This is a genomic window from Rahnella woolbedingensis (assembly GCF_003602095.1).
Lineage (GTDB): Bacteria > Pseudomonadota > Gammaproteobacteria > Enterobacterales > Enterobacteriaceae > Rahnella > Rahnella woolbedingensis.
Genome location: NZ_RAHH01000019.1, coordinates 1 through 57,671 on the forward strand (window position 1 = coordinate 1; position 57,671 = coordinate 57,671).

The following is a 57,671-nucleotide window of genomic DNA, read 5'->3' on the forward strand; positions in this document are numbered from 1 at the left end:
GGCTGGGGTGGGGTATTAATGGCAACTCCGAATTAGAATAACCCCATCGGTTTACTCGAGTAACTCACCAGCAGGCACTTGGTTTGCTGGTAGTGATCCAGCATCATTTTGTGGGTTTCGCGCCCGATACCGGACTGTTTGTAGCCACCGAACGCCGCGTGCGCCGGATAGGCGTGGTAACAGTTGGTCCAGACACGACCAGCCTGAATGTTGCGCCCCATGTGATAGGCCACGTTACCGTCGCGGCTCCAGACGCCCGCCCCCAGCCCGTATGCCGTATCGTTGGCAATTTGCAGCGCCTCATCCATATCTTTAAACGTCGTCACCGCCAGTACGGGTCCGAAGATTTCTTCCTGGAAAACGCGCATGTTGTTTTTACCCAGCAGAATGGTCGGTTGCAGGTAATAACCTTCGTTCAGCGTGCCCTCCAGTTTTTTCTTCGCGCCGCCGGTCAGCACTTCTGCGCCCTCTTTTTTACCGATTTCGATGTAATCCAGAATGGTTTTCATCTGACCGGCAGAGACCTGCGCGCCCATCTGCGTTTCCATATCCAGCGGATTACCGGTTTTGATCGCTTCGACGCGTTTGATGGCGCGTTCCATAAAGCGTTCATAGATGGATTCCTGTACCAGCGCGCGGCTCGGGCAGGTGCAGACTTCACCCTGATTGAAAGCAAAAAGCGCGAAGCCTTCCAGCGCTTTATCGAAGAATTCGTCTTCTTTGTCCATCACATCGGCAAAGAAAATATTCGGGGATTTACCGCCCAGTTCCAGCGTGGCGGGGATCAGGTTTTGCGCGGCATATCCGGCAATTTGCTGGCCGACTTCGGTCGAACCGGTGAAAGCAACTTTCGCGATGCGTTTGGACGTCGCCAGATATTCGCCAATTTCACCGCCCGCGCCGTTGACCACGTTGATGACGCCCGCAGGCAGAATATCCTGCACCAGTTCCATCAGCAGCAGGACAGAAAGTGGTGTCAGTTTGGCCGGTTTGAGCACAATACAGTTACCTGCCGCCAGCGCCGGTGCCATTTTCCAGCACGCCATCAGCAACGGGAAGTTCCACGGAATGATTTGTGCCACCACGCCGAGCGGTTCGTGGAAGTGATAGGCAACAGTTTCGCTGTCGATTTCGCTGATCCCGCCTTCCTGAGCACGCACGCAGGAGGCAAAATAGCGGAAGTGGTCGATGGCTAACGGCACATCGGCACCACTGGTTTCGCGGATCGGTTTACCGTTATCCCAGGTTTCGGCATTTGCCAGCAGTTCGAGGTTTTGTTCCATGCGATCGGCGACTTTCAGCAGCAAGTTGGCACGCTGCTGAACCGGCATTTTGCCCCAGTCGTCTTTGGCTTTATGGGCGGCGTCCAGCGCCAGCTCAACGTCATCCGTGCTGGAACTGGCAACTTTGCACAGCACTTCACCGGTGACCGGCGTCAGGTTGTCGTAATACTCTTTTTTCACCGGCGCGACCCATTCACCGCCAATGAAGTTGTCGTATTGTTTTTTGAGTTTGAGCGGGAAACCGTATTCTTCCGGTTTGACGGCATGAGGATTTTTATCATAAGCCATGATGGAACTCCTTTATGCAGCAGGTTTTAGCAGAGCGCTGCATAAAGTTTAGGCAGTGAAAATTTAACCGGCGGGATGTAAAGAGAACTCTTCGAGCGGCTTCACACCTTTTTTGCTGCAACGCTGGCGTTACTACTTCCGGGGGGCGTTGTGCGCGCAAAACTCTCACGCTGGAACAGGCGTTCAACCAGTTTTATCAGTTCAGGATGTTCGACACACCACCCCGGCGCGATACGACGAAAGTTGATGTAGCCCAGACAGCAGGCGACGGCGATATCGGCCACATTCAGGCTTTCAGAATTGAGCAGCGTGCGGCTGGCTGCGTGTTTTTCCAGTGCATCCAGCCCGCGCAGCAGCTTTTCCCGCTGACGCAAAATCCAGGCTTCGTTACGCTTATCGGCATCGCGACGGCCTTCGAGCACTAACGCCACGGCGGCATCTGTCACGCCATCGGCCAGCGCTTCGATTTGCTTAACGCGCAAGGCTTCCAGCGGTTGCCACGGCAACAGCGTCGGTGCGACATTCATCAGTTCGATGAACTGCACAATGATCGGAGAATCATAAAAAATTTCGCCATCGTCGGCGACCAGCGCGGGGACTTTACCAAGGGGATTGAACTGCGTGATTTTACAACCTGGTTCGTGGGGCGTGTCGTTAATGAAATCAAACGGGATGCCTTTCTCCAGCAGCATCACCGAAATTTTGCGCACATACGGGCTGGTATAACTGCCGATCAACTTCATCAGACCCTCCTCGTTTTCAGCGGAACCTCTTTTAAAGCTAGCAGCCGTGCCGGGGTTTACCAGTCACGGCCGCCAGATTTACAGGTTATTGCGCGGGAAACAGGAACGGGTTGATACCACTGCCCGAGAAGCCTTTATCTTCCATTCGGTCATCAAGCAGCAGCATCGCGAGATCGTCAGCCACCGCATCAGCCTGCGGGTCTTTGTCCTGATAAATCAGTTTCAGGTATGCCCCGCAGTCATCGCAAGATTCCGCTTTTACCGTCGCCTGCTCATCATCAATCGACCACAGATTGAGATGTTTCATCTCATCACAGTTGCTGCATTTCGCCCGCACCACGTGCCATTCGCTTTCGCAAAGATTGCAGTGCAGATAGCGCAGACCGCTGGCCGCTATCACCGCAGAAACAGGAACACTGCCGCAGACCGGACAGAACTGGCGGTTTTCACCGTAATCCGCACGACCGACGCCACGCAACTGTGCCGCCATCTGCGCCCAGTAAAGAGACAGCGCCGCCCAGATAAACGGCGCTTTGTCGGCGGGAACCTGTTTGAAATCCTGGCATAGCAGCTCTGTCGCCATCATTTCGCGCTGAAGGTTCGGGGACTGTTCAAGGCGTTCCAGCACCACGCGTACCGGCTCCGGTGCACCCGGTTTCAGGACAGCAATCAGCGCATCCAGCAGAGTCAGCCAGTGCGGCGTACGCGGAAACAGACTGCAATCGAGCGGCGGTTTACTGGCGGCTTTTTGCAATTCGTCGCTCAGGTCGATATCAAGCGGGAACGTCTCCAGCACCTGCTGCTGCGCATCGCAAATCGTGGCGGCAAAGTTCAGATACCTGTCGAGCAGGCTGTCTTCTGCCAGTTTTTTCAGACGATCGGCGCGATTCTGGTAGAGCGTTTTCAGGTTAGCGAACAGTACCGGCGGGATGTCCCCCGCCGTTTTTTTACCGTCAGCCAGTAAGTCCTGTGCAACTATCTGGATGCTCATCCGGCTTTCCTCGCGTCTTGCTCTTTTTTCTGCTCTTCATCGCGCACCTGACGATACCAGCGCGGATGGTGATACTTCGCCCATGACACCGGTACTTTGCCGCCGGTCATCGCGTCGATTGAGCCTTTCGCCCAGGTCGCCGCGTAGACGTGCATGATGATCACCAGAATCAGCCCGATACCGGCCAGAGAATGTACCAGCAGTGCCAGACGGATCAGCGGGATGGGGAAGTAATCGGCAAACCACGGACGCCAGATAATGACGCCGCTGGCCATCAGCAATACCAGACAGCTGATCGCCGCCCAGAACACGCATTTTTGGCCAAAGTTATAGCGACCGGTGTCACCGACTTCATGGTTGGTCAGCACTTTGCCGATGTTTTTCGCCCACACGATGTCGTCTTTTTCCGGCAGATTATGCTTCCAGTAACGGAAAAACATGCCGAGGAAAGACACGAACATCACCACGCCGAAGAACGGATGGAGGATGCGCGCCATCTGCGGGGTGCCGAAAATATTCATCAGCCAGTTAAATGACGGGAAGAAAAAGCCCAGGCCACTGAGTGCGAGCGTCACAAAGCAAAACGCCACGGTCCAGTGATTGAGGCGTTCCACCAGACTATAACGCTGGATTAACTTCTCTTTTTTCATGGCCGTTTCTCCTCATCGTCATGTTTATCTTCCCCTTCCTTGTGTTCTTCCTCTTTGACGTAATTCGGCCCCACGCCGAGGAAATGGAAGGCCGCCGCCGCAAAGGTCACCGCGAAGCCCACGGCGGCCAGTGGTTTCCAGACACCTTTCCACAATGTAACCGCCGCGCTGATCGCCGGATCTTTTGGAAGGCCGTGATACAGCTGCGGGTTGTCAGCATGATGCAGTACGTACATCACATGTGTGCCGCCAACGCCCTGCGGATCATACAATCCGGCTTGCTCAAAACCGCGGCCTTTCAGCTCGCTGACGCGCTCTGCGGCTAAATCCTGCATCGCGGTTTTGGTGCCGAAATGAATGGCGCCGGTCGGGCAGGTTTTTACGCATGCGGGTTCCTGGCCGACACTCACGCGGTCAACGCACAGCGTGCATTTGTAGGCACGGTTATCCTGTTTGTTGATACGCGGAATGTTGAACGGACAACCGGCGATGCAGTAACCGCAGCCGATACAGTGTTCAGACTGGAAATCGACGATGCCGTTGGCGTATTGCAAAATCGCGCCTTCCGCCGGACAGGCTTTCAGGCAGCCCGGATCGGCGCAGTGCATGCAGCCGTCTTTACGAATCAGCCATTCCAGCTTGCCGTTTTGTTCCACTTCCGAGAAACGCATTACCGTCCAGGATTTCGCACTGAGATCTATCGGGTTGTCGTAAACACCCGTATTGATACCGACGTCATCGCGCAGATCGTTCCATTCGGAACAGGCGACCTGACAGCCTTTACAGCCGATACAGGTGGTGACATCGATAAGTTTCGCCACTTCCTGCTGATGGTCACGGGCACGCGGCGCTGGCGTGAACCCGTTGGTTGCGGACTTACGAAGTATGTCCTGTGATTGCATTGCCATAATTCGCCTCCGTTAGACCTTTTCCACGTTAACCAGGAACGCCTTGAACTCCGGCGTTTGCGAGTTAGCGTCACCGACTGACGGCGTCAGCGTATTGGCTAAATAGCCCTTACGCGTCGCGCCTTCAAAGCCCCAGTGACACGGAATGCCAATGGTGTCGACAGTTTTGCCGTCGATGGTCAGAGGACGAATACGTTTGGTCACCACGGCTTTCGCCACAATGAATCCGCGCTTCGAGGACACTTTGACTTCATCGCCCTGCGCGATCCCTTTCGAACGGGCCAGCACTTCGCCGATCTCGATAAACTGCTCAGGCTGCGCGATGGCGTTCAGCAGTGCGTGTTTAGTCCAGTGACGGAATAGTTCGGTGATGGAATAGGTGGTCGCCACATACGGGAAATCTTTGGCAGTGCCCATATTCGGCAAATCGCTGGCAAAAATACGCGTGACCGGATTCGAGATAACGCTGGGATGCAGCGGATTGGTGCCAATCGGCGATTCAATCGGTTCGTAATGTTCCGGGAACGGGCCGTCAGCCATTTTATCGGTCGCAAATAAACGCCCGACGCCTTCCTGTTGCATGATGAACGGCCCGACGCCGGAACCCGGCGCAGCGGCGCTGTAATCCGGGACATCAAAGCCGGTCCATTTCGCGCCATCCCAGCGGATGATTTCGCGTTTTGGATCCCACGGCTGACCGTGCGGGTCGACAGAAGCACGGTTGTACAGAATGCGGCGGTTGAGCGGCCAGCACCATGCCCAGCCTGACGTGCAGCCCAGACCGGATGGATCGGCGTTATCGCGGCGCGCCATCTGGTTACCGGCTTCGGTCCAGCTGCCGGCGTAAATCCAGCAGAAACTGGCGGTGCTGCCGTCGTTTTTCAGATGCGCAAAGGTCGAGATTTGCTGACCTTTTTTCGCCAGAAGATTACCCTGATCGTCATGGATATCCGCCAGCGCTTTGCCGTTGGCTTCGCGGGCGATTTCTTCCGGCAGCGGGTCGAGGGGATCCTGATAATCCCACGCCATATTCATCACCGGCAGTGGATTTGCGCCGCCCTCTTTCTGATACAGCTCGCGCAGTTTCATAAACAGGCGCGCGATGATTTTGCCGTCGTGCAGCGCCTCACCCGGTGGCTCAGAGGCCTGAAAATGCCATTGCAGCCAGCGGCCGGAGTTCACAATCGAACCGTTTTCTTCAGCAAAACAGGAAGAAGGCAGGCGGAAAACTTCGGTCTGAATATCGGCAGTCTGCACGTCGTTCATCGCGCCGTGGTTCTGCCAGAAGTTCGAGGACTCGGTCACCAGCGGGTCAATCACCACCATATATTTCAGTTTCGAGAGCGCGCGCGAAGACTTGTTTTTGTCCGGGAACGCCGCCAGCGGGTTGAAGCCCTGCACGATGTAACCGTTCATTTTGCCTTCGGTCATCAGCTCGGCCTGTTGCATGACGTCGTAGCTTTTGTCCCATTTCGGCAACCAGTCAAAGCCCCAGTCGTTCTCTGCCGTGGCATGATCACCCCAGAAACTTTTCATCATACTGACGAAGAAGTTCGGCGTGTTTTTCCAGAAGTTCACCTGCCCGTCCACCAGCGGCGTCGGCGTAATCTGTTGCAGATAATCGGTGAAATTGGTCTGTTTTTCTGAAGGCAAAGGCATATAGCCCGGCAGGTTCAGCGACAGCAAACCCAGGTCGGTATACCCCTGAATATTGGAGTGCCCCCGCAGGGCATTCACGCCGCCGCCCGCCATACCGATGTTGCCGAGCAGCAACTGTATCATCGCCGCACAGCGAATGGTTTGCGCGCCGCCGGTGTGATGCGTCCAGCCCAGTGCGTACAGAATGGTCGAGGTTTTATCGGGCGCGCAGGTTTGCGCCAGAATGGAGCTTATCAGCAGAAAATCTTCTTTCGATGTCCCGCACAGGCGCTCCACCAGTTCCGGCGTGTAGCGGGAAACGTGCTCTTTCAGCAGATTCCAGACACAGCGCGGGTCCTGCAAGGTTTTGTCCTGCTTCGCCAGACCTTTTTCATCCAGCTGATAGTGCCAGCTGTCTTTGTTGTAGGATTTTTTCGTCGCGTCAAAGCCGCTGAACAGGCCATCGTTGAAGGCATAATCTTCCCGCACCAGCAGGCTGGCGTTGGTATATTCCCTGACGTATTCGGTCTGAATTTTATTATTCGTAATCAGATAGTTGATCATACCGAGCAGGAAGGCGGTGTCCGAACCGGCGCGGATTGGCGCGTAGATATCGGCCACGGCGGCGCTGCGGTTGAAACGCGGATCGACGACGATGACTTTGGCGTTATTTTTAGTTTTCGCCTCAATCACCCATTTGAATCCGACCGGATGCGCTTCCGCCGCATTCCCGCCCATAATCAAAACGACGTTGGCGTTTTTGATGTCCACCCAGTTATTGGTCATCGCACCGCGACCAAAGCTTGGCGCTAATGCCGCGACGGTCGGGCCATGACAAAGACGGGCCTGACAGTCGATCGCCACCATGCCCAGCGCGCGGGTGAATTTCTGATCCAGCAGGCCGGTTTCGTTACTGGCCGCAGACGAACAGAGCATCCCGGTGGTCAGCCAGCGGTTAACGGTGACGTTATTTTCATTTTTCTCAACGAAGTTGGCGTCGCGGTCATCTTTCATCAGACGGGCGATACGGGAAATCGCCTCATCCCAGCTGATACGCTGCCATTTATCGGAACCCGGAGCGCGGTACTGCGGATATCTCAGACGCCCTTCGCTGTGAATGTAATCCAGCACGCCTGCGCCTTTCGGGCACAGCGAGCCACGACTGACCGGATGATCGGCGTCACCCTCTACGTGAAAGATATTTTCAGTGACGTTTTTCGCGCCATCGCCCTGACTGTAAATCAACATTCCGCAACCGACTGAGCAGTAAGTGCAATTGTTGCGGGTTTCACGTGAGCGAAGCAGCTTATATTGGCGGGTTTCCGCCAGCGCTATTGCCGGGACAAACCCCAATAATGCTGCTGTAGTGCCGGCCATACCACCCGCACATATTTTGAATAACTGTCTTCTGCTGACTTGCATGAAAGACTCCTTTCCATCATTTGTTAACACATTGCTTTCAAATTGGCGCTTTCCCCGACAGACGCGGAAGCGGTAAAATTAGGGCTTAAAGTCCTGACAGTTTGTGCGGCTTATGTAGCCGGAATGTTTATAAGGTTATTGCCAATGGATGTCCATCAAGTAAAAGAACCGGACGAAAAAGATGATAAAAAAGTGACTCAGATCATCGGAGCCAGCCAAAAACGGGTGATGCAGCGCACACATTCTGGCGAACTGGAAGACGACTGGATTGCAGAAGAAGTCCCCGTCGCGCTGGTCTATAACGGCATCTCGCATGTGGTGATGATGGCGTCACCAAAAGATCTCGAAGCTTTTGCGCTCGGGTTTTCCCTGTCGGAAGGAATTATCAAATCTGCCGCGGATATTTTCGGACTGGATGTGACACCAAACTGTAACGGTATCGAAGTTAACATTGAGTTATCGAGTCGCCGTTTTGCCGGGCTGAAAGAGCGCCGTCGCGCCATGGCGGGCCGTACCGGCTGTGGCGTTTGTGGCATTGAGCAACTGGGCGATTTGTTCCGTCCGCTCGCGCCGCTGCCGTTTACCCAAACGTTTGATCTGGCGAACCTGGACAACGCGCTGAATCAGCTGAAATCCGTACAGGAAATTGGCCAGCTGACCGGCTGTACACACGCCGCAGCGTGGATAACATCGCAGGGTGAATTACTGGGTGGCTGCGAAGACGTGGGACGTCACGTGGCACTCGATAAAATGCTCGGCCTGCGTGAAAAGCAAAATGAATGGAAATCCGGTGCCGCGCTGGTATCAAGCCGCGCCAGCTATGAAATGGTGCAGAAAGCCGCAATGTGCGGCGTCGAGGTTCTGTTTGCCGTCTCCGCAGCCACGAAGCTGGCGGTAGATGTCGCCGAAAAATGTAATCTGACACTGGTCGGTTTCAGCAAACCAGGACGGGCAACGGTGTATACGCATCCGCAAAGACTGCGGTAACGGTTTAAGCATCACGTGCCTTTAGACAATTTAGGATTGTTTGTGGTTATCTGGTTCTAAGCGCTGTTTTACAGGGGCTTACGGACACCCGCACAAAGTGTAGGGCAGAGATAATCATTTTCAATATCATTTAATTAACTATAATGATCCGACTGATTACGCGGTGCTCACAATGACGGTGCCGCCCTACACTATGGAGACGATGAACATGAGTTATTCACTGCCATCACTGCCTTACGCATACGACGCACTCGAACCGCATTTCGACAAAGAAACGATGGAAATCCATCACTCTAAACACCACCAGGCTTACGTGAACAACGCGAACGCTGCACTGGAAAGCCTGCCAGAACTGGCAAAACTTTCTGTTGAAGAGCTGATCGCAAACCTGGATAAAGTGCCTGCGGATAAGAAAGTTGCACTGCGTAACAACGCAGGCGGCCACGCTAACCACAGTCTGTTCTGGAAAGGCCTGAAAACCGGCACCACCCTGCAGGGCGAACTGAAATCTGCGATCGAACGCGATTTCGGCAGCGTTGACGCTTTCAAAGAAACATTTGAGAAAGCAGCAACCACTCGTTTCGGCTCAGGCTGGGCGTGGCTGGTTCTGAAAGACGGCAAACTGGCCGTTGTTTCTACGGCTAACCAGGACAGCCCGCTGATGGGCGAAGCTGTTTCCGGCGCATCCGGTTATCCGCTGCTGGGTCTGGACGTGTGGGAACACGCTTACTACCTGAAATATCAGAACAAACGCCCTGATTACATCAAAGCCTTCTGGGATGTTGTAAACTGGGACGAAGCAGCAAAACGTCTGGCTGAAGCGAAGTAATTTCGCGCAACCCTTAACAGGGTTACAGTAAGCGATTAACGTCAGGGTTTCTCTCTGAGGGAAACCCTGAAAATAAAAGTGCAATAAGTGACTATGCATTTTTTACGTCACTGCAATCCTCTTATTGTGGTTACTTTTCTTTTAAGCATGTTTACCTGCTGAAAGTATTATCACTACCTTTTCTTTTTCATCCACCATAAATGTTGCTCTGTGAGACCCTGACAGTCTAATACTATAAAGAATGTACTTTTCTTTTTGCTTCGTTTTTTTTAAGTCCCACCTACTCTTTTCGAATCTAGGGTCCAGCGGACTGTAATTTCCCTTCACAATAGTACTTATGAACTCTTGGTACTTTGCTTTTGTTGCTCCCTCCTCTTCAATTGTTGCCAGTTTTTTCTGATCGACCTTCCATTTCTTTTCTTCTATAGCAGGAGGCGGGGCTTGTATAACGGTTTTAGATTTGCCACTGGCACCTTTTTTTGACTTTGATTGCTCAATATTGCCCGTTGAACCGCGCCACCTTTTTTCTGCTTTCGATGTGGCCCCTTCAAATACTGTCTCAGCTGATACTGTGCGATCATTAAAAGGAGGGATATAACTAGGGAGTCTTGCCAACATATCAAATGGATGGAAGTCTTGAGCTTCAGCGCCCCCACAAGCCCCACCTTCAGGCTCAACCCAAGACCAGGCTCCAGGCTCAACCGCAGTCCCGCCCCAAGGCTCAACCCAATCCCAAGCGTCCGCTTGAGCTTGAGCTTGAATTCGAGCTAATTTAATTTGAGCTTCTCTTTGTGATCTTTCTCTTCTCACTCTTATATCAACTTTTTTTAAATATTGATTTCTTGGACTGTCGTGCTCGGATTCCAGCGTTCTAAAATATTCATTTTCAGAATCAGACTCACTCTCGTAAAAATAATCGAGCGCATCTTGATATTTACTGTCATTTATAGGCATATAAATAAAAATCCATTTCTAAACTGTATATGTTGTGAGTGAACAGCATTTTGGTGAATATAAAATCAATCAAACTAAATTGACTATACTCGAACAGGAACAGGAGTAAAATAATAATCCAGAGGTTTTTATTGAATGCTGCTATATCAATAATTTTTTAACTAAATCCTTTTGACAGTCACTTATACAAAATTAGACCCCACTCACATTTTTCAAATAAACCTGCTTTCAACCCTAAGGTTTGTCTTAGGTCCTTCCGATGTTTAATTAATAAATTACTTACAAAAAACACATCATCGGCAAGCACGTCGGCGGAGAACAGTAATGGGAAAGGGTACAGGTCTGTCACAACGCATTGAAAATCTCAAAGTCGGCACCAAACTGGGCCTGGGCTTCGGGCTGGTCCTGCTGATCGCAGTCACCATCACCGCAGCGGGGATGATCAAATTTAATGACATCAGCCAGCGTGCCGAAAAAGTCGATTTCAGCAACCAGATGAATGCGTTGCTTAACGACGCCCGGCTCAGCCGCACATTGTATCAGCTCAATTACGATCCCGCCTATCTCAGGCAGAATCAGGACAAAATCAATGCGCTTTCGCAGCTCATTGCTCAGTCGAAAGGCAAGCTGGAGTGGGATGCCACCAGCCTGGCGAATCTGAATCAGGTGCCGGTCAAAATCCACGAATATCAGCAGGCTCAGAACGCCTTCAAACTGGCTGTCGATAAGAAAGATGCCGTCCGCGCGAGCTGGAACCTTTCCGAAACCGAAGCCGTGGTGAAGCGTTTGCAGGATCAGTTGCGCGTAGAAGATGCCGATCCGTCCATTCGTCTTTCTCTCGCCGAAGTGATTCAGAAACTGATTAGCGTGCGCTATGACGTGCGCGGCCTGTTGCTGAGCATTAACAAAGAATCCGAAGCCAAGCTGTTGCAGTCCATTGATGACACGCAAACGAACGCCAAAAAGCTGAATGCACTGCTGCTGCCAAATCAGCAGGCGACTCTCGCGCCGCTGATGAGCGCGCTGGCGAACTATAAAAGCCATGTTGTGGCGTATATGCCCGCCTATGAAGAAGAGCAGAAAAATTCCCAGCTGTTGTCGGTAAAAGCAGCAGAAATGAATGCTCTGGTGGCGAAAATCTTCAAAAACGAGCTGGACAATACGCATCAGGATATCAGCCATGCGCAGACGATCATGCTGGTGATTACGCTGGCCGTCATGCTGGCCGGCATCATCATTGCCTGGCGCATTACCCGCCAGATTGCCCAGCCACTGCGCAATACACTGAAAACCGCCGAAGCCATTGCTCAGGGTGACCTGAGCGCCGCGCATCCGACAACAAGACGCGACGAACTGGGTATGCTGATGAACGCGGTCTCAGCGATGAGCCAAAATCTCAGTACCATGATTTATGAAATCCGCTCAGGCGTTTCTCAGGTATCGCACGCCGCGGCTGAAATCGCTGCCGGGAATACCGATCTCTCCTCACGCACCGAACAGCAGGCCGCGGCAGTAGAAGAAACCGCCGCCAGCATGGAAGAACTGAGCGCGACGGTGAAACAGAACGCTGATAACGCCCATCACGCCAGCAAACTGGCCAGCGAAGCCTCGGGCACGGCGACGCTCGGCGGCAAACAGGTCGGCGAAGTGGTCGACACCATGCAGCAGATTTCCGGCAGCTCAAAACGCATTGCCGAAATCACGTCGGTCATTAACGGCATCGCTTTCCAGACCAACATTCTGGCACTCAATGCTGCCGTTGAAGCCGCACGTGCCGGTGAACAGGGTCGCGGATTCTCCGTGGTGGCCTCAGAAGTCCGCACACTGGCACAGCGCAGTGCGCAGGCGGCCAAAGAGATTGAAGGGCTGATTGCTGAGTCGGTGGAACGCGTCAGTACCGGCGCGAAACTGGTGGAAAATACCGGTCGCACCATGCAGGACATCGTGAAATCCGTCTCACACGTGCGCGATATCATGGGTGAAATCGCCTCGGCATCTGACGAGCAAAGCCGGGGTATCGCGCAGATTTCACAGGCGATTGTCGAGATGGACAGCACCACACAGCAGAACGCCGCGCTGGTTGAGCAGTCTTCTGCCGCCGCAGATTCCCTTGAAGATCAGGCGGCAACGCTGACGCAGGCGGTCTCAGTATTCCGTCTGGCTGAAAACGGCAATAGGATGAATGCACCGGCGTCCGCACAGCTGCGCCGCCCAATGCTGGCACCGGCACAGAACAAAACCAGCCAGGAAAACTGGGAAACGTTCTGATCAATCTTTACTGCGCGCAGTCGCCTGATTGCGCGCAGGTATTCCTTCTATTCCCTCTGCACTCAAAAATCGTCATGACGTGGTATCTTGGCTTCTGTACAAACATGATGATTTATGTCCTGAGTTCTCTGAGGATTTGACAGAACTGCGGGAGAAGGACGGAGAAGATGAATAAAGATTTAACCACCTCACAGGTTGCCCGCAAAAATATTCTCAACAATCCTTATGCTTTAAGTGAGCTGGAGACCAATCTTGCTGTCGGGGGCAAGAATTTTGCCGGTGAAACAGTATTTACCAAGATGCAAGTTGCTGAAATCTTGGCAGTCGATGAACGAACCATTGATCGATATCTAAGCGGCCATAATGATGAATTAGAAAATAGCGGCTACCGTATCCTCAAAGGAAAAGCGTTACGGAAGTTACGGTTAGCCTATGTCGACGACATGAATGTCGTCGACATCAGCCCTAAAACACCGTCCTTGGGGATCTTTAGCTTCAGAGCCCTGCTAAACCTTGCAATGTTAATAACAGAAAGCGATCGTGCTAAAGCTATCCGCAGCCGGATGCTAGATATCGTTATTGATGTCATTGCTGAAAAATCAGGCGGTCACACAAAATACGTCAATCAGCGAGATCCGGACTATTTGCCTGCTGCATTTTTAGAAGAGAGTTACCGCAAACAATTCACTGACGCTCTCCGTGACCATTTACAAATGGGTAACCACAAGTACGCCGTTTATACCGACAGGGTCTATCAGGCCGTATTTTGTGAGAATGCCATGGAGTATAAACAAATTCTCAGGCTTGCGGATAAAGACAAAACTCGCGAGACGATGTACACAGAAGTGTTGAAGGCCATTGCCAGTTTTGAACATGGCTTAGCCGTGCAGCTTAAAACCAAAGCGGAAGCGCTTGGAAGAAAATTAGCACCTGCCGAGCTTGATACGTTAATTAACGAGGCTGAGAAAAATCCATTTCTACAACCCTCAATAGAAGATGCGCGTGTGCGCATGGCGAGCAGGGATTTAGGGTTTCGTGATGCTTTGCATGAAAAACTAGAGCATTACCTTCAGTCAGTCCCTGCTGGAGATTATGAGCGCTTTTTAGGTGAACGCAGCCGTTCACTTGAAGAACAATTGTCAGATATTCAGGTGCTAAATGTTCTTAAACGTCTGAAGGATCGCTGAGATGGCATTCACTTTGCTCTACTTTGACGAACCTCATGCCATTCAGGTTCATGACTGGATTATCGAGCAATCAGGGGGGGATGCCAGGCACTAAAGATGTGGGGTGTTTATCAAGTGTTCTTGAACATATTCAAAACGACGATTATTACTCTTGTTTTGGAGAAAAACTCACACATCTGGTATTTGCAATCAATAAATTTCACGCATTCAATGATGGTAATAAACGATCAAGTCTTGTTCTCGGGGCCTATTTCCTGGAACTCAATGGCTATGATTATTGCGTCAAAAAATTCGTTAAAGAGATGGAAAATATTGTGGTTTGGCTTGCGGAAAATAAAATATCAAAAGAGCTTTTACAACGGCTCATCATCTCGATTGTGATGGAAGATGATTATCCCGAGTCGCTTAAGCTTGAGCTAATAAACGTCATCACCCAGTAATTTCAGATCCTCACGCTGCCCAATGCAGGTTATGCTTGAGCGAGTGATATTACAGCAGCGGAGAGCTTATGCATTATCCCGACGTGTACATCGGTGCTATCGAGCAATTCCCCGATTTTTCACCCAGCGCGATTGCTAAACGCCAGGTGGATGGCGGCGTGTTGCTCACCCCTTCAGGGCTGGAAGGCGATCAGCAGGCCGAAAAGTCATATCACGGTGGTGCTGACCGCGCCCTGTGTCATTTCCCGCGCGAGCATTACGCCTGGCTGCGTCAGCAGTTTCCTGAAGAAGAAGAACGCTTCCATCCGCCCGCTTTTGGCGAAAACCTTTCAACGCTCGGCATGACCGAAGATAACGTGTTTATCGGCGATATTTTCCGCTGGGGTGAAACACTGATTCAGGTCACGCAACCGCGTGCGCCCTGCTACAAGCTAAACCATTTTCTCGACTGCCAGAATTTATCGCCGCTGTTACAGCAAAGCGGCCGTTGCGGCTGGTTATATCGCGTAGTTGGCACCGGTAAAACCAGTGGCGATCGTCCGCTGGAATTACTGACCCGCAACAGCGATGTCTCCGTTGCCGAAGCGATTTCAATCGCATTTCATATGCCGTTTGATGAAGAACAGTACCGGCGTCTGATGTCTGCGGCGGGGATTTCGGCGAGCTGGAGCAAAACCATGCAGATGCGGCTGGTTAACAGGAAGATTGAGGATTTTGGACGGAGATTATTTGGGAAGTGAGTTTTACTCACGGGCAGAGCCTACTGGTCTGCCCGTGAGTCACATCAGAATTCTTTTTTCGCGAAGCCAGTCACGACTTTCAGGCCCATTTCGCGGCCCAGTGCAGTCATCGGGTGAACCACCACGATGCCGCGCACGGTTTTCTTCAGCGTGCCCATATCAGCCTGTTCTTTCTTGGTGATTTCACGGCTGAACAGCTTTTCCAGCTTCTGCGCTTCGGTGCTGAGTTTTTTCACACGTACATCTTTCAGACGCGCAATTTCAGCAGCCAGTTTCTCTTTTTCTTCTTCATGCTTGGCAATCAGCTCAGAATTACCTGCCTGAATAACAGTGGCGTCTTTGTGATTCAGTGCATCAAGCATATCGCTGAGGCGTTTAATCTCGACTTTTTCGACTTCTTTCATGATTTCAGATCCGTTCATGCCAAAACCGGCACGACTGTAAATTGGGAATAATAAACCTCAGTGTATCAGGAAGTGCGCGATTCTTCAGCTTGCTCCTGCGTTTCTGCCAACCCCGGCGGCAATCCGCACATCTCACAGGCTCGCTGACCGATGCGGATCATTGCTGAAATATAGCGGGTATCAAAAACATAACAACAAGACAACCGCAGACCGTTGCTGTAGCGCCCGCTCGGTGAATATAACTGCCCCGGCGTCATACAAATTTTATCTTTCAGCAACTGATGAAACAGCGTGACGCAATCCACGCCCGGCGGGAAATCGACCCAAATCACAAAGCCACCGGCCGGTTGTGTGGCACGCGTTCCCTGCGGAAAATGGCGGGCGATCAGCGCACGTGCCTGCTCAACCTGCGACGCGTAGCGCTTACGCAAAGCCCGCAGATGATGGTCATAACCGCCCGATTCCAGAAACACCGCCAGCGTTTGCGAAAGTAACGCGGATTCCGCCATCGACGACACGGCTTTCAGTTTATGCAGCTTATCGGCAAAGCGCCCGCCTTCCACCCAGCCGATACGAAAATCAGGCGCCAGCGTTTTGGTAAAGCTGGTGCAAAACAGGATCCAGCCGTAACGGTCGAAAGATTTCACGGCCGGAGACAGCGTGGCGCCAAACTGAATTTCCGCGTACAGACCGTCTTCAATTAACGGCACCTGGTGATCGTTCATCAGGCGCGCCAGACGTTTTTTTGCGGCCAGAGGCATGGTAAAGCCCAGCGGATTTTGCGCCGTCGGCATGGCGATTACTGCATTCAGGCGCTTTTCGGCGAGCAGCATTTCCAGCACATCCAGCGATAAACCGGTTTGCGGATCGGTCGGAATTTCTACCGCTTTCAGCCCGAGGCTCGCCAGCATTGGCAGCAGATAAAAATAGGTCGGCGTTTCCAGCCCGACGCTGTCACCCGGTTTGGTGGTGACACGCAACGCCAGCTGCAATGCCTCCATACAACCGTGAGTAATGGTGATGTCGGCGGGTTCTAAAATCATGCCGAGCGTCAGCGCGCGGCGGGCGATTTGCTGACGTAACACCGGACTGCCCGGTGGCAGCGCATATTGTCCGATGAGGTTCGGCTGGCGTCGTAACAGAGACGACATGATCCGCCCGAGCTTACCGGTCGGATAAAAATCGTTCGACTGCGGACAGGCCAGCGAGAGATTGGTGTAAGTCGGATCAATCTGCGAGGCGAATACTTTATCGATCAAGTCCAGCACTTCATCTGCCGGTTCTGCGGCGGGTGTCTGCGGCTGTTCATGGGGCTGATGGTTCAGCGCTGGCAACGCGGCACGGACGTAAAATCCGGACTGCGGACGCGCCTCGATAAAACCGCGATCTTCCAGCCGCCGGTAAGCCGCCACTACGGTATTAATACTGACTGACCAGGTTTGTGCGCTGCGCCGCACCGATGGCAAACGGCTACCCGGCGCGAGTGTGCCGCGACGGATGGCGTCCGCCAGTTGTTCCGCCAGCTGGTTATACCGGGTGTCGCTGAGATCCGCCGTGTCAGTCATGGTGTCAGTTCCGTGAAAATTGATGGGTACAGTTTTTCGTAATGCAATCTGTAACCATGACAATAGCGTATTTTTGGTTCTGTTACCTTTCCCGGTCTCTGATTATTCTGGTTCTCTGGAAAACAGGGGATGCAGGAAAACAAAAATGATAGATACCGCTTTCGTCAGTTACGTCACTGTGATGTCAATTACACCCGGCCCGAACAATCTTTTGCTGGCGGCTTCCGGCGTTAATTTCGGGCTGCGCCGCAGCGTGCCGATGATGCTGGGGATAACCCTCGGCTGCGTGGTGCAATGCGCCCTGATGACCTCCATGCTGGCGATTTTACTCAGCTGGATGACGGTCGTGCGGCTGCCGATGGCCGCCGTGGGTTGCGCCTATCTGTTCTGGCTGTCATGGAAAATTTACCGTTCCGGCTCGCCAAAAGAAGGCGAGAAGCAGCAGCCGATGAATCTGATTAACGGCGCGTTATTTCAGGCGGTGAACCCGAAAGCCTGGCTGATGGCGACCAACGTGGCAATCCTGTTCACGCCGCCGGATGGCAATATGCTGCATCACACGCTGCTGATTTGCATCGGTTTCGCGCTGATCAATCTGCCGTGCATTTTAGTCTGGGTGGTGATGGGTGACAGGTTACGTCAGGCATTACGTGTGGAATGGAAGCTGAAAATGTTCAATACAATCATGGGCGGCATGATGGCATTAACCGCGCTGTGGTTGCTGATCGGCGAAGTGCGCCATGCGCTGGCGTAGTGTTATTTTTGTACGGGGGATAAACGGGAAGGCTGCTGATTACTGATATGGGCAATCAGCCCGGTCACGGAAAGGACCATAGTGGAGCGGACGATTTGCTGGTAACGCTGGCGTTGCATGGCGATCAGTGATTCGTCAGCTTCACCCGGTTTAAGGAAAGTAGGCGCAGGAGGTAACTCCGTCACGCAATGCAGTTCTCCGAAGGGACCGAGAATTTCATCATCAGTAAACCGGTACTCTTCGCCGTCGTAATTGAGCTCTTCACGCAACGCCATCAGTAATTCGGCATCTTCATATTCATGACGGCTGATCACGCCCAGTGCATAAATCAGTTTGAGACGCACCGAGAGATCACCCAGCGGACCGGTACCGGTCAGTAACGGTTCGACTGCATATTTCACCGCGTAATCGTCTTTGCGAAAAACCTGCACCACCAGAATATCCAGCGCTTCGGCCAGTAATTCCACGGCAGTCATCAAAAAGCTACGCACGGTTTTACCCGCATTCAGCTTTTCAAGTACACGGTTTTCAAACGCCTGAGCTTTTTCCATAGGGTTTATTTGCAGTAAAGTGCCGATGCTGACAGCGCCCCTGGCGTCATCCATGATGCGCGCATGTCGGGCAGAAACATCCTGCCCGACAGGGCTTTCTTTGCCTGGTGTTGGCGAAATCAAAATAAACGCAGTATTAGTGCATCGATTCGTAGAGAGCGACGGCTTTCGCCACAACTTCGCCATCTTCTGGCAGACCTGAAATCTGGGCGAGGGCAGCTTTTGGCCCTACTTTCTCCAGCAATTCTACCAGTTCTTTAGCTTGCGGGTCTTGCTCGCTGCGATAATGCATCGCGGCAGCAATCCCTCTGACCAGATTATCGTTCGGCAGACGGTATTCCTGCGTACCCAGTAACGGTTTAATCAGTCGATCGCCTGCGCTCAGTTTACGCAGTGGCTGACGGCCAACGCGCTCAACGTCGTCATGCAGGTACGGGTTTTCGAAACGGGTCAGAATCTTTTCGATGTAGGCGAAATGTTTTTCCGGGTCAAAACCGTAACGACGGATCAGCACTTCACCACTTTCTTCCATCGCACCGCGAACCACCAGACGCACTTTCTCATCGAGGATCGCATCACGGATTGTCGCGTGGCCTGCCTGCTGACCAAGATACGCGGTGATCGCATGACCGGTGTTCAGGGTGAACAGTTTACGCTCAACGAACGCCATCAGATTGTCGGTCAGTTCCATACCGGCGATGTGCGGCAATTCACCTTTGAACTGAGTTTTATCCACAATCCATTCGCTGAACGTTTCAACGGTCACTTCCAGCGGATCGGTAGTGCCTGCTGCCGCTGGTGGAACGATACGGTCCACGGCGGAATCGACAAAGCCGATATGCGCTTCAACCCAGGCTTTTTCATCTTCCGGCAGCGCGTTGAATACGTGCTGTTTGAACTGGCTGGTACCGCGCACCATGTTTTCGCAGGCGATGATATTGAGCGGCTTTTCGTTGCCTTGCTGGTGACGCAGCACCAGACCTTTGGCGACGTTTGGCGCGATTTTTTCCAGCACGGTCGGACCGACGGCGGTGGTGACTAAATCAACTTCAGCGATCAGGTTAATGGCATCCTGACCGGCGCTGTTTACGGCATTCACATTACTGACAGGCTCAACGGTGGCCTGTTCACCGACAACGTGCACGTCGTAACCTTTACGGCTGTTCAGCGCATCCAGTAAAGCAGGGCTGACATCGGCAAACGTCAGTTCAATCCCGGCATCAGCAAGTAATTTACCGATAAAACCGCGACCAATGTTACCTGCACCAAAATGTAATGCTTTCATATTTATTCCTTCAAATCGTGAGGAGCAACGGGCTCCGAATCAACAAGCGGGTCTCGCAAGACCCGCTTAGTAATTACTTTTCGATTAACTGCTCAATCAGCCGCGAAGAATGGACAGAACTTCTTCAACGCTGGTGGTATTCGCCAGACGCTCGATAACACCGTCTTCATCCAGCGCTGTGGTCAGCTTGGTGATGACATTGATGTGCTCGTTATTGCGTGCTGCGATACCCACGACCAGACGTGCGCGGTCATCTTCGTCATCGCCCCAGCGGATGCCCGCCGGATACTGGCAGAACACGATACCGGTTTTCAGTACGCGGTCTTTCGCTTCGATGGTGCCGTGTGGCACAGCGATAGATTCACCCAGATACGTCGAGGTCAGTTGCTCACGTGCCAGCATCGCTTCAACATATTCTGCCTGAACATACCCGCCTTTCACCAGTTGCTCACCCGCAAAACGAATCGCTTCTTCTTTCGTGCCCGCGCTCAGGCCGAGGAAGATGTTGCTTTCGCTGAGACGGAACAGGTTTTCGTTTTCATTGTCAGCCACGATGCTGTCGCCCAGCGTCGTCGTCACTTTCTCTTTGTACTGACTGGCTTTGTTCACTTCAACCAGACGGGAGGTCAGGTCAGTGTACAGGCCGCTGTCGAGGAAGTTGGTCAGCGAAATGTGCTGCGCATGCGGTACCTGACGCATGGCGCGTTCAGTCAGGTCACGGTGCGTAATCACCAGATCCACATCATCAGGCAGATTATTGATGGCGCTGTTAGTCACGCTGATATTGGTCAGCCCTGCATCTTGCACTTTTTTGCGCAGAACACCGGCACCCATTGCGCTGGAACCCATACCGGCGTCACAGGCTACGATGATTTTACGAACGGTAGACAGGTCGCCTGCTACGCCAGTCGCTGAAGGACGGCCACCTTTGGATTCAGCTTTCATATCCTGCATACGGCGGGTTGCTTCGTCCAGGTCGTCGCCATCTTTCGCTTTGGTGGTTTTCAGCAGGAAAGCAGAGATAACGAAGGACACTGCAAATGCTGCCACGATAGCCGCGATATTAGCGAAGTACGCGCCTTTTGGCGTCATCGCCAGTACTGCCAGGATAGAACCCGGAGATGCCGGAGAAACCAGACCGCCGTTCAGCATAGTCAGGGTGAACACGCCAGTCATACCGCCCAGAATTACCGCCAGTAACAGACGCGGATTCATCAGAACGTATGGGAAATAAATTTCGTGGATACCACCCAGGAAGTGGATGATTGCCGCGCCACCAGCAGATTGCTTAGCGCTGCCACGACCGAAGAACATGTACGCCATCAGGACGCCCATACCCGGACCCGGGTTCGCTTCGATCAGGAAGAAGATAGATTTACCGGTTTCAGTCGCCTGCTGGATACCCAGCGGAGAGAAGATACCGTGGTTGATGGCGTTGTTGAGGAACAGGATTTTCGCCGGTTCAACAAAGATAGAGGCCAGCGGCAACAGGTTATGAATAACCATGATGTGCACGCCTGCAGCCAGCAATTTAGACAGCGCTTCTACCAGCGGACCAATCGCCAGGAAGGCCAGGATTGCCAGCAGCATACCGATAATACCGGCCGAGAAGTTGTTAACCAGCATCTCGAAGCCGCTTTTGATTTTACCGTCAACCCAGCGGTCGAAACGCTTGATGCACCAGCCGCCCAGCGGACCTGCAATCATTGCGCCGAGGAACATTGGCATATCCGCACCAACGATAACACCCATGACGGTGATTGCGCCGACCACACCACCGCGGTCACCACCGACCAGACGACCACCGGTATAACCGATGAGCAATGGCAGAAGGTAGGTGATCATCGGGCCAACCAGCTTCGCTAATGTTTCATTAGGGATCCAGCCGGTAGGAATGAACAGAGCGGTAATGATACCCCAGGCGATAAACGCGCCGATGTTGGGCATTACCATGTTACTCAGGAAGCGACCAAAGTTTTGAACTTTGATCTTAACGTCTGGTGAAAACATAAAACGCACCCCTATTGATACGCGCTGACAATAGAGCGCGTGATATCAGTTAATTATCGGTGACGGTTATTTCGGTTTTTTGCCACTGCTTTAAAAATCCGTCCGTCGAATTGCTGTCTGCGAGGCGGACTCTACCACGTGATTATAGGCCCCGCGTAGCCACCCGACAGCCCGTGACGCAGATCACACGTATACGACCATTACCCCCTCACTTTTGGTGATCACCGTCACAAAAAGACGCTGTAACCCGGCTACACAGGCGAATATTTAAGCACGACGCCGACAAAAATGTGACTTAAGTCACTTTTTGTTAACGAGTCTTTATCATTAAAACGTGATATTCATCACAAAGTATTTTTAGACGAACTTGTGTATTTCGCTTAAAAAGCATTCAGACGTGTCTCATGAATGGAAAACTGAGTTTACGGGGGAGATGTTGAAATTAAATTACAAAGGGAAAAGCAGGCTACAAAAAACTGTAGCCCAAAAAGCAGCGTAAAAATCAGGCTGGAGGTAATGTGATCTCTTTACCAATTTTAGTAGTGACATCTTTAACTATTTTCAGTTCAAAATCGGTATAGCTGTAAAGCTGCTGAGAATCGACATGAGATGTCGCTGAGGTTTTTTATAAAATAATCCGAGCACTGCAATGTTTCTTCTACCTTGCTTTCTCATACGCAGCAAACTCTTGCCAGGCTGAAACATCAATCACTTTATGGAAACCCGTCGCTTCTTTTACGTCTTGGTTTTCACGACGCTCGTTTTTTTTCAACGCAGCATAATCAGCGAAATGAACAATCATAACTATCCATGTAATAAGTAAGAATTTGAGGGGCTCTGATGCCAGACCCAAAGAATCAGAGGTTGCTTCACAGGGATGAATATCCATGAAGAAAAGAAGGTTACAACGGCAAAAAGCATGACGTGAGTAAAAATTTATTCACTTTCAGCCATTACATTCATTACTGAGAACTGCTTTCCAAATTATTGCACTGAAGAAATCTCTGAAGAAAATCCGGCAGCGATTTGCCACCGGATTAAAGAGGGAATTACTTCCCGCTCTGCGCTTTCACGATCGCGGCCTGCAATTCTTCGGCAGATACAGCCCCAGGCAGCACGGAGGTGTTTTCAGCGGTTGCGCCGCTGGTTGGCATCACCACGAAACCTGGCGTGCCGCTGAAGCCCAGCGTACGGGCCAGCTCATCGTTAGCAGCGATAGCTTCATGCGTCGCTTTACGCTGCGCGTCAGTTGGCGCGGTGGCTTTGGCGGCTTTCACTGCGCCAGCGATATCGGCATCCGTCAGTTTCCCTTCGTCATGGCCGGTGCGGTAAATGCTGTTGTGGTAATCGAAATAGGCCTGAGCACCTTTTTCTTTCCAGATAGCCATACCGGTTTCAGCCGCAGTGATGGACGCTTTCCAGCGGTCACCGAAGATTGGCCATTCTTTGAATACAAAACGTACGTTCGGATTGGCTTTCACGGTCTGCTCGACCACAGGAGCCATGTGGCTGCAATACAGGCACTGGTAATCGAAGAATTCCACGAATGCCACTTTGGCATCTTTCGGCCCGTAGCTTGGGGTCGCAGGATCATTCACCAGCGCTTTGGAATTGGCCAGCACTGCGCTCAGGGTTTGCTGTTGTTGCTGATCCGCCTGCTGCGCCTGTAATTTCTGGCTGACCTGCACCAGAATTTCCGGATGCTGCAACATGTAATCCGCCGCAATTTTACCAATGGCTTCCTGCTGCGCCGGGGTGAAATCTGCGGTTGCGCCGTCAGCAGCAAAAGCCAGCGTCGGAGCCAGCACCAGAGAAGCCAACAGAGTCATCGTCTGACGTTTCATCAAAAATCCTTAAAGTGAAATACGGAGAAAAACGGACAGTTGCCTTCAAAAGTAGAGGAATTCAGCCAGATTTGCAGGCAGAAAATTGTCATTTTTTATAAATCCCGCCGTAACCATTACTCAAAATGATAGGCGCCATCGCCCGACATACGCAGGGTGATATCGGCCTGGCGACTCCCGGCCAGAACCCGCGTCACGTTGGGTCCGTCCGTGGCAGCGTAAAAATCACTGGCCTGTGCAGGCGTCAGGCCGCCGCGAATTTTACGGTCTATTAACCGGCCGCGCAGAACATCCTGGCTGGCACGAATAAAGATGCTCAGGTCGCAATATTCTGCCAGTTGCCTCCAGCCCTCATCCCCCAGCAGCAGCCAGTTCCCCTCGACGATCAGAATTGGCGCGGTAACGTGGATTGCTCCTTCGACCGGTTCATGTAGTGTGCGGCTGTACTCCGGCCAGCGACTGCCCGGTTCGCGTAAAGCCATCAGGGCGTCGCGCAGTTTCGTAACGTCAAACGTTTCCGGTGCGCCCTTTTTCTGACGTAAGTTATGCGTCTTTAGCCAGTCATTGCGTTGATGAAAACCGTCCATCGGCAAGGTCTGCAGAGGAACTAAATCCGGCGATTCAGTGGAAAGCTTTTGCCAGAATGCGGAAAGCGTCGATTTGCCGGTGCCGGGAGGTGCAACCAGAAACACCACCAAAGGCCGGTTAAGCTGGCGTTGATGTGAGGAAAAACGTTGCAGAAGGGGAAGGTGTAACTGTTCGATGTCTTCGTCGGGAAAAAAAGCCTGCGTGGTCAGTCCGTTAATGGTCAGCGTCACGTTCATAAGTCAGTTCCTTGAGTAAATCCGTCACTGCCAGCGACAGCGCCGTCCTCACCAGATTGCCGTAACGCGCCTTACTGAAGGTCTCAAAACCGGCAAACTTCATTTTCTCGACAGACTGGAACATCAGCGTGTTATCCGTCACACAGCTCAAATTCTGGATAAATTCATAAGCGGTTTCCTCATGAAATTCCACAATTTCTGCCCCTGCTTTCAGGTGTTCGTCCAGCTGAGAAAACAGCAAAATATCTGCATAGACCGGCTTTTTGATTTTTCCCAGCGCATAAATCAGTCTCAGGGACACATCTATACTGTCCAGCGGGCCTGATTTAGCGAGTAAAGGCTTGACGGCAAATTCACGGATATCCTCGTCATTATTGATAAACAGGTGGGGAAGGAACTGTTTTATACCGCTGAGCAAAATGACATTAGCGGCATGCAGAAAATCATTGAGATTCGTCTGGCCGGATAACGTCTCCAGCACCTGATCTTCAGTGAATACAGTCATCCTTCCCTTAAACGCCGTCAGTAATGAGGAGAACCGATGATATTACAGCCCGGTAGAAACACCAAAGTGGTTCAGCAGCGCCTGTTCGGCCTGCTCATTCCACACGCCGTACGTCGGTGCCACCCGCTCAGCCAGCAGGGCAAACAGCGGATCGGTTTTGCCTAATTCTGCAAAATCCTCAATGGCAGTCAGCGGCAGAGAAATTCCGTTATAGATTAGCTTCTTACCACCGGGAATATGCGGCAGATTCAGCACGGTATCCGGTACGGCGTCCAGGCCGCCGATGTGTGTGATCATATAAGAAGGCTGAATTCGCCCAGCCGCCGTTAATGCCAGCGCCTCTTCCATATCGCCGGTCGAACCGCCGGATGTGCCGACAATATGCGTCGAACCGTAGTGAACGTTATAGAAATTGAAAGGAACGCTGAATTTTTTGTCGGTCGGCCCGGCAAAGAAATTCAGGCAACCGTCTTCACCCAGCAGCGCATCGCCAAGTTCGATAACCTCTGCCACAGCCGCGAAAACAAAGACATCATCAAAGCCTGCGCCGCCGGTCATTTCGCGCAAATCCGCCGCCGGATCGGACAATGTTTTACTGTTGATATACACCAGCTCGATGCCCTTTTCTGCCGCCATCGCCACCGGCAGAAGCTGTTCTGCGCGCGCCAGCCGCTGTTCATCAATATCCACCACCACCACCCGCGCCGGACGCACATCACCGTTAATCGCATAATCAATCGCACCAATGCCCATCGGCCCTGCACAGGCCAGCAGCGCCAGATTTCCACCCGCTCTGATGCCCATCTGATGCTCATACACATATTGCGTGGTGTGATAACTGGCGTGATACGCGCCGATAATGCAGCACATCGGCTCCGCCAGCGAGGCCGCAGCGAAATAGCGGCCTTCGTACGGCAGAACACAGCCCAGATCGATAGCCAGTTTCGGAATGATCATGTACGTTGCATTGCCGCCAAAGGTTTCGTAGCTGTATCCGGCGGAATAGCCGCTCGGCAGCCCCATCGCCGGTTGCAGTACGAAACGTTTCCCCGCTTCAAAACGGTCTCTGAGATTTTTGCCCACCTGCACAATCACACCCGCGCATTCGTGCCCCGTCACCGCCGGATGCCCGGCGATATCTTCCGGCACGCGTTTATGTTCCCCGCCCAGCAACGCCGCTTTGTAGGTCGACAGGCAAACACTGTCTGACACCACGCTCACCAGCAGTTCGTCATCGGTGATTTCGGGCAGCTCAAACTCACGGATCCTCACATCTTTTTTACCGTAGATGGCGGCGACTTTAGTTTTCATGCTGTTGCTCCTTGCGGTGCCTGAGAGGTGATGTCGGCAAACAGCACATCAAGTGCCGGATCACCGAGGTAATTTTTAATCAGAATCAGCGGCTGGTCAGTCACGCGCTGAGCGCGGCCTTCAAGGCTGGCGTGGGTCACAATGATGTCGGCATCAGCCGGAATGTTTTCGATGGAGTAGTGCTTCACTTCGATTTCATAACCGGCTTTTTGCAGCTTCTTGCGAAACGTTGTCGCACCCATCGCGCTCGAGCCCATTCCCGCATCGCACACAAAGGCGATTAACCGGATGCTGGCGGCAACGGGATGCATCCCGTTTTTGCCTTCGGCTTTGCGTTTTTTGCTGGCGGCCTGAGAATCCGCAAAACTGTCTTCCACAGGGGATTTATCGAATTTCAGAATGGCAGAGGCAACGACGAAAGAAACCACGGTTCCGGCCAGAACGCCCGCACAGGTTCCCATAAAGCCCCCGCGCGGCGTCAGCGCCAGATAAGCAAAGATAGAACCCGGACTTGGCCCGGCTACCAGCCCTGCGCCAAACAGCTCGAAGACATAAATGCCGGTCATTCCGCCCGCAATCATGGCAATAATCATCAGCGGTTTCATCAGCACATAAGGAAAATACAGTTCGTGGATGCCGCCGAGAAAATGGATGATCATCGCGCCGGGCGCGGACTTTTTGCTCAGCCCTTTGCCGAACAGCGAAAACGCCAGCAGGATGCCCAGACCGGGGCCGGGATTGGAGGCCACCATGAAATAAATCGATTTTCCGGCAACGGCAGTGTCCTGCATCCCCAGCGGATAATAAACGCCCTGGTCGATCGCGTTATTGAGGAACAGCACTTTGGCCGGTTCATTAATCACTGACAGCAGCGGCAGATAACCGGTCGCCACCAGCGCTTCAATCCCCTCTTTCACCATGTTATTCGCTGCCATCACTGCCGGGCCGATCACTTCATACGCCAGCAGACAAAGCAGCATGCCGAGGATGCCGAGGGAGAAATTATTGATGACCATCTCAAAGCCCGCCGGAATGCGCTTCTCCAGCAATTTGTCGACCTTTTTGATGACATATCCGCCCAGCGGCCCCATCACCATCGCGCCGATAAACATCGGAATATCGGCTCCGACAATCACGCCCATCGTACCGATACCGCCCATCACGGCACCGCGTTTTCCGCCAATTAAATGTCCGCCGGTAGAACCTATCATCAGTGGCAATAAGTAGGTGATCATCGGCCCGACAAGCTGGCCGAAGTGCGGATTAGGTGTCCATCCGGTCGGAATAAATAATGCCGTAATAAAACCCCAGGCGATAAACGCACCTATATTGGGAATGACCATAGCAGTGAGAAAGCCGCCAAAAGCCTGCACTCTGGCGCGCATAGATTTATTAGCCATATTTAAATCCTGTGTGATGTTAGGATAAAACTAATAACGCTGAATGATATTAATTAATTCCTCAGTATTTTTTGCATTGAGTAATTCATCAATAACTTCATCTTCGCAAAGCATTTCACTTAACGCCTGAATCGCCTCTATATGTGAATCAGAATCTTTCGCGGCTAATCCGATAAGCAAACGAACCGGCGGGCTTTCAGCCTCAAAGCTGACACCTTGGCGCAGTTGCGTAAAGCTCAGCGCCGTACCTAACGCACCGCACTCCGGCCTTGCATGGGGCATAGCAATACCGGGAGCGAGTAAATAATAAGGCCCGATTTCAAGGGTGGTGTCTTTAATCGCCTGAATGTAATCTGGTGTAATATATTTTCTTTCCAGCAGATTTCTCATTGATAAGTCTATCGCCTGAGACCAGTTTTCAGCGGATGAATATATCGCAATACTTTCATTTTCGAAAAAATCCATTAATGACGACATTATTTATCCTTATTTTTATCGATGAGAATTTATATTCAGGAGCATATTCTTTGAAATGGATTTAATCAAACCGACAGGGATTTGTGATCTGCATTATAAAAAGCGTAACAGCAAGAATAAAATCCGACAGAGATCACAAGAATGACGTGATTTTCATGAATTGCAATATAACGCAACAGCCTGTTTGTGAATTACACCACAAAATATGATTTTTTATTATTATCATATTTTGTGATCTGCATCTGATTTGACTTATTGCGTTTGGTTTTCAGCAATAAAAAACCACGCATTTGAGCGTGGCTTCTGTTTATTACATCTTTAACAGGCTTAGTTGCTGAAATCGCCCTGGGCGACTTTCTGCGCCTGAAGCAATGTCTGCTGTTTACCCACCAGACTGGACATCATGGTGTTGTACTGTGTTGCCTGTTGCTGCGTCGGGAACTGTACGCCGCCATTGGCAAAGGCGACCTGAGTACCCTGCTGTTGCAGGTAATCACCGACAGAGACGATATCCTGCGTGAAGCTTTGCAGCGCGGGCACCAGCGGAGTCAGCACGTTCGCCGGCTGAGTTACCACGGTGTTGTACACCTGACCATAAACCGCTTTCAGGTCGTCCGGTTGTTTCAGTGCCGCCATCCCCGTATCAGCTTTCACTTTTGAGTCACGCAACTGTGCATTCAGCATGCTCAGCGTGCTGGCTGCCTGCTGCAACGCGCTGCGCTGGGTCATGTAATCTTGCGGAGTACGCACCTGACCAATCGCGCTGACCACCGGGACAAGGCTGCCTTCAACGGCTCCTTTCATCTGGCGGGAGAACGACAGGATGATGCCGTAGTCATTCGCGTAATTACCAAAACGTTGCTTCTGATCTTCACTCAGCGAAGGCAGGTTTTGCCCGCTGCGCATGACGGTATTTTGCAAATAATCGATAAAGGCTTTGCGTTGTTCCGGTTCTTTATCGCCACATGCAGTGAGTTGGAAAACAACCAGCAATGCGATAAACGGCGCCAGCCAGCGAGAAAATACACCGCTTCTGATCCCTACAGCCATGAGTCCTGACTCCTGATTTCAATGTTCTTCTACCGGCCAGTTCCCTGCCGATGCAGTGCATTCCATGCGGGTTATAGGATAGAACAATTGGGGGGAGAACGCTTTTTAAAAAAGCGTAGAAAAGTTTTAAATTCAAGTTCAGGACCTTGGGTTGCCACCCAAACTGGCCTCAGGGGTGGCTTATCGCCGCCACCCCTAAGAACCCCCGGCTCTTTTACTGTGTACTATCGCTCGCTGGCTATGTTTCAGGTATCACTGTGACAGGCTGAAAATCTTGCCGCTGCGCGGTATCTTCTCTCGGTCTTCGAGCCACAGGTCTCGAAGCCTGAAATGAGGAGTTCGCGGAGCGATGACATTTTGCGCCACCCACTAATGTACCGAAACATGTCCGTCGTAATTGCGATAGCGCGCAGTGAAAAAACACGGGAGTCCAGAGGGAGAAGGTTTATTCTCCCTCTGGTCGGTGTGGGCCGACGCCCACGACCTTGATTTTGATTTTGACTTTAAAAAGTCAACTGCTTACTGAAGCAGCGAAATATCCGCGACCTGCAGGAACAGCTCACGCAGCTTGGAAAGCAGTGTCAGACGGTTAATGCGGATCGCTTCGTTCTCATCCATTACCATGACGGTATCGAAGAACGTATCGACGGTTTCGCGCAGCGCAGCCAGCTCAACCAGCGCTTCTTTGTACTCACCGGCCGCAAACAGAGGCTCCAGTTTGTCGCGCAGAACCACCAGATGCGTTGCCAGTTTCAGCTCAGCAGGTTCTTTCAGCACGGAAGCGTGCACGTGATCGAGCAGAACGTCTGTCGATTTCGCCAGAATGTTGGATACGCGTTTGTTAGCCGCAGCCAGCGTTGCCGCTTCGTCGAGAGTACGGAAGTAACTCACCGCTTTCACACGCGCATCAAAATCTGCCGGTTTGGTCGGACGACGTGCCAGCACGGCCTGAATGGTATCGACCGCGTGACCTTCTTCCTGATACCACGCGCGGAAACGACCGAGCATGAAATCAACCACTTCATCGACAACCTTGGTGTTAGTCAGCTTGTCGCCATACAGGCGCACCGCTTCTTCGGTCAGGGTTTGCAGGTCGAGTGACAGGTTTTTCTCAACGATGATACGCAGAACACCCAGCGCTGCACGGCGCAGTGCGAACGGGTCTTTATCGCCTTTCGGATGTTGACCGATGCCGAAAATACCGGCCAGGGTATCCATCTTGTCAGCGATTGCCAGCGCACATGCTACCAGCGAAGCCGGTAATTCGTCGCCCGCGAAACGTGGCTGATACTGCTCGTTCAGTGCAACCGCGACTTCTTCCTGCTCACCGTCATGACGCGCATAGTGCATGCCCATCACGCCCTGCGTGTCGGTAAACTCGAAGACCATGTTGGTCATCAGGTCGCATTTTGACAGCAAACCGGCACGTTTTGCGTTTTCAACGTTGGCACCGATTTTCTCAGCGATCCAGCCAGACAGCGCCTGAATACGGTCAGTTTTGTCGCGCAGCGTACCCAGCTGTTTCTGGAACAACACGGTTTCCAGACGCGGCAGGTTGTCTTCGAGACGTTTCTTGCGGTCGGTATTGAAGAAGAATTCGGCATCGGCCAGACGCGGACGCACCACTTTCTCGTTACCGGAAATGATTTGCTGCGGATCTTTCGATTCGATGTTGGCCACAAAGATGAAGTTCGGCAAAAGTTTGCCCGCGGCGTCGTACACCGGGAAATACTTCTGGTCGCCTTTCATGGTGTAAACCAACGCTTCAGCCGGAACCGCCAGGAATTTCTCTTCGAATTTCGCGGTCAGAACCACCGGCCATTCAACCAGAGACGCGACTTCTTCGAGCAGGCTTTCGCTCAGATCCGCGATACCGCCAATCTCTTTCGCTGCTTTCTCTGCATCCTGTTTGATCAGCGCCTTACGCTGTTCGTAATCAGCAATGACTTTGCCGCGTTCCAGCAAAATTTGCGGATACTGATCGGCATTATCAATCGTGAATTCCGGCTCGCCCATGAAGCGGTGACCGCGAATGGTACGGGCAGAATCGATACCGAGGATTTTCGCCGGGATTAGCTCTTCGCCTAACAGCAGAGTGACTGTGTGAACCGGACGTACAAACTGCACGTCGGAATCGCCCCAGCGCATCAGTTTAGGGATAGGCAGTTTGGACAGTGACGTCGCGATCATCGCAGGCAGCAGCTGTTGCGCGCTTTCGCCTTTGACGTGCGCACGGTAAACCAGCCATTCGCCTTTGTCGGTGACCAGACGATCGGCCTGTTCCACCGTGATACCGCAACCGCGAGCCCAGCCTTCAGCGGCTTTGCTTGGTTTGCCTTCAGCATCGAAAGCTTGTGCCACAGCCGGGCCGCGTTTTTCAACTTCGCGGTCAGCCTGAGATTCATGCAGACCGGAGACTTTCAGCGCCAGACGGCGCGGTGCTGCAAACCATTTTACGCCGCCGTGTGGCAGATTCGCCGCATCCAGCTCCGCAGTCAGGTTAGCTGCAAAAGATTCAGCAAGGCTGCGCAGAGCCTTCGGTGGCAGTTCTTCCGTGCCGATTTCCACCAGAAATGTTTTTTCAGTCATTGACTTATCTCACTTCTCGTTCTTTTTGCACATCGGGAAGCCCAGCACTTCGCGGGAAGCGTAATACGCCTCAGCTACCGCTTTAGTCAGGGTACGGATGCGCAGAATGTAGCGCTGGCGTTCAGTCACAGAAATCGCTTTACGCGCGTCGAGCAGGTTGAAGCAGTGGGCCGCTTTCAGGATGCGCTCGTACGCCGGCAGTGCCAGTGGCTTTTCGAGAGCCAGCAGGGTCTGCGCTTCTTTCTCGTGCTGTTCAAAACAGCTGAACAGGAAATCGACATCGGCGTATTCAAAGTTATACGTCGATTGCTCAACTTCGTTCTGATGGAATACGTCGCCGTACGTCGTTTTACCCAGCGGACCGTCGCTCCAGACCAGATCATAAACGCTGTCCACGCCCTGGATGTACATCGCCAGACGTTCCAGACCGTAAGTGATTTCACCGGTCACAGGTTTACATTCCAGGCCGCCGACCTGCTGGAAGTAAGTGAACTGTGTCACTTCCATGCCGTTCAGCCACACTTCCCAGCCGAGACCCCAGGCGCCGAGCGTCGGGTTTTCCCAGTTATCTTCAACGAAGCGGATATCGTGGATCAGCGGGTCGAGGCCCAGCTCTCTCAGCGAGCCGAGGTACAGCTCCTGAATGTTTTCCGGTGAAGGTTTGATCATCACCTGGAACTGATAATAGTGCTGCAGGCGGTTCGGGTTTTCGCCGTAACGGCCGTCAGTCGGACGGCGTGATGGCTGAACATAGGCTGCCGCGAAAGGCTCAGGGCCGAGTGCGCGCAGACTGGTCATCGGGTGCGAGGTGCCCGCGCCGACTTCCATATCCAGCGGTTGAACAATGGTGCAGCCCTGCTGCGCCCAATAATCTTGCAGTGTCAGGATCAGGCCCTGAAATGTCTTGGTATCAAACTTTTGCATGTTGGATTCGCACGCGAGAAAGTGGGTTTAAAGAGAGTCCGACAGTATACCCGCTGAACGGAAGATAATCAGCCAGTATCAAGCAACTAAGGCATACGGAGAGGCAGTGTTTAAGTTTCGGCGCAAATTTTCGGAAAGTTAAAGGGGCAGATAACCCCTTTTGCCGTCAGAACCGGGCACTGATCCCGGCGTTATAAGAAGTTTGTTCGCCGGAATCCAGACCGGTGGTTTGCGAAACGGCAGCAAAGGCCGAGACGCTGTGGGTAATCTGCACGTTGAGGCCTGCGGTCATATCTACCCAGTCGTTGTCCTGCTCGCCGGTGGTGCGGCTGAACTGCGTGCGGGTAGATTTGATTGCGCCGGTGGCGGTGTAAGTATCGTCACCGAACTGGCGGTCGTAGGTGACCTGCGCATAGGGATTGACGATGCCGAGCTGCGAGTCCAGACGCCAGCCCAGTGCACCTATTTGCGAATGGGAACTCTGGTCGCCAAAACGCATCGAGGTACTGGCGTCGCCGTCTTCGCGATAACCATTTACGGTGCTGTAATCCCAGCTGTATTGCACCACTGGCCCGGTTTTAAGTACCGGCAGGATTGGAAAATCCCAGCCCGCCGTGACCCGCCAGCCCATCTGTTTACCGTCAGTTTCACCACGCTCGGTGCGGGTCGTCGGGCCGAGGGTGATGCGGCGTTTGATGTCGTCATAGTTAAGCGATCCATAGTGCATATCGCCGTTAATCCAGCCGTTTTCGGCGATTTTGATGTCGGTAAAGAACGTCGCCATTTTGCCACGGGTGCGGTAACTGTAGTTATCGGTTGGATCTTGCTTATCGTCCGAACCGGAAACCATCAACCCCATCAGCCAGCGCTCAGTCAACTGATAATCCATGCCGATATTCAGTGAGTTAGACGTCAGTTCCCCATCGCCTAATCCAAGTGATGGACTGAATTTACTGTCGGCGCTTTGCCCGGCGTAACCGCCAAACATGCCGAAGGTTCCGGCGTCGTTATCCTGCGTGCGCAGTTGCTGATAATGACTGTCGAGCAAACCCTGCGTATTACGCGCCAGCGCCAGCGAGCCCTGATTCAGCGCGGTGACTTCCAGCGGACCATTGAGTACTGACTGCATATATTGCGCAATCAGTGCATGTGCCTGCGGCGTCGGGTGGAAATGGTCGGCAAACAGGAAGGATTTACTGGCGTCAAAACCCGGCAGGTTTGATGTGCATTCCGAAGCCGATGTGCCGACCGGACAGGCAGTGCCCGCCGTATTGGCAAATCCGTACATCATCGGATCCGCCACCACTTCATTGAACAGCCCGTTGATATCCACGCGCGCAATATTACCGCCGGTTTTCGCCAGCGCGATATCCTCGGTGGTGTTGTACGTATCGGTCAGGCCGCCCGCCGCCACTTTCAGCACGTCATAGGCCGCAATAAGACCTTTGGCGATGGTGTCCTGCACCAGCGGAATTCGTGAACCTTCCACCGCAGCAGCGGCCAGTGCGTTATGAATCGCTACAGTGCGCGCATCGGTATTGGGCGTATTTTGTGCGTTCAGATAGGTATACGCCGCTTCCAGAGCCTGTTGTTGCGCCGACTGCATCCCAATTTGAATCACACTTTCCATCAGCACCGGCGTCAGTCCGATATTGGGCACCGTCGGCACGACAACCGTTCCCGCTCCGGCTTTGAGTAAATCATTCACCTGTGACGCGGCTTGCGCGGCGCTGGTCGTCGTAATCTGCAACGCAGTGACCGGGTTCAGGCTTAGCGCTGCCGCCGCTAAATCATTGCCGCCAATCCAGTGAATATACAGCCCGTTCGGATCGGCTTTTCCGCCTGTAGATGCCAGATAATTTTTGACCTGATCCTGCGTGGTATAGTCAGAATCCAGACCCGGCACCGCAACGCCGCCGCCTTCGGCATAGTTCAGCCCGCCTTGTGAAGAAGGCGTTAATGTCGTACCGATGTTTTTCGCCAGAATTTCGTCATACAGCGGATGGATATTGCTGTCATAAGTCCAGCGGCCAATATTGCCGGTATCACTGAGACTGTCGCCGAAAACATAAAGCTGATCGTAAGCCTGTGCCGTTGTCTGTATGCCAAGACACAGCACCACCGCGAAAGCCCCTCTGGTCAGCCGCAGGACAGAAATTTTTTTGCCGGTCATAAGTGTGATTTCCCTAAAAAATCGGCGTGGTCACGCTAGGATTTAACGTAAGGATTACGTAATGAGTGGCTTTAAATATTGTTCAGATCCGACCAGCGTCAAGGCAGAGGTTGAGAAATTGCGACGTTGCAGAGTTATCCGAGAAGCCACACACTGACGCCACGCATTTAAGCCTCTTATAAGGACAACATAATGGCGACTACCCGATGCAGCTGGGTTTCGAAAGAGCCGGTTTACCTCGAATACCACGATAAAGAATGGGGCGTCCCGGTTCAGAATGGCCGCGAACTGTTTGAAATGCTGTGCCTCGAAGGCCAGCAGGCCGGCCTGTCATGGATAACCGTGCTGAGAAAGCGTGAGAATTATCGTCAGAACTTCCACAATTTTGACCCCAAACGTATCGCGAAAATGACCGATGACGATGTGGAACGTCTGGTGCTCGACGCCGGTATCATTCGCCATCGCGGTAAAATCAAAGCCATTATCGGCAATGCACAGGCGTATCTGGCCATGGAAGCCAGCGGTGAAAGCTTCTCTGAATTCATCTGGAGTTTTGTTGACGGCCAGCCGGTCATCAATAATCCCCTCGGCCCGGAAGGCGTACCGGCAAAAACAGTGGTGTCTGATGCGATGTCCAAAGCGCTGAAAAAGAAAGGCTTTAAATTCATCGGCTCCACGATTTGTTATGCTTTCATGCAGGCCGCCGGACTGGTGAACGATCATCAGTCATATTGCTTCTGCCATCCTGCGAATCAGCCGTCATGATCCGCGCTGCGCAACCGGGCGATACCGAAGCCATTTTGATGCTCTGGCTGCGCAGCTCATTACTTTCCCATCCTTTTATTGCCGATTCTTACTGGATTGAAAGCCTGCAAATGGTCAGAGAAGATTTTCTGCCCAAAGCCCGCGTCTGGGTGGATTGCGATGCAAATGATGAAATTTGTGGATTTATCGGCGTGCTGAATCAGCAGTTTATCGGTGCGCTGTTTGTCGAAGAATCTCACTACGGCGACGGTACCGCGCAGCGTCTGATGGCGGCGGCTAAAGACGAATATCCGGTGCTGCTGCTTGAGGTCTATCAGCAAAACCATCGCGCTGTTGCGTTCTATCATAAAGAAAAGTTTGTATTCTCCGCCCGCACCCGCCATCCCGGCACTGACTTACCGACCTATATCCTGCGCTGGTTCCAGCCACTTTCTGAATAAGTTCCTGAAATGCGTAAAAATACAAAAAGGGATATCCGGAATTCTCCTACTGCTTAACACCGCAAAATTGCGCATAAAGAGCGCCAGAACGCCACAGGACTGATGTCCTCCCGTTGCATTTGTTTATGTTTTGACACCTTTTTCTGTGCAACTTGTTGGAAAGCAGGCAGTCATAATGCAGCGGTAAAGTTCTTAATAAAAACATCCTGAAGGAAATAAGATGAGCAAAAGATTACTTGTGGTTGCGGGCGCGCTTTGCGTCACCATGGGCCTGTCAGCCTGTACCACTAACCCTTACACCGGCGAATCAGAAGCAGGGAAATCCGGCATTGGCGCAGGTATTGGGGCCGCGCTCGGCGCAGGCGTCGGGATGCTGTCTTCCTCCAAACACGATCGCGGCAAAGGCGCGCTGATCGGCGCTGCAGCCGGTGCCGCACTGGGTGGCGGTGCAGGTTATTACATGGATGTGCAGGAATCTAAACTACGCGACAAAATGAAAGGCACCGGCGTCAGCGTTACCCGTCAGGGCGATAACATCGTGCTGAACATGCCGAACAACGTGACGTTTGACACCAACAGCAGCACGCTGAAACCGGCGGGCGCTAACACGCTGACCGGCGTGGCGATGGTACTGAAAGAGTATCCGAAAACTGCCGTGAACGTTGTCGGTTACACTGACAGCACCGGTACCCGCGCGCTCAACATGAAGCTGTCGCAGCAACGTGCTGACGGCGTGGGCAGCGCACTGATCACTCAGGGCGTTGAAGGCAGCCGCGTACACACCACCGGCGCAGGCCCCGACAATCCGATTGCCACCAACAGCACCGAAGCAGGCAAAGCGCAGAACCGTCGCGTCGAGATCACTCTCAGCCCGTTGCAATAAATTTCGTCCTGCCCCTGATAAAAGCGGAGCCATTCGGCTCCGTTTTCGCGTTTGTGATATTCTGCCGCCACGTGCCTTCTCCCCTGTGTAACGGATGCCAGTATGTCTCTGAAAGCCATTGCGAAAGATCTCGGTCTCTCTGTCACCACCGTCAGCCGTGCGCTGAACGGGTACGATGACGTTTCAGCGGACACCAAAGCCCGGGTTCAGGCGGCGGCAGATTTGCGCGGCTACCGGCCTAATACTCTCGCCCGCCGGTTAAAGATGGGTAAGATCGACGCCGTTGGCCTCATTTTCCCCTTCACTTCTCATCCGTTAAGCAATTCCGCATTTATCGAAATGGTCGGCTGTATCACCCGCGAACTGGCAAAATATGAAATCGATTTACTGCTGGTGCCGGATGAACTGGGCACGTTTTCGTGGCGCAGACTCATCGAAAGCAAACGCGTCGATGCCATGCTGGTGGCGCATACGCTGGATAACGATCCGCGGCTGCTGGATTTACAGCAGCGTAATTTTCCGTTTCTGGCGCTCGGGCGCAGCGGCTGTCTGACGCAGGATTACGCCTGGTTTGATTTCGATAACCGCGCCGGTATGCAAATGGCGGTCGATCACCTCGCGGCTCTCGGGCATCAGCGCATCGCGTTTCTGGGTGAAAACAATCAGCAATCGTTTATCGGTCAGCGCTTTCAGGGGTATCTCGACGGATTACGTGAAAATGCGCTGCCACATCATCCTGAATACGTGCATAAAATCAGCCCGAGTCGTCGCGCCGGTTATCAGACCACGCAGGCGCTGCTGGCTTTGCCGGTGCCCCCGACGGCGATTGTCTGCGACTGTAATATGCATGGCGAAGGCGCGGCGCTGGCGTTGCATGAAGCCGGACTGCTGCTCAACGGCGGCGTTTCCCTGATTATCTTTGACGGTTTGCCGTGTGACAGCGTGCCCGATGTGGCCGTCACCGCCGTCCGACAGGGCACGCGTGAAGCGGTCGGACTGCAAATCGCCACGATGACGATGGCACTGATCCGCAACGAACCGCTGAAAAATTTGCAGGTTCTCTGGCAACCCGAATTGCAGGCGGGCGTTACCGCACATCCACCGAAGTTATAAATTCCCCTCAGACTATTTTTTCACCCTATATCACAAATTTGCATCTTCGCATTTCCAATCCGAAACGTTTCGGATCAATAGTTACTCCACCTGATCGCGTGTTATCAGCGCAAATATTTGTCTGGAGCAGTGACTATATGGAAAACAAGATTGTTCATTTAACCGGCGGGCAGACCAGCCTGATCGTCCGTTGTACGCCTTACGCCGAAATTCTTTACTGGGGAAACCGCCTCAGTCAGTTTTCAGAGGATGACGTCATTTCGCTGAACCGCGCCGTGCCCAATGGCCGGATTGATGTGGAGGCACCGGTGAATTTCAGCGTCGATTCCGGGCGTGGTTCTTTCGGCACGCCGGGCATGGAAGGCCATCGTAACGGGCAGGACTGGTCGCCGGTATTCAATACCACGCAGGTCAGGCACGACGAAAATCAGCTCCTCATCACAACCGAAGACGCGATTGCGGGTCTGCAATTTCGCAGCGAATTGCGCCTGGATGATAACGGGGTTTTGCAGGCACGAAATGCGCTGACCAATCTTAAACCCGGCACCTATCAGGTGACACGACTGGCCGTGACGCTGCCGCTGCCGGAGCGCGCCGCCGAAGTGATGGCGTTTCATGGCCGCTGGATCAAAGAGTTTCAGCCACACCGCAGGCTGCTGGATCACGGCGGCATCATTCAGGAAAACCGCCGCGGCAAAACGTCTTCCGAATATTTCCCGGCAATGATGATCGGTCATCCCGGTTTCAGCGAAGAACAGGGCGAAGTCTGGGGCATGCATCTGGGCTGGAGCGGCAACCACCGCCTGCGCGCTGACATCAAAACCGACGGCCGCCGTCTGATACAGGCCGAAGCACTGTATTTTCCGGGCGAACAGCGCCTCGAACAGGGCGAAACCCTGGAAACCCCGTGGTTGTACGCCAGCTATTCCGCGCAAGGGCTGAACCGCATGAGCCAGCAATTCCACCGCTTTGTCCGTGAGCAGATTTTACGGTTCCCGGCTGAAAAACCGCGTCCGGTACATCTCAATACCTGGGAAGGCATCTATTTCAATCACGATCCTGACTACATCATGCAGATGGCGACAGAATCTGCCGCGTTAGGCGTTGAACGCTTCATTATCGACGACGGCTGGTTCCGCGGACGCTGTCATGACCGCGCCGCGCTGGGCGACTGGTATCTCGATGAGAAAAAGTATCCCAACGGCCTCACTCCGGTCATCAGCCACGTCAAAAAACTGGGTATGGAATTTGGTATCTGGGTCGAACCGGAAATGATTAACCCGCATTCGGATTTGTATCGTGCTCACCCGGACTGGCTGCTGGCGCTGCCCGGTTATCAGCAACCGAGCGGGCGTCATCAGTTCGTGCTCGATCTGAGCAATCCGCAGGTCTTTGATTATCTGGCAGAACGCATGAGCTGGCTGCTGGGCGAACACGATGTGGATTACGTGAAATGGGACATGAACCGTGAAATCGTCCAGCCGGGGCACGATGGCCGCGCAGCACCGACGGCACAAACGCAGCAGTTCTACCGTCTGCTGGATGTGCTGGGCGAACGCTTCCCGCAGATTGAGTTTGAATCCTGCGCGTCCGGCGGTGGCCGCATCGATTATGAAGTACTGAAACGCAGCCACCGCTTCTGGACGTCGGACAACAATGACGCGCTGGAGCGACAGAAAATTCAGCGCGGTATGAGCTACTTCTTCCCGCCGGAAGTGATGGGTTCGCACATCGGCAATAAGCTGTGCCACGCCACCTCACGCCAGCACAGTATTGAATTTCGCGGCCTCACGGCGCTTTTCGGACATATGGGCATTGAGCTCGATCCGGTGAAAGAGGGCGAAGCCGAGCGTGCCGGTTTTGCGAAATATACCCGTCTTCATCAGCAGCTGCGCCCGTTACTGCACAGCGGCGACGTATACCGCGTGGATACGCATGACGAGACGGTGCTGATTAACGGCGTGGTCAGTGAAAACGGGGATCAGGCTGTATTTCTGGTCAGTCAACTGGCGATGCCCACCTGGTCATTGCCTGGGGCGCTACGCGTGCCGGGGCTGAAAGCGGATGCACGTTATCGTGTGACGGTGCTCGACGAACCGGTATTACTCAAAGGTGGTGGCAGCGGTCACACCATGCGCGTGCAACCGGCGTGGTTGCATGAATCGCCGGTGCTGAGCGGTGAATGGCTGGCGAATGCCGGGCTGGCGTTGCCGGTGCTGGATCCGGAAAGTGCCCTGCTTCTGGGCTTCGAAGAAATCAGATAACACCAAAAAACGCCGGTACGACAGTGCCGGTTTTCATGGTTTCGGCAAGGAAATCACTATGAATCCTACACAAACTTCCGATCGTTGCTTCTATAAAAAAAATACTAACTTCTGGATATTTGGCAGCTATTTCTTCCTCTATTTCTTCATTATGGCCACCTGTTATCCGTTTTTACCGATCTGGCTTTCTGATGTGATCGGCCTGAGCAAAACGGAAACCGGCATCGTGTTTTCCAGCATGTCGCTGTTTGCCATTCTGTTTCAGCCGATTTTCGGCATCATTTCTGACAAGCTTGGCCTGAAGAAACACCTGTTGTGGATCATCGCCGTGCTGCTGTTTCTGTTCGCCCCCTTCTTCATCTACGTTTTCGCGCCATTGTTAAAACTCAATATCGTGCTCGGCGCCATTCTCGGTGGCGCGTATATCGGCTTCGTGTTTGCGGGCGGTTCAGGCGCGACTGAGGCTTACATTGAAAGGGTCAGCCGCAACAGTTCATTTGAGTACGGCAAAGCGCGGATGTTCGGTTGTTTCGGCTGGGGGATATGCGCCTCAACGGCAGGCGTGCTGTTTAACATCAATCCGGACATCGTGTTCTGGATGGGCTCCGGCGCGGCGATCATTTTGATGATTTTGCTGCTGTTTTCTCGTCCGCAGGAAAACAAAAATGCGCAGGTGCTGGATAAACTCGGTGCCAATCAGCCGCAATTTTCGCTGAAAACGGCGGCTTTATTGCTGAAAGAACGCAAACTGTGGATGCTGATTTTGTATGTCATCGGCGTGGCCTGTGTGTATGACGTATTCGATCAGCAGTTCGCGACGTTCTTCAAAACCTTCTTTGCTTCCCCGCAGCAGGGCACGGAAATGTTTGGCTACGTCACGACTGCCGGTGAACTGTGTAACGCACTGATTATGTTCTGTTCGCCGTGGATTATTAACCGCATCGGCGCGAAAAATACGCTGCTGCTGGCGGGCACGATTATGTCGATCCGTATTGTCGGTTCGTCCTTCGCGACTACGGCCATTGAAGTGATTTTGTTGAAAATGCTGCACGCGCTGGAAGTCCCGTTCCTGCTGGTGGGCGTGTTCAAATACATCACGCAGATTTTTGATGTCCGGTTCTCCGCGACCATTTATCTGATCGGGTTTAACTTCGCCAAACAACTGGCGGCGATTTTCCTTTCGGCTTTCGCCGGTAATTTGTATGACCGCATCGGTTTCAGCGATACCTATCTGATCCTCGGCGGTATTGCCTTTAGCGTGACGGTCATTTCGGCCTTTACCCTGAGCAGCCGACCGAAGACCGAAGCAGTTTCTGGCGTACAAACGGCAGAAGGTTTGCGCTGACTTACGGGATGCAGCCTTTCGGCACTCTGTGCTAGTCTGCGTGGGACAAGCATGAGGAGAGAAAGGCTGTGAGTAAAAAACAGGAACCGGGCGTGACGGTTCGCGCCACGATACGTGACGTCGCCAGCGCCGCCAAAACGGGTAAGACCAGCGTTTCACGTTATCTCAACGGTGAACAACACCTGCTGTCCGATGCGCTGAAAGAGCGCATCGGACGGGCGATCTCCCTGCTCGATTATCAGCCAAGCCAGATGGCGCGCAGTCTGAAGAGCGGTCAGACACGTCTTATCGGGCTGATCCTCGCCGATATCACCAATCCCTATTCTGTCGATGTGATGCGTGGCGTTGAAGCCGCCTGCCGTCAGGAAGGGCTGACGCTGCTGGTGTGTAACACCAACAACGAACTGGATCAGGAAAAGCATTACCTGCAATTGCTCAGCAGTTACCGCGTTGACGGCATTGTGGTGAACGCCGTGGGCATGCGCGAAGCGGCGATTTCCACGCTGCAACAGGCCAATTTACCGATGGTGCTGATCGACCGTAAAGTCGCAAACTTCGCCTGTGACGTCATCGGCCTGAAAAACGTTGAAGCCACGCAGATGATGACCGATCACCTCGTGCAGCAGGGTTTCGAGGCACTGCTTTTCGTCAGCGAACCCGCCACCGTCAATACCCGTTTCGACCGCCTGCGCACGTTCCTGCAACGTATGCAGCAATCCCCGCAACTGACCGGCGAACAGGGGGAAATTGAGCTGTATGACACCGAAGGGCTGGATAATCTGCTGCGTGATTTTGTGGCGCGGCATGCGGATAAACCCCAAGCCGTGATGTGCGTGAACGGCGCACTGACGTTACAGGTGGCGCGCGCCATGCAGCGGCTGAATCTGCGCTGGGGGCCGGACATCGGTTTATCCGGTTTCGATGAACTGGTGTGGGCCGATCTGGCGGGTGTAGGTATTACGACGCTCAAACAACCGACTTACGACATGGGCGTGGCGGCACTCCGCCAACTGGTGACTCGCATTCAGGGCAATACTGAGCCGGTCAAAGACCTGGAGTTTTCCGGCGAACTCGTTGCGCGCGGTTCCACCGCAGCACGCTGATCCCTTTTACTTCTCCGATTTCCTGCCCGTTCTTCGTGAGCGGGATCATATTTTCGGGCTTTTGTTCTGTCGTCTGGAACCGGTTCCAACTAGGTTGTATAAAACGAAACAAAACGTTAACAACAGCACGATATCTCATTTGCTTGACTAAAATGAGGTGGCGAAAAGATTGCCTCACCTTCCTGGCAACCCGCCCTCACAGGAAAAACGTTCATGAAAAAAGAAATCGTCATTGTCACCGCCGCCTACGGCAACAGCGTGGTGAAAGACCTCGGTGGTCAGGCAGAACTGCTCCCCGTCATTGCCGCTGCACAGGCCGATGGCGTGGAAATCCGGCGTGAATTGTTCTCCCCGCAGGAGCTGGATTCGTTACCGGCGCTGGCGGAGAAAATTCAGCATCACGGCTTGTTTGCGGTGTACTCGGTGCCCTTCCCGCTGTTTGTGGCAGGTGGCGAGCTTAATCCTGATGCACCACAATATTTTGAAGAGGCGCGCATTCTGAATGCCCGCACGATTAAGTTTTCTCTCGGTGAATTTGAGCCGGGCCAGGATCTGACACCGCTGAAGGTGGTGCTGGCATCAAGCCCGGTGAAACTGGTAGTGGAGAACGATCAGACCCCGGAATGTGGAATTCTGTCGCGCATTAATGCCTTCATGTTTGCCGCAGAATCCCTGCATTTGCCATTGAGTATGACTTTCGACATGGCCAACTGGCTGTGGGTCGGACAGGATCCGGCGATTGCCGCTGAACGTCTGGCCCGTCATGTCGGTTATGTGCATGTGAAAGCAGCGGAAAAACGTGCCGGGAAATGGCACGCCGTGGCGCTCGATAACAGCGATGGCAGCTGGGAACCTTTATTGAAAATGTTGCCTCAGGATGTCCCGCGCGGCATTGAATTCCCGCTTGAAGGGGATGATTTGACCGCCGTGACGCGCCATTACGTTGACGTTTTACGCGGCTGATCCGCACCAATGCGGGGAAAGCTGAGGCATTATCAGGAGATACCGTTATGAACAAGTCCAGACTGGCCTCGCGCCGCTGGTGGTACATCATGCCAATCGTGTTCATCACTTACAGTCTGGCCTATGTCGACCGCTCAAACTTCAGTTTCGCGTCGGCGGCCGGTATCAATGATGATCTTCACATTACCAAAGGCATGTCATCCCTGCTGGGTGCCCTGTTTTTCCTCGGCTACTTTTTCTTCCAGATCCCCGGCACGATTTATGCCGAGCGACGCAGCGTTAAGAAGCTGATTTTCTGGTGCTTATTGCTGTGGGGAGGCTTTGCTTCACTGACCGGCGTGGTGACGAATATCCCGATGCTGGCGGTGATCCGCTTTGCGCTGGGTGTGGTGGAAGCCGCGGTGATGCCCGCCATGCTGGTTTACATCAGCAACTGGTTTACGAAATCCGAACGCTCGCGCGCCAATACGTTTTTGATTTTGGGTAATCCGGTGACGGTGCTCTGGATGTCGGTGCTTTCCGGCTATCTGATCAAATCGTTTGGCTGGCGTGAGATGTTTATCTTTGAAGGTATTCCGGCGGTGATCTGGGCGATTATCTGGTGGTTCAGCGTCAAAGATAAACCCGAAGAAGTCAGCTGGCTGAGTGAGCAGGAGAAAAAAGACCTGGCCGCGCAGTTGGAAAAAGAACAGAAAGATATTCAGGCCGTGGGCGGTTACCGCGAAGCCTTCCGCTCGAGAAATGTGATCCTCCTCTGTCTGCAATATTTCTTCTGGAGCATCGGCGTGTATGGCTTTGTGCTCTGGCTGCCGTCGATTTTGCGTGATGGTAAATCCATGGGCATGGTCGAAGCGGGCTGGTTGTCCTCAGGGCCTTATCTGGCGGCCACCATTGCGATGATTCTGGTCTCATGGGCATCGGACAAAATGCAAAACCGTAAACTGTTTGTCTGGCCACTGTTGCTGGTCGGCGCCCTGGCGTTCTTTGGCTCCTGGGCAGCTGGCACAAACAATTTCTGGCTTTCGTACAGTTTACTGGTGGTCGCAGCTGCGGCAATGTATGCCCCGTATGGTCCGTTCTTTGCCATCATTCCTGAAATGCTGCCGAAGAATGTTTCCGGCGGAGCCATGGCGTTAATCAACAGCCTCGGCGCACTCGGTTCGTTCTTTGGTTCGTGGTTTGTCGGTTACCTCAATGGCAACACCGGCAGTCCTGCTGCCTCGTTTATTTTTATGGCCGTCTCGCTGCTGCTGTCTGCCGGATTAACGCTGTTAGTCCGACCGCGCAAAGCTGAAATTAAACCGAAAGGAAATGTTTCCTTAACCTGAAATCTGAAAATACTCATTTGAAGAGTTGGAGTTTGTAATGAATAAGCCGTCAATTGTTCTGTACAAAAAACTGCCTGCCGATTTGCATCAACGTCTTGAAGAGCATTTTGCTATTACCGAATTCGATGGCATCACCGACAAAAACCGTGCTGAGGTTTTTGATGCTTTGCAAAACGCAGAAGGCCTGCTGGGTTCTGGCGGAAAAATCGATAAAGAGCTGTTTGACCATGCGCCGCGCCTGCGTGCGGTTTCTACCATTTCCGTCGGCTACGATAATTTTGATGTGGCTGAACTGACCCGCCGCGAAATCCCGATGATGCATACGCCGACGGCGCTGACTGATACGGTAGCGGATACCGTGATGGCGCTGGTGCTTTCTACCGCACGCCGCGTGGTGAATGTCGCCGAGCGTGTGAAAGCCGGTGAGTGGAACGATAACATTGGCGCTGACTGGTTCGGCATTGATGTACACCATAAAACCATGGGCATCGTCGGCATGGGACGTATCGGTCTGGCGCTGGCACAACGCGCGCATTTCGGTTTCGACATGCCGATTCTGTATAACGCACGCAGCCAGCACAAAGAAGCAGAAGAGAAGTTTGGTGCCCGTAAATGCGAGCTGAACGAGCTACTGAAGGAGTCTGATTTCGTCTGTATTTTGCTGCCAATGACCGAACAAACGTTCCATCTGATTGGCAAAGAACAGCTGGCAAAAATGAAATCCAGTGCCATTCTGATCAGCGCAGGCCGTGGTCCGGTTATTGATGAACCGGCGCTGATTGAAGCGCTGAAAGCCGGTACGATTTATGGCGCAGGGATGGACGTGTTCGAGACTGAGCCGCTGCCAAAAGATTCTGCTCTGCTGACACTGCCGAACGTGGTAGCGCTTCCGCATATCGGTTCTGCCACGCACGAAACCCGCTACGACATGGCGGCCTGCGCGGTGGATAACCTGATCGCCGCCCTGAAAGGCGACGTGAAAGAATTCTGCGTGAACCCTGAAGTTCTGAAGAAATAATCCTCCCTTCTCGTTCCCTTTCATCGTCAACAGAAAGGGAATGAGAAATTCAAATCCAGGTGGTCCGATTGCACTGTTTTCCCGCAGGCGTTATGGTGGACGACACATTTCGATAACATACAAAGCTTTCTATGACGTTTTCTGCTTTCGGTGACAAATTTACCCGTTTTTCAGGCATCACACGCCTGATGGGCGATATGAATGACGGTTTACGCACACCTGGCGCTGTCATGCTGGGCGGGGGCAATCCGGCTCAAATTCCTGAGATGCAGGATTATTTCCAGACCCTGCTGTCGGAAATGCTGGCCGCCGGCAAGCTGACCGAAGCGCTGTGCAATTATGACGGCCCGCAGGGCAAAGACGTTCTGCGTCATGCGCTGGCAGAGATGTTACAGAAAGAGCTCGGCTGGCAGCTGGATGCGCAAAATATCGCGCTGACCAACGGCAGCCAGAGTGCCTTCTTTTATTTATTCAATCTGTTCGCCGGGCGTCGCGCCGACGGCAGTATGTCCAAAGTTTTGTTCCCGCTGGCACCGGAGTATCTCGGTTATGCCGACGCCGGGCTGGACGAAAATCTGTTTGTTTCGGCCAAGCCGAACATCGAATTACTGCCGGAAGGCCAGTTCAAATATCACGTCGATTTCGATCATCTGAACATTACCGATGATATCGGCCTGATCTGCGTTTCCCGTCCGACCAACCCGACGGGTAACGTGATTACCGACGAAGAGCTGATCCGCCTCGATGTACTGGCACAGCAGAAAGATATTCCGTTACTCATCGACAATGCCTATGGCGTGCCGTTCCCCGGCATCGTGTTCACTGACGCAACGCCGCTGTGGAACCCGAATATCATCCTGTGTATGAGCCTGTCGAAACTCGGCCTGCCAGGCTCACGCTGCGGTATCGTGATTGCCGATGAGAAAATCATCAAGGCGATCAGTAATATGAATGGCATCATCAGTCTGTCTCCGGGCAGCGTCGGGCCGGCGATTGCCCATGAGATGATTGCGCGCGGCGATTTACTGCGCCTTTCCGCAGAAGTAATCAAACCGTTCTATTTCCAGCGCGTACAGGAAACCATCGCCACACTGCGTCGTTATCTGCCGGAAGAACGTTGTCTTATCCACAAACCGGAAGGCGCGATTTTCCTGTGGCTGTGGTTTAAAGATTTGCCGATCACCACCGAAGTGCTGTATCAGCGCCTTAAGCAGCGCGGTGTTCTGATGGTGCCGGGCGATTATTTCTTCCCGGGGCTGGAACATCCGTGGCCGCACACGCATCAGTGTATGCGCATGAACTACGTGCCTGATGCTGAACAGATCGAGCGCGGTGTGAAAATTCTGGCGGAAGAAGTGGAAAAAGCACACGCGGAAAATCAGTAATACCGCTACGTTCAAAAGATAAAAAAAGGGGAGGACATCTGTCCTCCCCTTCTTATTTACACTGACTGTTTTATGCGGACTGGTTTTCCAGCGCCGGTTTTTCAGTACCAATCGCAATTTTCTGCGGTTGCAACGCTTCCGGCACATCGCGCACCAGACTGATGTGCAGCAATCCGTTGACGAACTCTGCCGCAGAAACATGCATATGTTCCGCCAGTGTGAAGCTCAGGGTGAAAGGCTTGATCACTAACCCCTGATGCAGATATTCCACTTTAGCTTCCGGCTGAGCAGGCGTACCGCTGACAGTTAAGCGCGGCCCTTCAACTTCAATATTCAGCTCGCTCTGCTGGAAACCGGCCAGCGCCAGTGAAATGCGATAATGATTGTCATCAGACTTTTCAATATTGTAGGGAGGAAAAGCCTGATCGGCGCCCTGCATTGAACTGGCTAATTTATCGAAACCAATCCACTGACGCAGTAATGGGGAAATATCGTAATTACGCATGGTATAACTCCTTCTTTGAAGCGAGATTTATGATTCCGTCATCCGTTTTCGGCGTGACGGCGCAGCTCCCTGACGGCGAGCCTAAACTTTTTCATTTTCTGGCGGTCAATACCCTGGGTTAAGGGAAAAGCATCCGCTGGATTAACGAATTTCGATACGACGCGGTTTGGATGTTTCAGGAACAATGCGTTCCAGATCGATATACAACAAACCGTTCGACAGATTGGCGGCTTTTATTTGGATATGTTCCGCCAGCTGGAATTTACGTTCGAAATTACGCTCAGCGATGCCCTGATATAAATACGTGCGGTCGGTTTCAGTCGGTGCATGCGCGCCTTTGACCACCAGCATGTTGTCATGGGCCGTGATGTCCAGCTCCGACTCGGCAAAACCGGCTACCGCGATAGCAATCCGGTAATGGTTTTCGTCAACCAGCTCGACATTATATGGGGGATAGCCGCCGCCCTGATTCTGACCCGATTCGATAAGATTAAATAAACGGTCGAAACCAATGGCAGAACGGTATAACGGGGATAAATCAAAATTGCGCATTACTGCTTCTCCTGATATTCAGCGAGTGCTTTTTTAATAGTCATAGCCTTCCATTTGGACAGGCCAGCGACGGATCCAGCGGTTTGTCATAAATCGCGGATCGAGATCCCTTCCGGCGTATCTCTTCCTGCGTCGTACAGTAAAAATGGAGACGAAAGGAATTTTTTCAAGCCAGTAAAAACAAAAAAATCAGGAAATTTTTGACAGCCTGATGGCAAAAACACACGACAGGCAGAAGTGAAATAACAGGGAATGCAGGCGGTTTTCTGCAAGATTTCAAATAGTAATTACACTTAATGGGATCGCAGCCACAGAGCTACAGCTTGCTTTGTTAATTTTTTTTGCTGAGTGGTATAAGTCATTTTTGACTTAAAAACTCAGACTGACAGCATAAGATGAGTTCTAACATGATGAAATTTGCACTGACGCCGCTGATGACAGGATGTGTTTTTTTAGCGACGAGCGGTTGTTCCAGCGTGATGAGCCACACCGGCGGAGACACCGGATATTATTCAGGCGCACGTGCTGATGTGAATATGATGAAAAGCGATGATACCAGCTGGGCGATGACGCCTCTGCTGCTCATCGATTTACCGTTCAGCGCCCTGCTGGATACGGTATTGCTGCCGTACGATTATTTCCGCAGCGGAAAAGTGACGACGCGCGATCGCGTCAAAGCCAGTGAAGAACACAACATTGCGCTGAGCAATGGCGTGGACATCGACCACGTGCCGCCAATGACCACCTCCGATCGCGGCCACAAATCGTCGACGCATAAAAAATAAGCGTAAAAAACCGGCCGCAACAGGCCGGTTTGATAATACCGTTACAGAACCCCGGTAACGAAAATCTGAGCGACCCCCCCGCACTGACGCATAAACGCCACTTTGCTGCCATCCGGTGAATACACCACAGCATCTGCGCAAGGTGCAATCTCCGTTCGCTGCGTTAACCGCTGCATTTCTCCGCTTTCAACGTCAAGACGCATTACGCTGTGATCGCAGACCAGTGCCAGCGATTTTCCGTCAGGACTCCAGCTGAATGCCGACTGAATTCCGCTTTCAGAATGGCTGATTTGCACCGGTTTGCCGCCGTTGGGTGAGACCGTCCAGACCTGAACCACATCGTTTTTATCTTTCATCAGAAACGCAATCTGTGCGCCATCCGGTGACGCCCGCAGCCAGTGACGCGGTTGCAGGGCTATGCCCTTTTCGGTGAAGGTAATACGGCGCTGTTTTACACCTGCCGGTGGCGCAGGCAACGTATCAGGCGTGCCCTGCAAGGGTTTATCACCGGCACGCTGATAATCCGCATCGTTGTGTGGCAAATCCACCACAAAGATTTCGGGATGCTTTTCGCCGCCCCCTGAAAGTGTGTCGCCAATAAAGGCCAGCGCTCGGTGCTGACGTGTGCCGTCGGATTTTGCGTAACCTTCCTGCCCGATCCAGCCTTCCTCGTAAGCCCGGTTAATGTCATCGCTGCCGGGCTGAGGATTTGGCGTTGTTTCGCTGACCAGTACGCTGAAATGGCTGCCATCATATTCGCGCGGATGCTGCTTCGGTGGTATCACGGGATGGCCGGAAAGGGCGACACCCACATTGCGCAGGTCAAGCACCGGGTCACGCTCATGCAAAACATGGTCGTTATAGGTAAAGCTCAGACGCGAACCGTCCGGACTGAAAACGTGAACGTGCGTGCCGCCGCGTAAAGCACCGGCGGTAAAAGGCGCGGTGATATCCATCGCATCCAGCGTCACCGCCTTTTCACACGCGGGCTCTGACACGATAACGCCGCGACGATGGTGGAAATCATACTGCCAGCTGACATCCGGATTTTCCGGTCCATGAATAAACGCATAACGGGCGGGCTCATCCGGGCTGACAGTCACCACACCCACGTGTGCGCCGTCTTTTGCCTGATAAATCACTTGTGTCTCACCGGTCACCGCATTGACTCGCTCAATGGTTGAGCCGGTAAAAGAGCCGCCATGCGGACGCACGTCATACACCAGCCACTGGCTGTCCGGCGTCCAGACGTTGATGTTGGTAAGCTGATGCCCGCGGGCATCAGAGGTTAATTGTTTTTCCATGGCGGTGAGGTTCCTTTTCTGCCAACTCAGACGTTCAGAACAAACTTCTCAACCGCAAACGCCACACCGTCTTCGGTGTTAGTTTTCGTCACGAACTGGCTGACGGCTTTGACGCTGTCCAGCGCGTTACCCATTGCAACGCCAATTCCGGCGTATTCCAGCATAGCAATGTCGTTTTCCTGGTCGCCCAGTGTCATTACGCTTTCGCGTGCGATGCCCAGTTTTTCTGCCAGCACTTTTACGCCTTCGCCTTTATTAACGCGTTTATCGAGGATTTCCAGGAAATACGGCGAGCTTTTCATAATGGTATAACGTTCTCTGGCTTCATCCGGAAGCTTGCTGATGGCCCGCTCGAGCAGTTCGGGATCATCAATCATCATGACTTTCGGGAAGGTCAGCGCCGGATCCATTTCTTCTGCCGGACAGAATTGCAATGGAATGCCGGTGGTGAAGGATTCATGGACGCTGTATTTGCTGATAAAGCGGTTGGCAGTAAACAGGTCAGTTTTGGTCAGTGCATGGAAATGCACACCAAGGTCACGCGCCAGTTTCTCAAAGTAGTGATAATCTTCAATTCTGAGGGATACTTCGGCAATCACGCTGCCATCTTTCGCGTTATGCACCAGCGCACCATTGTTGGTGATGCAGTAACATCCGTCCTGCTGTAAATCCAGTTCCATCAGATAACGCTGCACACCGACGAACGGACGCCCGGTCGCCAGAACGATTTGCACACCTTTCGCCCGTGCTTCTGACAGCGCTTTTTTAACGGCAGGTGTCACTTCATGCTGCGGATTGAGCAACGTCCCGTCCATATCAATTGCAATTAATTCAATAGCCATAGCATCCTCAGAGTTTAAGAAATCTTCCTCAATGCTATCGCGATTACCTGCTTTAAAGCCAGTCAGAATGCGGGTTCGTACAGACGAAAAAAAAGTCCGAAGCGGTTTCCCGTTTCGGACTCTTTATCAGCCTATGCCGTTATCAGATATCGATATTGGCGGCTTTCAGGGCGTTCTCTTCGATGAAGGCGCGGCGCGGTTCAACCGCATCGCCCATCAGCGTTGTGAACAACTGGTCAGCGGCAATGGCGTCTTTCACGGTCACACGTAACATGCGACGTTGCTCAGGATCCATCGTGGTTTCCCACAGCTGATCAGGGTTCATTTCGCCCAGACCTTTGTATCGCTGAATCGACAGACCACGACGGGACTCTTTCACCAGCCATTCCAGCGCCTGCTCGAAGCTGGTCACTGGCTGACGGCGCTCGCCACGTTCGATGAAGGCATCTTCTTCGATCAGGCCGCGCAGCTGTTCACCCAGCGCACAGATTTTGCGGTATTCGCCGCCCTGAATGAAGTCTGCATCCAGATCGTAATCAGTATCGACGCCGTGCGTACGGATACGCAGAACCGGTTCGAACAGCTGATGCTCGCGGTTTTCACGCACGATCGCGCTGTAAGAACTGCCGTGCTGCTCTTTCTCATTGAGGCGAGCCACCAGCGATTCGATCCAGGCCTGAACTTTTGTCTGATCAGTCAGGTCAGCACCCGGCAGGGTCGGCTGATAGATCAGGTTATTGAGCAGCGCACGCGGATAACGACGTTCCATACGGCCAATCATTTTCTGCACGCTGTGATGTTCAGCCACCAGTTTTTCCAGAGGTGCACCCGCCAGGGCTGGCGCATGGGCGTTGGCGTGTAACGTTGCCCCGTCCATCGCAATGGAAATCTGGTACTGATCCATCGCTTCGTCGTCTTTAATGTACTGTTCCTGCTTGCCTTTTTTGACTTTGTACAACGGTGGCTGTGCGATAAACACGTGGCCACGCTCAACAATTTCAGGCATCTGACGGTAGAAGAAGGTCAGCAGCAGAGTACGGATGTGTGAACCATCGACGTCGGCATCGGTCATGATGATGATGCTGTGATAGCGCAGTTTGTCCGGGTTGTATTCGTCACGGCCAATGCCGCAACCGAGTGCAGTAATCAGCGTTGCCACTTCCTGAGAAGAGAGCATTTTGTCGAAGCGCGCTTTCTCAACGTTGAGGATTTTACCTTTCAACGGCAGAATCGCCTGGTTCTTACGGTTACGGCCTTGTTTTGCAGAGCCGCCCGCTGAGTCCCCTTCCACTAAATACAGTTCAGAACGTGCCGGGTCGCGTTCCTGACAGTCCGCCAGTTTGCCTGGCAAGCCAGCCAGATCCAGCGCGCCTTTACGACGGGTCATTTCACGGGCTTTACGCGCCGCTTCACGGGCACGCGCCGCGTCGATGATTTTACCGACAACGATTTTGGCGTCTGACGGGTTTTCCATCAGGTAATCCACCAGTTTTTCGTTCATCAGCGTTTCAACGGCCGTTTTCACTTCCGAAGAAACCAGTTTGTCTTTGGTCTGGGAAGAGAACTTAGGATCCGGAACCTTCACAGACACCACAGCAATCAGGCCTTCACGGGCATCGTCACCGGTGGCGCTGATTTTAGATTTTTTGCTGTAGCCTTCTTTATCCATGTACGCATTCAGGGTACGGGTCATCGCCGAACGGAAACCGGCTAAGTGAGTCCCCCCATCGCGCTGAGGAATGTTGTTGGTGAAACAGTAGATGTTTTCCTGGAAACCATCGTTCCACTGCAACGCCACTTCAACGCCAATGTCATCTTTTACCGTGGAGAAATAGAACACGGTCGGATGGATTGGGGTCTTGTTTTTGTTCAGATATTCCACGAAAGCTTTGATACCGCCTTCATAATGGAAGTGATCGTTTTTACCATCACGCTTGTCCAGCAGGCGGATAGCCACGCCGGAGTTCAGGAATGACAGTTCACGCAGGCGTTTCGCCAGAATGTCATACTCGAATTCAGTGTGATTGGTGAAGGTATTGAAGCTCGGCCAGAAACGAACCGTGGTACCGGTCACGTCAGTATCGCCAATCACTTTCAACGGATCCTGAGGCTCGCCGTGCACGTAAGTCTGGCTATGCACTTTGCCTTCGCGGCGGATAACCAGTTCCAGTTTTTCCGACAAGGCGTTAACGACGGAAACACCCACGCCATGCAGACCGCCGGAGACTTTATACGAGTTATCGTCAAATTTACCGCCGGCATGAAGAACGGTCATGATGACCTGGGCAGCAGAAACGCCCTCTTCTTCGTGAATACCGGTCGGAATGCCACGACCATCATCCTGTACGGAAACAGAGTTATCCGCATGGATCGTGACCTGAATCTCTTTACAGTGGCCCGCGAGGGCTTCGTCGATAGCGTTGTCCACAACCTCGAATACCATGTGGTGCAGACCAGTGCCGTCATCGGTATCGCCGATATACATGCCGGGGCGCTTACGCACCGCGTCCAGCCCTTTTAATACCTTGATACTTGAGGAGTCATAAGAATTCGACATCAACGTTTCTCGCTCATTTTTAGTCCTGTGATAGAACGGCTATTTTACCTTGTTCCACGCGGAACATCTTGCCCTTTTCACCCATCATATCGGTCACTTGCTCAGCGCTTATCGCACTAACAAAAACCTGTGCCTGGGTGGCTTTCAGGCGATCGGCCAGCAACCGACGTCGGTCGGCGTCCAGCTCAGAGGCAAAATCGTCAAGAAGATACAGGCAACGCCGCCCGCTCTGTCGGGTGAGGAACTCACCCTGCGCCAGTCTCAGCGCGCACATCAGTAACTTCAGCTGTCCACGGGACAGTAAATCTTCCACCGGCGTGCCGTCGGCACGAATGCGGAAATCCGCTTTATGCGGGCCTGATGCGGTATAAGTTAAGGCTCTGTCGCGTTCAAAATTACGCTCCAGCAACTCGCCGTACTCCGTTTCCTTGTCCCATCCACGCTGGAAAGAAAAACTGAGGGCGAATTCAGGCAGGAATTGCGCACAGGTCGCGCTGATATCAGCCGCGATCGCGTCGCTGTATGCTGCCCGCCATTCGCTAATGCGCTCGGCTAACGGGATCAATTCCTGATCCCAGGCACGAATTTGCGCATAACGACTCACCTGTCGCAGCGCGGCGTTGCGCTGCTTGAGTAACCGTCGCAGGTTGCTCCAGGCGATAAAAAAACCGGGGTCGTGATGAAAACAACCCCAGTCAATAAACGCCCGACGGTACTTCGGCCCGCCATTGAGCAGAGTGAAACCTTCGGGTGTGATAAGTTGCATCGGCAGCATCTGCGCCAGTTCAGACACTTTGTGGCCGTCACTGCCATCAATGCGCACTTTACTGTCGCCCTGACGGCTTTTGCTCAGGCCAATCGACAATTCGCGATCGCCGCCATCATCCACACGGGCATGAAGAACAAACTCCGGCTGATCGTGACGGATAACGCGGCCCGCCTGCAAACTGCGAAAAGCGCGGCCATGCCCGAGCGTATAAACCGCCTCGAGCACGCTGGTTTTACCGCTGCCGTTGGGTCCGACCAGAAAGTTAAAACCGGACGACGGATCTAAATCCGCCGCCTCGATGTTGCGGAAATCTTTTATCAGTAAGCGCGTTAAGGCCATTAATTCAGATCAAAGCCTCATCGGCATGACAACGTACGCCGCCGACTGGCTGGCTGCGTCTTCGATCTGCACGCTGGAGACCGAGTCCGTCAGCAGCAGATTAACGTCTTCACACTTGAGCGCATTAAGCACATCGAGCACGTAACTGACGTTAAAGCCGATTTCCATTTCGGTGCCTTCGTAGCCGACATCCAGAATTTCTTCTGCTTCTTCCTGTTCCGGGTTGTTCGCGGTAATTTTCAGCTGGTTATGGCTGACATACAACCGCACGCCGCGGAATTTTTCATTGGACAGGATCGCTGCACGGGCAAACGCCTGTTTGAGCAAATCGCACCCAGCCTGCAGCGTTTTGTCCGGATTTTTCGGCAATACGCGGCGATAGTCAGGGAAACGACCGTCAACCAGTTTGGAGGTAAAGATAAAGTCGCCGACGTGAGCACGGATATTGTTGCTGCCGATTTGCAGCTGCAATGTGGTGTCACCGCCGTCAAGCAGACGCACCAGTTCCATCACGCCTTTACGCGGTACGATCACCGAATGTGAAGGCAGGGACTGGCCGATTGGCATAGAGCACACGGCCAGACGGTGACCGTCGGTCGCAACAGTACGCAGTTCTTCACCTTCGGTTTCGAACAGCATGCCGTTTAAATAGTAACGAACGTCCTGATGCGCCATGGAAAACTGCGTGGCTTCAATCAGACGTTTCAACGTGGCCTGCGCCAAGGTGAATTCCACCTCGCTTTGCCAGTCGTCGAGATTAGGGAAATCTGTTGCCGGCAGGGTCGACAGCGAGAAACGGCTGCGGCCTGATTTTACCAGCATGCGGTCGCCATCAAGAGCGACGGAAATTTCCGCGCCTTCCGGCAGTCCACGGCAGATATCAAAGAATTTACGCGCCGGTACCGTAGTAGCACCCGCTTCATGTGGCTGAGACAGCGCGACTTTCGCCACCATCTCCATTTCCAAATCCGTCCCGGTCAGCGACAACGCGCCATCCGTCACCTGTAATAACAGGTTACCCAGAATAGGCAACGTCGGTCGTCCACCCAGCGGGCTACTGACCTGTTGCAGTGGTTTCAGTAAATGCTCACGTTCAACAATAAATTTCATAGCGCTAGGAAGATAATGTTCTGATTAAGTTGGAGAAATCTTCTTTGATGTCGTGACTTTCTTCACGCAACTGCTCGATTTTACGGCAGGCGTGCAACACCGTGGTATGGTCCCGACCACCGAACGCATCGCCGATTTCTGGCAGGCTGTGGTTGGTCAGCTCTTTCGCCAGCGCCATCGCCATCTGGCGTGGGCGGGCTACCGAACGGGAGCGCCGTTTGGAAAGCAGGTCAGCGACCTTGATTTTATAATATTCGGCCACTGTTTTCTGAATATTATCGATAGTGACCAGCTTCTCCTGAAGCGCTAACAAATCACGCAGCGCTTCACGAACGAAGTCGATGGTGATCGCACGGCCGGTAAAGTTGGCATTGGCGATCACGCGGTTCAGTGCACCTTCAAGCTCACGCACATTAGAACGCAGACGTTTAGCAATAAAGAAGGCAACTTCGCCCGGCAGACGGATATCGTTCTCGTCGGCCTTTTTCATCAGGATCGCCACGCGGGTTTCTAATTCAGGCGGCTCGATCGCCACCGTCAGACCCCAGCCAAAACGCGATTTCAAACGATCTTCAACACCGTTGATCTCTTTCGGATAACGATCTGAGGTCAGGATGATCTGCTGATTACCTTCCAGCAGGGCATTAAAGGTGTGGAAAAACTCTTCCTGAGAACGTTCTTTATTAGCAAAGAACTGAATGTCATCGATGAGCAACGCATCGACAGAACGGTAGTAGCGTTTGAACTCTTCAATGGCGTTGTTTTGCAAGGCTTTGACCATGTCCTGAACAAAACGCTCGGAGTGCATGTACACCACTTTTGCATTGGCTTTACGCGCCATGATGCCGTTGCCGACCGCATGCAATAAGTGGGTTTTACCCAGACCGGTGCCGCCATAAAGGAAGAGCGGGTTGTACGCGCCGCCCGGATTGTCCGCCACCTGACGCGCCGCCGCGCGGGCCAGTTGGTTAGACTTACCTTCTACGAAGTTATCAAAAGTGTGTTTGGGATTGACGTTTGAGCGATATGAAAGCTCGGGCTGAACAGGCGAACTGTCCCAGCTTGGACGTGATGGCGCCAGACGCGGAATAGCGGGCGCAGACTGAGAACTGACGTTGGCCGCAACAGGTTGACTGACGCGCTGAATTACCGGTTTGCTGCCAACTTCAAAACGCAGCAACGGAGCATCCGTCCCACAGAAATCGTTGAGCAAGCCGTTAATATTGTTTAAGTATTTGTCACGAACCCAATCCAGGACAAAACGATTCGGGGCGTAAAGCGCCAGCGTATTGTCGTTGAGTTCCGCC

General features: G+C 52.8%; 50 protein-coding genes (1 of these 50 running past the window's edge). 19 read left to right on the forward strand and 31 right to left on the reverse strand.

The genetic code is table 11. From position 1 onward, the window contains the following. Nucleotides 1–32: 32 nt before the first annotated feature. From exaC to fdnG, 6 genes are all read right to left on the reverse strand, one after another. A complete protein-coding gene (exaC, locus tag D6C13_RS16115; protein WP_120133733.1) occupies nt 33–1,571 on the reverse strand; it encodes an acetaldehyde dehydrogenase ExaC in 1,539 nt (512 codons plus the stop codon). Between the two features lie 101 nt (nt 1,572–1,672). Further along, nucleotides 1,673–2,314, reverse strand: coding sequence for a glutathione S-transferase (locus tag D6C13_RS16120; RefSeq protein ID WP_120133734.1), 642 nt, complete (start codon nt 2,312–2,314; stop codon nt 1,673–1,675). A gap of 85 nt (nt 2,315–2,399) precedes the next feature. Next, nucleotides 2,400–3,305 (reverse strand): formate dehydrogenase accessory protein FdhE, encoded by a 906-nt coding sequence (gene fdhE / locus D6C13_RS16125; protein WP_120133735.1) that lies wholly within the window; start codon nt 3,303–3,305, stop codon nt 2,400–2,402. Next, complete coding sequence (gene fdoI, locus D6C13_RS16130; RefSeq protein ID WP_120133736.1) at nt 3,302–3,955, reverse strand: formate dehydrogenase cytochrome b556 subunit; 654 nt, start codon at nt 3,953–3,955, stop codon at nt 3,302–3,304. The genes fdhE and fdoI overlap by 4 nt, the downstream gene beginning before the upstream one ends. Then, entirely contained in the window at nt 3,952–4,863 is a 912-nt protein-coding gene (gene fdxH, locus D6C13_RS16135) for a formate dehydrogenase subunit beta (protein WP_120133737.1), read from the reverse strand. The genes fdoI and fdxH overlap by 4 nt, the downstream gene beginning before the upstream one ends. A 12-nt stretch (nt 4,864–4,875) precedes the next feature. After that, the gene (gene fdnG / locus D6C13_RS16140; protein WP_120133738.1) at nt 4,876–7,923 is read right to left on the reverse strand and encodes a formate dehydrogenase-N subunit alpha; all 3,048 of its coding nucleotides are present in this window, start codon (nt 7,921–7,923) and stop codon (nt 4,876–4,878) included. Between the two features lie 144 nt (nt 7,924–8,067). Here fdnG and fdhD point away from each other — a divergent pair, with 144 nt between their 5' ends. Next, nucleotides 8,068–8,910, forward strand: a complete 843-nt coding sequence (gene fdhD, locus D6C13_RS16145; protein WP_120133739.1) for a formate dehydrogenase accessory sulfurtransferase FdhD — start codon at nt 8,068–8,070, stop codon at nt 8,908–8,910. Between the two features lie 208 nt (nt 8,911–9,118). Next, nucleotides 9,119–9,739: a superoxide dismutase [Mn] gene (gene sodA / locus D6C13_RS16150; protein ID WP_056775847.1), complete on the forward strand. Its 621-nt coding sequence runs from the start codon at nt 9,119–9,121 to the stop codon at nt 9,737–9,739. 141 nt (nt 9,740–9,880) lie between these two features. Here the strand turns inward: sodA and D6C13_RS16155 are convergent, their stop codons facing one another. Next, nucleotides 9,881–10,693, reverse strand: coding sequence for a hypothetical protein (locus D6C13_RS16155; protein WP_120133740.1), 813 nt, complete (start codon nt 10,691–10,693; stop codon nt 9,881–9,883). A gap of 324 nt (nt 10,694–11,017) precedes the next feature. Here D6C13_RS16155 and D6C13_RS16160 point away from each other — a divergent pair, with 324 nt between their 5' ends. The 4 genes from D6C13_RS16160 to yiiM all read left to right on the forward strand — a co-directional run bounded on the left by D6C13_RS16160 (nt 11,018) and on the right by yiiM (nt 15,328). Continuing rightward, nucleotides 11,018–12,961, forward strand: coding sequence for a methyl-accepting chemotaxis protein (locus D6C13_RS16160; protein ID WP_120133741.1), 1,944 nt, complete (start codon nt 11,018–11,020; stop codon nt 12,959–12,961). 167 nt (nt 12,962–13,128) lie between these two features. Then, nucleotides 13,129–14,148, forward strand: coding sequence for a DNA-binding protein (locus tag D6C13_RS16165; protein ID WP_120133742.1), 1,020 nt, complete (start codon nt 13,129–13,131; stop codon nt 14,146–14,148). A gap of 80 nt (nt 14,149–14,228) precedes the next feature. Beyond that, nucleotides 14,229–14,588, forward strand: a complete 360-nt coding sequence (locus D6C13_RS16170; RefSeq protein WP_208642907.1) for a type II toxin-antitoxin system death-on-curing family toxin — start codon at nt 14,229–14,231, stop codon at nt 14,586–14,588. Nucleotides 14,589–14,656: 68 nt separating this feature from the next. Then, a complete protein-coding gene (gene yiiM / locus D6C13_RS16175) occupies nt 14,657–15,328 on the forward strand; it encodes a 6-hydroxyaminopurine reductase (RefSeq protein ID WP_120133743.1) in 672 nt (223 codons plus the stop codon). 44 nt (nt 15,329–15,372) lie between these two features. On the opposite strand, the gene D6C13_RS16180 is transcribed toward yiiM, so the two are convergent. Both D6C13_RS16180 and D6C13_RS16185 read right to left on the reverse strand, forming a co-directional pair. Beyond that, nucleotides 15,373–15,732, reverse strand: coding sequence for a YibL family ribosome-associated protein (locus tag D6C13_RS16180; RefSeq protein WP_120133816.1), 360 nt, complete (start codon nt 15,730–15,732; stop codon nt 15,373–15,375). A gap of 65 nt (nt 15,733–15,797) precedes the next feature. Next, a complete protein-coding gene (locus D6C13_RS16185) occupies nt 15,798–17,297 on the reverse strand; it encodes an aminotransferase-like domain-containing protein (protein ID WP_120133744.1) in 1,500 nt (499 codons plus the stop codon). 145 nt (nt 17,298–17,442) lie between these two features. On the opposite strand from D6C13_RS16185, the gene D6C13_RS16190 reads away from it, so the two are divergent. After that, nucleotides 17,443–18,051: a LysE family translocator gene (locus tag D6C13_RS16190; protein ID WP_120133745.1), complete on the forward strand. Its 609-nt coding sequence runs from the start codon at nt 17,443–17,445 to the stop codon at nt 18,049–18,051. 2 nt (nt 18,052–18,053) lie between these two features. Here D6C13_RS16190 and D6C13_RS16195 read toward each other — a convergent pair whose 3' ends face one another. The 14 genes from D6C13_RS16195 to D6C13_RS16255 all read right to left on the reverse strand — a co-directional run bounded on the left by D6C13_RS16195 (nt 18,054) and on the right by D6C13_RS16255 (nt 34,994). Continuing rightward, nucleotides 18,054–18,602, reverse strand: a complete 549-nt coding sequence (locus D6C13_RS16195) for an MltR family transcriptional regulator (protein WP_014411435.1) — start codon at nt 18,600–18,602, stop codon at nt 18,054–18,056. Nucleotides 18,603–18,738: 136 nt separating this feature from the next. Then, a complete protein-coding gene (locus D6C13_RS16200; protein WP_120133746.1) occupies nt 18,739–19,887 on the reverse strand; it encodes a mannitol-1-phosphate 5-dehydrogenase in 1,149 nt (382 codons plus the stop codon). A 96-nt stretch (nt 19,888–19,983) separates the two neighbouring features. Further along, on the reverse strand, nt 19,984–21,897 hold the full coding sequence (locus D6C13_RS16205) for a PTS mannitol transporter subunit IICBA (protein ID WP_120133747.1): 1,914 nt from the start codon (nt 21,895–21,897) through the stop codon (nt 19,984–19,986). Between the two features lie 658 nt (nt 21,898–22,555). Beyond that, on the reverse strand, nt 22,556–22,699 hold the full coding sequence (locus D6C13_RS25665) for a hypothetical protein (RefSeq protein WP_167458041.1): 144 nt from the start codon (nt 22,697–22,699) through the stop codon (nt 22,556–22,558). 247 nt (nt 22,700–22,946) lie between these two features. Further along, the gene (locus D6C13_RS16210) at nt 22,947–23,741 is read right to left on the reverse strand and encodes a DsbA family protein (RefSeq protein WP_120133748.1); all 795 of its coding nucleotides are present in this window, start codon (nt 23,739–23,741) and stop codon (nt 22,947–22,949) included. A 116-nt stretch (nt 23,742–23,857) separates the two neighbouring features. Next, nucleotides 23,858–24,565, reverse strand: coding sequence for a nucleoside/nucleotide kinase family protein (locus D6C13_RS16215; protein WP_120133749.1), 708 nt, complete (start codon nt 24,563–24,565; stop codon nt 23,858–23,860). Then, a complete protein-coding gene (locus tag D6C13_RS16220; RefSeq protein ID WP_120133750.1) occupies nt 24,543–25,070 on the reverse strand; it encodes an MltR family transcriptional regulator in 528 nt (175 codons plus the stop codon). Before D6C13_RS16220 ends, D6C13_RS16215 begins: the two co-directional genes overlap by 23 nt. Before the next feature lie 42 nt (nt 25,071–25,112). After that, entirely contained in the window at nt 25,113–26,381 is a 1,269-nt protein-coding gene (locus D6C13_RS16225; protein WP_120133751.1) for a zinc-binding dehydrogenase, read from the reverse strand. Then, nucleotides 26,378–27,781, reverse strand: coding sequence for a PTS mannitol transporter subunit IIBC (locus D6C13_RS16230; RefSeq protein ID WP_120133752.1), 1,404 nt, complete (start codon nt 27,779–27,781; stop codon nt 26,378–26,380). The genes D6C13_RS16225 and D6C13_RS16230 overlap by 4 nt, the downstream gene beginning before the upstream one ends. A 30-nt stretch (nt 27,782–27,811) precedes the next feature. Further along, nucleotides 27,812–28,258: a PTS mannitol transporter subunit IIA gene (gene cmtB, locus D6C13_RS16235; protein ID WP_120133753.1), complete on the reverse strand. Its 447-nt coding sequence runs from the start codon at nt 28,256–28,258 to the stop codon at nt 27,812–27,814. A gap of 327 nt (nt 28,259–28,585) precedes the next feature. Beyond that, nucleotides 28,586–29,308: a DUF3053 domain-containing protein gene (locus tag D6C13_RS16240; protein ID WP_120133754.1), complete on the reverse strand. Its 723-nt coding sequence runs from the start codon at nt 29,306–29,308 to the stop codon at nt 28,586–28,588. A gap of 519 nt (nt 29,309–29,827) precedes the next feature. After that, the gene (gene glyS / locus D6C13_RS16245; RefSeq protein WP_120133755.1) at nt 29,828–31,897 is read right to left on the reverse strand and encodes a glycine--tRNA ligase subunit beta; all 2,070 of its coding nucleotides are present in this window, start codon (nt 31,895–31,897) and stop codon (nt 29,828–29,830) included. 9 nt (nt 31,898–31,906) lie between these two features. Continuing rightward, nucleotides 31,907–32,821, reverse strand: coding sequence for a glycine--tRNA ligase subunit alpha (gene glyQ / locus D6C13_RS16250; RefSeq protein ID WP_120133756.1), 915 nt, complete (start codon nt 32,819–32,821; stop codon nt 31,907–31,909). Nucleotides 32,822–32,987: 166 nt separating this feature from the next. After that, nucleotides 32,988–34,994, reverse strand: coding sequence for an autotransporter outer membrane beta-barrel domain-containing protein (locus tag D6C13_RS16255; RefSeq protein WP_120133757.1), 2,007 nt, complete (start codon nt 34,992–34,994; stop codon nt 32,988–32,990). Nucleotides 34,995–35,186: 192 nt separating this feature from the next. Between D6C13_RS16255 and D6C13_RS16260 the strand changes: the two genes are divergently transcribed. The 11 genes from D6C13_RS16260 to D6C13_RS16310 all read left to right on the forward strand — a co-directional run bounded on the left by D6C13_RS16260 (nt 35,187) and on the right by D6C13_RS16310 (nt 47,601). Further along, complete coding sequence (locus D6C13_RS16260) at nt 35,187–35,759, forward strand: DNA-3-methyladenine glycosylase I (protein ID WP_120133758.1); 573 nt, start codon at nt 35,187–35,189, stop codon at nt 35,757–35,759. Next, the gene (locus tag D6C13_RS16265) at nt 35,756–36,199 is read left to right on the forward strand and encodes an N-acetyltransferase (protein WP_120133759.1); all 444 of its coding nucleotides are present in this window, start codon (nt 35,756–35,758) and stop codon (nt 36,197–36,199) included. The genes D6C13_RS16260 and D6C13_RS16265 overlap by 4 nt, the downstream gene beginning before the upstream one ends. Before the next feature lie 220 nt (nt 36,200–36,419). Further along, nucleotides 36,420–37,082 (forward strand): OmpA family lipoprotein, encoded by a 663-nt coding sequence (locus tag D6C13_RS16270; protein WP_120133760.1) that lies wholly within the window; start codon nt 36,420–36,422, stop codon nt 37,080–37,082. Nucleotides 37,083–37,184: 102 nt separating this feature from the next. Then, complete coding sequence (locus D6C13_RS16275; RefSeq protein ID WP_120133761.1) at nt 37,185–38,195, forward strand: LacI family DNA-binding transcriptional regulator; 1,011 nt, start codon at nt 37,185–37,187, stop codon at nt 38,193–38,195. Nucleotides 38,196–38,332: 137 nt separating this feature from the next. Next, a complete protein-coding gene (locus tag D6C13_RS16280) occupies nt 38,333–40,459 on the forward strand; it encodes an alpha-galactosidase (protein WP_120133762.1) in 2,127 nt (708 codons plus the stop codon). A 58-nt stretch (nt 40,460–40,517) separates the two neighbouring features. Further along, nucleotides 40,518–41,804, forward strand: a complete 1,287-nt coding sequence (locus D6C13_RS16285) for an MFS transporter (RefSeq protein ID WP_120133763.1) — start codon at nt 40,518–40,520, stop codon at nt 41,802–41,804. Between the two features lie 68 nt (nt 41,805–41,872). Next, complete coding sequence (locus tag D6C13_RS16290; RefSeq protein WP_120133764.1) at nt 41,873–42,907, forward strand: LacI family DNA-binding transcriptional regulator; 1,035 nt, start codon at nt 41,873–41,875, stop codon at nt 42,905–42,907. Between the two features lie 213 nt (nt 42,908–43,120). Beyond that, nucleotides 43,121–43,870: a sugar phosphate isomerase/epimerase family protein gene (locus tag D6C13_RS16295; protein WP_120133765.1), complete on the forward strand. Its 750-nt coding sequence runs from the start codon at nt 43,121–43,123 to the stop codon at nt 43,868–43,870. A 47-nt stretch (nt 43,871–43,917) separates the two neighbouring features. Further along, the gene (locus D6C13_RS16300; RefSeq protein WP_120133766.1) at nt 43,918–45,198 is read left to right on the forward strand and encodes an MFS transporter; all 1,281 of its coding nucleotides are present in this window, start codon (nt 43,918–43,920) and stop codon (nt 45,196–45,198) included. Nucleotides 45,199–45,235: 37 nt separating this feature from the next. Continuing rightward, nucleotides 45,236–46,216: a glyoxylate/hydroxypyruvate reductase GhrB gene (gene ghrB / locus D6C13_RS16305; protein ID WP_120133767.1), complete on the forward strand. Its 981-nt coding sequence runs from the start codon at nt 45,236–45,238 to the stop codon at nt 46,214–46,216. A gap of 131 nt (nt 46,217–46,347) precedes the next feature. Beyond that, entirely contained in the window at nt 46,348–47,601 is a 1,254-nt protein-coding gene (locus D6C13_RS16310; protein WP_120133768.1) for a valine--pyruvate transaminase, read from the forward strand. Between the two features lie 70 nt (nt 47,602–47,671). Here the strand turns inward: D6C13_RS16310 and ibpB are convergent, their stop codons facing one another. Together ibpB and ibpA are read right to left on the reverse strand one after the other, a co-directional pair. Beyond that, the gene (gene ibpB, locus D6C13_RS16315) at nt 47,672–48,106 is read right to left on the reverse strand and encodes a small heat shock chaperone IbpB (RefSeq protein WP_120133769.1); all 435 of its coding nucleotides are present in this window, start codon (nt 48,104–48,106) and stop codon (nt 47,672–47,674) included. Nucleotides 48,107–48,247: 141 nt separating this feature from the next. Continuing rightward, nucleotides 48,248–48,658: a small heat shock chaperone IbpA gene (gene ibpA, locus D6C13_RS16320; RefSeq protein WP_112287226.1), complete on the reverse strand. Its 411-nt coding sequence runs from the start codon at nt 48,656–48,658 to the stop codon at nt 48,248–48,250. 407 nt (nt 48,659–49,065) lie between these two features. Between ibpA and D6C13_RS16325 the strand changes: the two genes are divergently transcribed. Then, nucleotides 49,066–49,443, forward strand: a complete 378-nt coding sequence (locus D6C13_RS16325; protein WP_120133817.1) for a YceK/YidQ family lipoprotein — start codon at nt 49,066–49,068, stop codon at nt 49,441–49,443. Nucleotides 49,444–49,484: 41 nt separating this feature from the next. On the opposite strand, the gene D6C13_RS16330 is transcribed toward D6C13_RS16325, so the two are convergent. From D6C13_RS16330 to dnaA, 6 genes are all read right to left on the reverse strand, one after another. Further along, on the reverse strand, nt 49,485–50,747 hold the full coding sequence (locus D6C13_RS16330; RefSeq protein WP_120133770.1) for a YidR family protein: 1,263 nt from the start codon (nt 50,745–50,747) through the stop codon (nt 49,485–49,487). 26 nt (nt 50,748–50,773) lie between these two features. Further along, nucleotides 50,774–51,589: a sugar-phosphatase gene (yidA, locus tag D6C13_RS16335; protein WP_120133771.1), complete on the reverse strand. Its 816-nt coding sequence runs from the start codon at nt 51,587–51,589 to the stop codon at nt 50,774–50,776. A 142-nt stretch (nt 51,590–51,731) separates the two neighbouring features. Then, complete coding sequence (gene gyrB / locus D6C13_RS16340) at nt 51,732–54,146, reverse strand: DNA topoisomerase (ATP-hydrolyzing) subunit B (RefSeq protein ID WP_120133772.1); 2,415 nt, start codon at nt 54,144–54,146, stop codon at nt 51,732–51,734. Between the two features lie 19 nt (nt 54,147–54,165). Further along, complete coding sequence (gene recF, locus D6C13_RS16345; RefSeq protein ID WP_120133773.1) at nt 54,166–55,254, reverse strand: DNA replication/repair protein RecF; 1,089 nt, start codon at nt 55,252–55,254, stop codon at nt 54,166–54,168. 9 nt (nt 55,255–55,263) lie between these two features. Next, a complete protein-coding gene (dnaN, locus tag D6C13_RS16350; protein ID WP_120133774.1) occupies nt 55,264–56,364 on the reverse strand; it encodes a DNA polymerase III subunit beta in 1,101 nt (366 codons plus the stop codon). Nucleotides 56,365–56,368: 4 nt separating this feature from the next. Further along, nucleotides 56,369–57,671 carry the 3' portion of a chromosomal replication initiator protein DnaA gene (dnaA, locus tag D6C13_RS16355; RefSeq protein WP_120133775.1) on the reverse strand. 89 nt of this gene lie beyond the right edge of the window, so 1,303 of the gene's 1,392 nt are visible here — the last part of the coding sequence; its start codon lies off the right edge, out of view; it ends in the stop codon at nt 56,369–56,371.

What these genes read in the sequence shown, in the direction of transcription:
- exaC (WP_120133733.1), bottom strand. Translation starts at nt 1,571, where the DNA reads ATGGCTTATGATAAAAATCCTCATGCCGTCAAACCGGAAGAATACGGT.
- D6C13_RS16120 (WP_120133734.1), bottom strand. Translation starts at nt 2,314, where the DNA reads ATGAAGTTGATCGGCAGTTATACCAGCCCGTATGTGCGCAAAATTTCG.
- fdhE (WP_120133735.1), bottom strand. Translation starts at nt 3,305, where the DNA reads ATGAGCATCCAGATAGTTGCACAGGACTTACTGGCTGACGGTAAAAAA.
- fdoI (WP_120133736.1), bottom strand. Translation starts at nt 3,955, where the DNA reads ATGAAAAAAGAGAAGTTAATCCAGCGTTATAGTCTGGTGGAACGCCTC.
- fdxH (WP_120133737.1), bottom strand. Translation starts at nt 4,863, where the DNA reads ATGGCAATGCAATCACAGGACATACTTCGTAAGTCCGCAACCAACGGG.
- fdnG (WP_120133738.1), bottom strand. Translation starts at nt 7,923, where the DNA reads ATGCAAGTCAGCAGAAGACAGTTATTCAAAATATGTGCGGGTGGTATG.
- fdhD (WP_120133739.1), top strand. Translation starts at nt 8,068, where the DNA reads ATGGATGTCCATCAAGTAAAAGAACCGGACGAAAAAGATGATAAAAAA.
- sodA (WP_056775847.1), top strand. Translation starts at nt 9,119, where the DNA reads ATGAGTTATTCACTGCCATCACTGCCTTACGCATACGACGCACTCGAA.
- D6C13_RS16155 (WP_120133740.1), bottom strand. Translation starts at nt 10,693, where the DNA reads ATGCCTATAAATGACAGTAAATATCAAGATGCGCTCGATTATTTTTAC.
- D6C13_RS16160 (WP_120133741.1), top strand. Translation starts at nt 11,018, where the DNA reads ATGGGAAAGGGTACAGGTCTGTCACAACGCATTGAAAATCTCAAAGTC.
- D6C13_RS16165 (WP_120133742.1), top strand. Translation starts at nt 13,129, where the DNA reads ATGAATAAAGATTTAACCACCTCACAGGTTGCCCGCAAAAATATTCTC.
- D6C13_RS16170 (WP_208642907.1), top strand. Translation starts at nt 14,229, where the DNA reads ATGCCAGGCACTAAAGATGTGGGGTGTTTATCAAGTGTTCTTGAACAT.
- yiiM (WP_120133743.1), top strand. Translation starts at nt 14,657, where the DNA reads ATGCATTATCCCGACGTGTACATCGGTGCTATCGAGCAATTCCCCGAT.
- D6C13_RS16180 (WP_120133816.1), bottom strand. Translation starts at nt 15,732, where the DNA reads ATGAAAGAAGTCGAAAAAGTCGAGATTAAACGCCTCAGCGATATGCTT.
- D6C13_RS16185 (WP_120133744.1), bottom strand. Translation starts at nt 17,297, where the DNA reads ATGACTGACACGGCGGATCTCAGCGACACCCGGTATAACCAGCTGGCG.
- D6C13_RS16190 (WP_120133745.1), top strand. Translation starts at nt 17,443, where the DNA reads ATGATAGATACCGCTTTCGTCAGTTACGTCACTGTGATGTCAATTACA.
- D6C13_RS16195 (WP_014411435.1), bottom strand. Translation starts at nt 18,602, where the DNA reads ATGGAAAAAGCTCAGGCGTTTGAAAACCGTGTACTTGAAAAGCTGAAT.
- D6C13_RS16200 (WP_120133746.1), bottom strand. Translation starts at nt 19,887, where the DNA reads ATGAAAGCATTACATTTTGGTGCAGGTAACATTGGTCGCGGTTTTATC.
- D6C13_RS16205 (WP_120133747.1), bottom strand. Translation starts at nt 21,897, where the DNA reads ATGTTTTCACCAGACGTTAAGATCAAAGTTCAAAACTTTGGTCGCTTC.
- D6C13_RS25665 (WP_167458041.1), bottom strand. Translation starts at nt 22,699, where the DNA reads ATGATTGTTCATTTCGCTGATTATGCTGCGTTGAAAAAAAACGAGCGT.
- D6C13_RS16210 (WP_120133748.1), bottom strand. Translation starts at nt 23,741, where the DNA reads ATGAAACGTCAGACGATGACTCTGTTGGCTTCTCTGGTGCTGGCTCCG.
- D6C13_RS16215 (WP_120133749.1), bottom strand. Translation starts at nt 24,565, where the DNA reads ATGAACGTGACGCTGACCATTAACGGACTGACCACGCAGGCTTTTTTT.
- D6C13_RS16220 (WP_120133750.1), bottom strand. Translation starts at nt 25,070, where the DNA reads ATGACTGTATTCACTGAAGATCAGGTGCTGGAGACGTTATCCGGCCAG.
- D6C13_RS16225 (WP_120133751.1), bottom strand. Translation starts at nt 26,381, where the DNA reads ATGAAAACTAAAGTCGCCGCCATCTACGGTAAAAAAGATGTGAGGATC.
- D6C13_RS16230 (WP_120133752.1), bottom strand. Translation starts at nt 27,781, where the DNA reads ATGGCTAATAAATCTATGCGCGCCAGAGTGCAGGCTTTTGGCGGCTTT.
- cmtB (WP_120133753.1), bottom strand. Translation starts at nt 28,258, where the DNA reads ATGTCGTCATTAATGGATTTTTTCGAAAATGAAAGTATTGCGATATAT.
- D6C13_RS16240 (WP_120133754.1), bottom strand. Translation starts at nt 29,308, where the DNA reads ATGGCTGTAGGGATCAGAAGCGGTGTATTTTCTCGCTGGCTGGCGCCG.
- glyS (WP_120133755.1), bottom strand. Translation starts at nt 31,897, where the DNA reads ATGACTGAAAAAACATTTCTGGTGGAAATCGGCACGGAAGAACTGCCA.
- glyQ (WP_120133756.1), bottom strand. Translation starts at nt 32,821, where the DNA reads ATGCAAAAGTTTGATACCAAGACATTTCAGGGCCTGATCCTGACACTG.
- D6C13_RS16255 (WP_120133757.1), bottom strand. Translation starts at nt 34,994, where the DNA reads ATGACCGGCAAAAAAATTTCTGTCCTGCGGCTGACCAGAGGGGCTTTC.
- D6C13_RS16260 (WP_120133758.1), top strand. Translation starts at nt 35,187, where the DNA reads ATGGCGACTACCCGATGCAGCTGGGTTTCGAAAGAGCCGGTTTACCTC.
- D6C13_RS16265 (WP_120133759.1), top strand. Translation starts at nt 35,756, where the DNA reads ATGATCCGCGCTGCGCAACCGGGCGATACCGAAGCCATTTTGATGCTC.
- D6C13_RS16270 (WP_120133760.1), top strand. Translation starts at nt 36,420, where the DNA reads ATGAGCAAAAGATTACTTGTGGTTGCGGGCGCGCTTTGCGTCACCATG.
- D6C13_RS16275 (WP_120133761.1), top strand. Translation starts at nt 37,185, where the DNA reads ATGTCTCTGAAAGCCATTGCGAAAGATCTCGGTCTCTCTGTCACCACC.
- D6C13_RS16280 (WP_120133762.1), top strand. Translation starts at nt 38,333, where the DNA reads ATGGAAAACAAGATTGTTCATTTAACCGGCGGGCAGACCAGCCTGATC.
- D6C13_RS16285 (WP_120133763.1), top strand. Translation starts at nt 40,518, where the DNA reads ATGAATCCTACACAAACTTCCGATCGTTGCTTCTATAAAAAAAATACT.
- D6C13_RS16295 (WP_120133765.1), top strand. Translation starts at nt 43,121, where the DNA reads ATGAAAAAAGAAATCGTCATTGTCACCGCCGCCTACGGCAACAGCGTG.
- D6C13_RS16300 (WP_120133766.1), top strand. Translation starts at nt 43,918, where the DNA reads ATGAACAAGTCCAGACTGGCCTCGCGCCGCTGGTGGTACATCATGCCA.
- ghrB (WP_120133767.1), top strand. Translation starts at nt 45,236, where the DNA reads ATGAATAAGCCGTCAATTGTTCTGTACAAAAAACTGCCTGCCGATTTG.
- D6C13_RS16310 (WP_120133768.1), top strand. Translation starts at nt 46,348, where the DNA reads ATGACGTTTTCTGCTTTCGGTGACAAATTTACCCGTTTTTCAGGCATC.
- ibpB (WP_120133769.1), bottom strand. Translation starts at nt 48,106, where the DNA reads ATGCGTAATTACGATATTTCCCCATTACTGCGTCAGTGGATTGGTTTC.
- ibpA (WP_112287226.1), bottom strand. Translation starts at nt 48,658, where the DNA reads ATGCGCAATTTTGATTTATCCCCGTTATACCGTTCTGCCATTGGTTTC.
- D6C13_RS16325 (WP_120133817.1), top strand. Translation starts at nt 49,066, where the DNA reads ATGATGAAATTTGCACTGACGCCGCTGATGACAGGATGTGTTTTTTTA.
- D6C13_RS16330 (WP_120133770.1), bottom strand. Translation starts at nt 50,747, where the DNA reads ATGGAAAAACAATTAACCTCTGATGCCCGCGGGCATCAGCTTACCAAC.
- yidA (WP_120133771.1), bottom strand. Translation starts at nt 51,589, where the DNA reads ATGGCTATTGAATTAATTGCAATTGATATGGACGGGACGTTGCTCAAT.
- gyrB (WP_120133772.1), bottom strand. Translation starts at nt 54,146, where the DNA reads ATGTCGAATTCTTATGACTCCTCAAGTATCAAGGTATTAAAAGGGCTG.
- recF (WP_120133773.1), bottom strand. Translation starts at nt 55,254, where the DNA reads ATGGCCTTAACGCGCTTACTGATAAAAGATTTCCGCAACATCGAGGCG.
- dnaN (WP_120133774.1), bottom strand. Translation starts at nt 56,364, where the DNA reads ATGAAATTTATTGTTGAACGTGAGCATTTACTGAAACCACTGCAACAG.